This is a genomic window from Mesorhizobium sp. M0037 (genome assembly GCF_040323635.1).
GTDB lineage: Bacteria > Pseudomonadota > Alphaproteobacteria > Rhizobiales > Rhizobiaceae > Mesorhizobium.
Genome location: NZ_JAMYVB010000002.1, coordinates 458,094 through 514,480 on the forward strand (window position 1 = coordinate 458,094; position 56,387 = coordinate 514,480).

Annotated in this window: 53 protein-coding genes and 2 pseudogenes (2 of these 55 cut by a window edge); 29 read left to right on the forward strand and 26 right to left on the reverse strand. The window is 64.0% G+C overall.

Translation table 11 applies throughout. From position 1 onward, the window contains the following. Positions 1–1,596, forward strand: the 3' portion of a protein-coding gene (locus NKJ78_RS06475) for an ABC transporter ATP-binding protein (protein ID WP_023741777.1). It extends 72 nt beyond the left edge of the window; only the last 1,596 of its 1,668 coding nucleotides appear in the window; its start codon lies off the left edge, out of view; the stop codon is at positions 1,594–1,596. Positions 1,597–1,617: 21 nt separating this feature from the next. Next, the gene (locus tag NKJ78_RS06480; protein ID WP_031196984.1) at positions 1,618–2,988 is read left to right on the forward strand and encodes an alpha-glucosidase/alpha-galactosidase; all 1,371 of its coding nucleotides are present in this window, start codon (positions 1,618–1,620) and stop codon (positions 2,986–2,988) included. Between the two features lie 28 nt (positions 2,989–3,016). Here NKJ78_RS06480 and NKJ78_RS06485 read toward each other — a convergent pair whose 3' ends face one another. Both NKJ78_RS06485 and NKJ78_RS06490 read right to left on the reverse strand, forming a co-directional pair. Further along, positions 3,017–4,663 (reverse strand): acetolactate synthase large subunit, encoded by a 1,647-nt coding sequence (locus NKJ78_RS06485; protein WP_023826427.1) that lies wholly within the window; start codon positions 4,661–4,663, stop codon positions 3,017–3,019. Between the two features lie 107 nt (positions 4,664–4,770). Further along, positions 4,771–5,658, reverse strand: coding sequence for an AraC family transcriptional regulator (locus NKJ78_RS06490; RefSeq protein WP_352459584.1), 888 nt, complete (start codon positions 5,656–5,658; stop codon positions 4,771–4,773). A gap of 147 nt (positions 5,659–5,805) precedes the next feature. Here NKJ78_RS06490 and NKJ78_RS06495 point away from each other — a divergent pair, with 147 nt between their 5' ends. Both NKJ78_RS06495 and msuE read left to right on the forward strand, forming a co-directional pair. Beyond that, a complete protein-coding gene (locus NKJ78_RS06495) occupies positions 5,806–6,462 on the forward strand; it encodes a glutathione S-transferase family protein (RefSeq protein WP_023729452.1) in 657 nt (218 codons plus the stop codon). Positions 6,463–6,596: 134 nt separating this feature from the next. Further along, positions 6,597–7,157 carry an FMN reductase gene (gene msuE / locus NKJ78_RS06500; RefSeq protein WP_352459549.1) on the forward strand — a complete coding sequence of 187 codons (561 nt, stop codon included), beginning with the start codon at positions 6,597–6,599 and terminating at the stop codon, positions 7,155–7,157. 297 nt (positions 7,158–7,454) lie between these two features. Here msuE and NKJ78_RS06505 read toward each other — a convergent pair whose 3' ends face one another. The 9 genes and pseudogenes from NKJ78_RS06505 to pcaQ form a co-directional block, all read right to left on the reverse strand. Next, positions 7,455–8,486: a hydroxyacid dehydrogenase gene (locus NKJ78_RS06505; RefSeq protein WP_352459550.1), complete on the reverse strand. Its 1,032-nt coding sequence runs from the start codon at positions 8,484–8,486 to the stop codon at positions 7,455–7,457. Between the two features lie 253 nt (positions 8,487–8,739). Continuing rightward, positions 8,740–10,185 (reverse strand): aldehyde dehydrogenase, encoded by a 1,446-nt coding sequence (locus NKJ78_RS06510; RefSeq protein WP_352459551.1) that lies wholly within the window; start codon positions 10,183–10,185, stop codon positions 8,740–8,742. Between the two features lie 88 nt (positions 10,186–10,273). Next, positions 10,274–11,058, reverse strand: a pseudogene (locus NKJ78_RS06515) (coniferyl-alcohol dehydrogenase). A gap of 2 nt (positions 11,059–11,060) precedes the next feature. Further along, on the reverse strand, positions 11,061–12,125 hold the full coding sequence (locus NKJ78_RS06520; protein ID WP_352459552.1) for a branched-chain amino acid ABC transporter permease: 1,065 nt from the start codon (positions 12,123–12,125) through the stop codon (positions 11,061–11,063). Further along, the gene (locus NKJ78_RS06525) at positions 12,122–13,018 is read right to left on the reverse strand and encodes a branched-chain amino acid ABC transporter permease (protein ID WP_023729446.1); all 897 of its coding nucleotides are present in this window, start codon (positions 13,016–13,018) and stop codon (positions 12,122–12,124) included. Before NKJ78_RS06525 ends, NKJ78_RS06520 begins: the two co-directional genes overlap by 4 nt. Next, entirely contained in the window at positions 13,015–13,743 is a 729-nt protein-coding gene (locus NKJ78_RS06530; RefSeq protein ID WP_023696244.1) for an ABC transporter ATP-binding protein, read from the reverse strand. The genes NKJ78_RS06525 and NKJ78_RS06530 overlap by 4 nt, the downstream gene beginning before the upstream one ends. Next, positions 13,740–14,480, reverse strand: a complete 741-nt coding sequence (locus NKJ78_RS06535; protein ID WP_352459553.1) for an ABC transporter ATP-binding protein — start codon at positions 14,478–14,480, stop codon at positions 13,740–13,742. Before NKJ78_RS06535 ends, NKJ78_RS06530 begins: the two co-directional genes overlap by 4 nt. A 23-nt stretch (positions 14,481–14,503) precedes the next feature. After that, the gene (locus NKJ78_RS06540; RefSeq protein ID WP_023739488.1) at positions 14,504–15,802 is read right to left on the reverse strand and encodes an ABC transporter substrate-binding protein; all 1,299 of its coding nucleotides are present in this window, start codon (positions 15,800–15,802) and stop codon (positions 14,504–14,506) included. Between the two features lie 276 nt (positions 15,803–16,078). Next, positions 16,079–16,996: a pca operon transcription factor PcaQ gene (pcaQ, locus tag NKJ78_RS06545; protein WP_023685275.1), complete on the reverse strand. Its 918-nt coding sequence runs from the start codon at positions 16,994–16,996 to the stop codon at positions 16,079–16,081. A gap of 92 nt (positions 16,997–17,088) precedes the next feature. Here pcaQ and pcaD point away from each other — a divergent pair, with 92 nt between their 5' ends. From pcaD to pobA, 6 genes are read left to right on the forward strand one after another with little or no spacing between them, the layout of a single operon-like run. Continuing rightward, entirely contained in the window at positions 17,089–17,898 is an 810-nt protein-coding gene (gene pcaD / locus NKJ78_RS06550; protein WP_023712113.1) for a 3-oxoadipate enol-lactonase, read from the forward strand. Then, positions 17,891–18,304, forward strand: coding sequence for a 4-carboxymuconolactone decarboxylase (gene pcaC, locus NKJ78_RS06555; RefSeq protein ID WP_023668153.1), 414 nt, complete (start codon positions 17,891–17,893; stop codon positions 18,302–18,304). Before pcaD ends, pcaC begins: the two co-directional genes overlap by 8 nt. After that, on the forward strand, positions 18,294–19,049 hold the full coding sequence (gene pcaH, locus NKJ78_RS06560; RefSeq protein WP_352459554.1) for a protocatechuate 3,4-dioxygenase subunit beta: 756 nt from the start codon (positions 18,294–18,296) through the stop codon (positions 19,047–19,049). The genes pcaC and pcaH overlap by 11 nt, the downstream gene beginning before the upstream one ends. Continuing rightward, the gene (gene pcaG / locus NKJ78_RS06565; RefSeq protein ID WP_023668155.1) at positions 19,049–19,663 is read left to right on the forward strand and encodes a protocatechuate 3,4-dioxygenase subunit alpha; all 615 of its coding nucleotides are present in this window, start codon (positions 19,049–19,051) and stop codon (positions 19,661–19,663) included. The genes pcaH and pcaG overlap by 1 nt, the downstream gene beginning before the upstream one ends. A 16-nt stretch (positions 19,664–19,679) precedes the next feature. Beyond that, positions 19,680–20,732, forward strand: coding sequence for a 3-carboxy-cis,cis-muconate cycloisomerase (locus NKJ78_RS06570; protein ID WP_023739486.1), 1,053 nt, complete (start codon positions 19,680–19,682; stop codon positions 20,730–20,732). Then, positions 20,732–21,904 (forward strand): 4-hydroxybenzoate 3-monooxygenase, encoded by a 1,173-nt coding sequence (pobA, locus tag NKJ78_RS06575; protein ID WP_352459555.1) that lies wholly within the window; start codon positions 20,732–20,734, stop codon positions 21,902–21,904. Before NKJ78_RS06570 ends, pobA begins: the two co-directional genes overlap by 1 nt. A 13-nt stretch (positions 21,905–21,917) precedes the next feature. Here pobA and pcaF read toward each other — a convergent pair whose 3' ends face one another. From pcaF to NKJ78_RS06590, 3 genes are read right to left on the reverse strand one after another with little or no spacing between them, the layout of a single operon-like run. After that, the gene (gene pcaF, locus NKJ78_RS06580; protein ID WP_023739484.1) at positions 21,918–23,123 is read right to left on the reverse strand and encodes a 3-oxoadipyl-CoA thiolase; all 1,206 of its coding nucleotides are present in this window, start codon (positions 23,121–23,123) and stop codon (positions 21,918–21,920) included. Position 23,124: 1 nt separating this feature from the next. Continuing rightward, a complete protein-coding gene (locus tag NKJ78_RS06585) occupies positions 23,125–23,913 on the reverse strand; it encodes a CoA-transferase subunit beta (RefSeq protein ID WP_023739483.1) in 789 nt (262 codons plus the stop codon). After that, positions 23,910–24,767: a CoA transferase subunit A gene (locus NKJ78_RS06590; protein WP_023739482.1), complete on the reverse strand. Its 858-nt coding sequence runs from the start codon at positions 24,765–24,767 to the stop codon at positions 23,910–23,912. The genes NKJ78_RS06585 and NKJ78_RS06590 overlap by 4 nt, the downstream gene beginning before the upstream one ends. A 116-nt stretch (positions 24,768–24,883) precedes the next feature. Between NKJ78_RS06590 and NKJ78_RS06595 the strand changes: the two genes are divergently transcribed. The 12 genes from NKJ78_RS06595 (at position 24,884) to NKJ78_RS06650 (ending at position 36,636) form a co-directional block, all read left to right on the forward strand. Beyond that, complete coding sequence (locus NKJ78_RS06595) at positions 24,884–25,654, forward strand: IclR family transcriptional regulator domain-containing protein (protein WP_023739481.1); 771 nt, start codon at positions 24,884–24,886, stop codon at positions 25,652–25,654. A 207-nt stretch (positions 25,655–25,861) separates the two neighbouring features. Further along, a complete protein-coding gene (locus NKJ78_RS06600; RefSeq protein WP_023815836.1) occupies positions 25,862–26,587 on the forward strand; it encodes a GntR family transcriptional regulator in 726 nt (241 codons plus the stop codon). A 3-nt stretch (positions 26,588–26,590) separates the two neighbouring features. After that, the gene (locus NKJ78_RS06605; RefSeq protein WP_352459556.1) at positions 26,591–27,619 is read left to right on the forward strand and encodes an ADP-ribosylglycohydrolase family protein; all 1,029 of its coding nucleotides are present in this window, start codon (positions 26,591–26,593) and stop codon (positions 27,617–27,619) included. After that, positions 27,616–28,590 carry a PfkB family carbohydrate kinase gene (locus tag NKJ78_RS06610; RefSeq protein WP_352459557.1) on the forward strand — a complete coding sequence of 325 codons (975 nt, stop codon included), beginning with the start codon at positions 27,616–27,618 and terminating at the stop codon, positions 28,588–28,590. The genes NKJ78_RS06605 and NKJ78_RS06610 overlap by 4 nt, the downstream gene beginning before the upstream one ends. Before the next feature lie 33 nt (positions 28,591–28,623). Further along, complete coding sequence (locus NKJ78_RS06615; protein ID WP_023733149.1) at positions 28,624–29,685, forward strand: ABC transporter substrate-binding protein; 1,062 nt, start codon at positions 28,624–28,626, stop codon at positions 29,683–29,685. 66 nt (positions 29,686–29,751) lie between these two features. Next, a complete protein-coding gene (locus NKJ78_RS06620) occupies positions 29,752–30,621 on the forward strand; it encodes an ABC transporter permease (RefSeq protein ID WP_023690767.1) in 870 nt (289 codons plus the stop codon). Further along, complete coding sequence (locus NKJ78_RS06625) at positions 30,621–31,409, forward strand: ABC transporter permease (protein ID WP_352459558.1); 789 nt, start codon at positions 30,621–30,623, stop codon at positions 31,407–31,409. Before NKJ78_RS06620 ends, NKJ78_RS06625 begins: the two co-directional genes overlap by 1 nt. Next, positions 31,409–32,476 carry an ABC transporter ATP-binding protein gene (locus NKJ78_RS06630; protein ID WP_352459559.1) on the forward strand — a complete coding sequence of 356 codons (1,068 nt, stop codon included), beginning with the start codon at positions 31,409–31,411 and terminating at the stop codon, positions 32,474–32,476. The genes NKJ78_RS06625 and NKJ78_RS06630 overlap by 1 nt, the downstream gene beginning before the upstream one ends. A gap of 103 nt (positions 32,477–32,579) precedes the next feature. Further along, positions 32,580–33,668 (forward strand): Gfo/Idh/MocA family protein, encoded by a 1,089-nt coding sequence (locus tag NKJ78_RS06635; RefSeq protein WP_352459560.1) that lies wholly within the window; start codon positions 32,580–32,582, stop codon positions 33,666–33,668. A gap of 54 nt (positions 33,669–33,722) precedes the next feature. Next, the gene (locus tag NKJ78_RS06640) at positions 33,723–34,637 is read left to right on the forward strand and encodes a sugar phosphate isomerase/epimerase family protein (protein WP_023668170.1); all 915 of its coding nucleotides are present in this window, start codon (positions 33,723–33,725) and stop codon (positions 34,635–34,637) included. Positions 34,638–34,655: 18 nt separating this feature from the next. After that, complete coding sequence (locus tag NKJ78_RS06645; protein WP_352459561.1) at positions 34,656–35,747, forward strand: fatty acid desaturase family protein; 1,092 nt, start codon at positions 34,656–34,658, stop codon at positions 35,745–35,747. A gap of 85 nt (positions 35,748–35,832) precedes the next feature. Then, positions 35,833–36,636, forward strand: coding sequence for a 3-methyl-2-oxobutanoate hydroxymethyltransferase (locus NKJ78_RS06650; RefSeq protein WP_023682254.1), 804 nt, complete (start codon positions 35,833–35,835; stop codon positions 36,634–36,636). Here the strand turns inward: NKJ78_RS06650 and NKJ78_RS06655 are convergent, their stop codons facing one another. Beyond that, on the reverse strand, positions 36,637–38,145 hold the full coding sequence (locus NKJ78_RS06655; protein WP_352459562.1) for an HAL/PAL/TAL family ammonia-lyase: 1,509 nt from the start codon (positions 38,143–38,145) through the stop codon (positions 36,637–36,639). Further along, positions 38,142–39,143: an ornithine cyclodeaminase family protein gene (locus tag NKJ78_RS06660; RefSeq protein WP_352459563.1), complete on the reverse strand. Its 1,002-nt coding sequence runs from the start codon at positions 39,141–39,143 to the stop codon at positions 38,142–38,144. Before NKJ78_RS06660 ends, NKJ78_RS06655 begins: the two co-directional genes overlap by 4 nt. Positions 39,144–39,252: 109 nt before the next feature. Between NKJ78_RS06660 and NKJ78_RS06665 the strand changes: the two genes are divergently transcribed. The 7 genes from NKJ78_RS06665 (at position 39,253) to NKJ78_RS06695 (ending at position 48,423) form a co-directional block, all read left to right on the forward strand. After that, on the forward strand, positions 39,253–40,686 hold the full coding sequence (locus NKJ78_RS06665) for a DHA2 family efflux MFS transporter permease subunit (RefSeq protein WP_352459564.1): 1,434 nt from the start codon (positions 39,253–39,255) through the stop codon (positions 40,684–40,686). 271 nt (positions 40,687–40,957) lie between these two features. Next, positions 40,958–41,944, forward strand: a complete 987-nt coding sequence (locus NKJ78_RS06670; protein ID WP_023668176.1) for an ABC transporter permease — start codon at positions 40,958–40,960, stop codon at positions 41,942–41,944. 59 nt (positions 41,945–42,003) lie between these two features. Beyond that, positions 42,004–43,029 carry a sugar ABC transporter substrate-binding protein gene (locus NKJ78_RS06675; protein WP_023668177.1) on the forward strand — a complete coding sequence of 342 codons (1,026 nt, stop codon included), beginning with the start codon at positions 42,004–42,006 and terminating at the stop codon, positions 43,027–43,029. Between the two features lie 78 nt (positions 43,030–43,107). After that, positions 43,108–45,231, forward strand: coding sequence for an ABC transporter permease (locus tag NKJ78_RS06680; protein ID WP_352459566.1), 2,124 nt, complete (start codon positions 43,108–43,110; stop codon positions 45,229–45,231). Continuing rightward, the gene (locus tag NKJ78_RS06685) at positions 45,228–46,271 is read left to right on the forward strand and encodes an SMP-30/gluconolactonase/LRE family protein (RefSeq protein ID WP_023696217.1); all 1,044 of its coding nucleotides are present in this window, start codon (positions 45,228–45,230) and stop codon (positions 46,269–46,271) included. Before NKJ78_RS06680 ends, NKJ78_RS06685 begins: the two co-directional genes overlap by 4 nt. Further along, the gene (locus NKJ78_RS06690; protein ID WP_023736014.1) at positions 46,271–47,767 is read left to right on the forward strand and encodes a sugar ABC transporter ATP-binding protein; all 1,497 of its coding nucleotides are present in this window, start codon (positions 46,271–46,273) and stop codon (positions 47,765–47,767) included. The genes NKJ78_RS06685 and NKJ78_RS06690 overlap by 1 nt, the downstream gene beginning before the upstream one ends. Positions 47,768–48,015: 248 nt before the next feature. Next, on the forward strand, positions 48,016–48,423 hold the full coding sequence (locus NKJ78_RS06695) for a carboxymuconolactone decarboxylase family protein (protein WP_023736013.1): 408 nt from the start codon (positions 48,016–48,018) through the stop codon (positions 48,421–48,423). 45 nt (positions 48,424–48,468) lie between these two features. On the opposite strand, the gene NKJ78_RS06700 is transcribed toward NKJ78_RS06695, so the two are convergent. From NKJ78_RS06700 to NKJ78_RS06740, 10 genes and pseudogenes are all read right to left on the reverse strand, one after another. Beyond that, complete coding sequence (locus NKJ78_RS06700) at positions 48,469–49,356, reverse strand: amidohydrolase family protein (protein WP_023687944.1); 888 nt, start codon at positions 49,354–49,356, stop codon at positions 48,469–48,471. Next, entirely contained in the window at positions 49,356–50,492 is a 1,137-nt protein-coding gene (locus NKJ78_RS06705) for a vWA domain-containing protein (RefSeq protein WP_023752948.1), read from the reverse strand. Before NKJ78_RS06705 ends, NKJ78_RS06700 begins: the two co-directional genes overlap by 1 nt. Positions 50,493–50,494: 2 nt before the next feature. Further along, positions 50,495–50,664: pseudogene (locus tag NKJ78_RS30790) on the reverse strand (ABC transporter ATP-binding protein); the annotation flags it as partial. 63 nt (positions 50,665–50,727) lie between these two features. Continuing rightward, positions 50,728–51,609 (reverse strand): AAA family ATPase, encoded by an 882-nt coding sequence (locus tag NKJ78_RS06710; RefSeq protein ID WP_023741753.1) that lies wholly within the window; start codon positions 51,607–51,609, stop codon positions 50,728–50,730. A 7-nt stretch (positions 51,610–51,616) separates the two neighbouring features. After that, the gene (locus NKJ78_RS06715) at positions 51,617–52,621 is read right to left on the reverse strand and encodes a xanthine dehydrogenase family protein molybdopterin-binding subunit (protein WP_352562399.1); all 1,005 of its coding nucleotides are present in this window, start codon (positions 52,619–52,621) and stop codon (positions 51,617–51,619) included. Between the two features lies 1 nt (position 52,622). Continuing rightward, on the reverse strand, positions 52,623–53,990 hold the full coding sequence (locus NKJ78_RS06720; RefSeq protein WP_352459569.1) for a xanthine dehydrogenase family protein molybdopterin-binding subunit: 1,368 nt from the start codon (positions 53,988–53,990) through the stop codon (positions 52,623–52,625). Positions 53,991–54,001: 11 nt separating this feature from the next. After that, positions 54,002–54,484 (reverse strand): (2Fe-2S)-binding protein, encoded by a 483-nt coding sequence (locus tag NKJ78_RS06725; protein ID WP_023707708.1) that lies wholly within the window; start codon positions 54,482–54,484, stop codon positions 54,002–54,004. Between the two features lie 60 nt (positions 54,485–54,544). Then, entirely contained in the window at positions 54,545–55,339 is a 795-nt protein-coding gene (locus tag NKJ78_RS06730) for an FAD binding domain-containing protein (RefSeq protein WP_023705625.1), read from the reverse strand. Positions 55,340–55,355: 16 nt separating this feature from the next. Further along, positions 55,356–55,799 carry an SRPBCC family protein gene (locus NKJ78_RS06735; RefSeq protein WP_023687951.1) on the reverse strand — a complete coding sequence of 148 codons (444 nt, stop codon included), beginning with the start codon at positions 55,797–55,799 and terminating at the stop codon, positions 55,356–55,358. Between the two features lie 111 nt (positions 55,800–55,910). Beyond that, positions 55,911–56,387: the 3' portion of an AraC family transcriptional regulator gene (locus NKJ78_RS06740; RefSeq protein ID WP_023673046.1), read on the reverse strand. It continues 351 nt past the right edge of the window; the window shows 477 of its 828 coding nt (coding positions 352–828); its start codon lies beyond the right edge, outside the window — the gene reads right to left on this strand; it ends in the stop codon at positions 55,911–55,913.

Sequence of the window (56,387 nt, forward strand, 5' to 3'; positions counted from 1 at the left end):
ATCATCGATGCCCGCAACATCGAGGTCGCCTTCAAGGTCGAGCACGGCGTCGTCGACGCTGTGAAGGATGTCTCGTTCCAGCTTTATCGCGGCGAGACGATCGCCATCGTAGGTGAGTCCGGTTCCGGCAAGTCGGTGACGGCGCGTGCTGTCATGGGGCTCTTGTCGAAGCGGGCCACCGTGTCGCCGAAATCCACCATCCACTATTGCGGGCAGGACATACTGAAATTCCCCGAGAGCGCCCGGCGCAAGTTGCGCGGCAATCGCATCTCGATGATCTTCCAGGAGCCGATGAGCTCGCTCAACCCGATCTATACGGTTGGCAGTCAGATCGTCGAGGCGATCAGAGTGCATCGAAAGGTCAGCCGCAAGCAAGCCTGGGCGCGGGCGCTCGAGCTTTTGCGGCATGTCCAGATCCCCGAGCCGGAAGCGCGCATCAAACAGTATCCGCACCAGATGTCGGGCGGGCAGCGCCAGCGCGTGATGATCGCCATGGCGCTCGCCAACGACCCCGATGTGCTGATCGCCGACGAGCCGACGACGGCGCTCGATGTCACGGTGCAAGCACAGATCCTCAATTTGATCCGCAATCTGCAAAAAGAACTCAGGATGGCGGTCATCCTGATCACCCACGACCTCACCGTGGTGCGGAAATTCTCGGACTATGTCTATGTCATGCAGCATGGCGAGATGTGCGAGCACAACGTTACCGAGCGGCTGTTCGCCGACCCGCAGCATGCCTATACCAAGCGGCTGCTCGCTTCAGAGCCGCACGGCAAGCCGCAGCCGCTGCCGGAAAACAGCGGCACCATCCTCGAGGCCCGCGATATGCGCGTCTGCTTCATGCTACGCCATGGCAGCTTCCTGAAGCCGGACTGGCGCGAGCTGGTCGCCGTCGACGATCTCGGCCTGAAGCTTTGCCGCCACGAGACACTGGGGCTGGTCGGCGAATCCGGCTCCGGCAAGACCACCTTCGGTCTCGCCTTGCTCAGGCTCACCGAGGCCAAGCGCGGCGAGGTCAGCTTCGACGGCCAGCCGATCCACGGCCTGTCGCGCGCCGGGATGCGGCCGCTGCGCTCGCGCATGCAGGTCGTTTTTCAGGATCCGTTCTCGTCGCTCAACCCGCGTATGACGATCGGCCAGATCATCGAGGAAGGGCTGGTCGTCAACAGGATCGGCGCGACACGGCGCGAGCGGGTCGGTCGGGTTCGCGACGCCCTGGTCAGCGCCGGCATGCCCGGCGATATCCTGTCGCGGTTCCCGCACGAATTTTCCGGCGGCCAGCGGCAGCGCATCGCCATTGCCCGAGCCATCGCGCTGGAGCCCGAATTCATCCTGCTCGACGAACCGACATCGGCGCTCGACCTTTCGGTGCAGGCGCAGATCATCGACTTGTTGCGCAAGCTGCAGGACGAACGCGGCCTTAGTTATCTCTTCATTTCGCACGACCTCAAGGTGGTGCGCGCGCTCTGCCATCGCGTCATCGTCATGCAGAACGGCAAGATCGTCGAACAGGGGCCCGTCGACGAGGTCCTCACCCATCCCAAGACCGCCTACACCGAACGGCTCGTCAGGGCCGCCTTCGACGTGGCGTAGCAAAGTGCCGGAGGTTTAATAGTGGCAAGACATCCCAGGATCACCTTCATTGGCGCGGGTTCGACCGTGTTCATGAAGAACATTGTCGGCGACGTGCTGCAGCGGCCATCGCTGTCAGGCGCGACGATCGCGCTGATGGACATCAATCCGCAGCGGCTGGAAGAGAGCGCCGTCGTCGTCAACAAGCTGATCGCGACGCTGGGCGTGAAGGCGAAGGCCGAGACCTATTCCGACCAGCGCAGGGCGCTCGCCGGCGCCGACTTCGTCGTGGTCGCCTTCCAGATCGGCGGCTATGAGCCCTGCACCGTCACCGATTTCGAGGTGCCGAAGAAATACGGCCTGCGCCAGACCATTGCCGACACGCTCGGCGTCGGCGGCATCATGCGCGGCCTCCGGACCGTGCCGCATCTGTGGAAGATCTGCGAGGACATGCTGGCCGTCTGCCCCGACGCGATCATGCTGCAATACGTCAACCCGATGGCGATCAACACCTGGGCGATTTCAGAGAAATTTCCTGACATCAAACAGGTCGGCCTCTGCCATTCGGTGCAAGGCACAGCGATGGAACTGGCGCACGATCTCGACATTCCCTACGAGGAGATACGCTACCGCTCGGCCGGCATCAACCACATGGCCTTCTACCTGAAGTTCGAGCACCGGCAGCCGGATGGCTCTTACCGCAACCTCTATCCGGACCTTGTCCGCGCCTATCGCGAGGGCAGGGCGCCGAAGCTGGGCTGGAACCCGCGCTGCCCCAACAAGGTGCGCTACGAGATGCTGACGCGTCTCGGCTATTTCGTCACCGAAAGCTCCGAGCATTTCGCCGAATACACGCCCTATTTCATCAAGGAAGGCCGCCCCGACCTGATCGAGAAATTCGGCATTCCGCTCGACGAATATCCCAAGCGCTGCATCGAACAGATCGAGCGCTGGAAGGGCCAGGCCGAGGCCTATCGCTCGGCCGACCGCATCGAGGTCGAGCAATCGAAGGAATACGCGTCCTCGATCATGAACTCGGTGTGGACCGGCGAGCCTTCGGTGATCTACGGCAATGTCCGCAACAATGGCTGCATCACCTCGCTGCCGGACAATTGCGCCGCCGAGGTGCCGTGCCTGGTCGACGGCTCCGGCATCCAGCCGACCTATATTGGCGAGCTGCCGCCGCAACTCACCGCGTTGATACGCACCAACATCAATGTGCAGGAATTGACGGTGCAGGCGCTGATGACCGAAAACCGCGAGCACATCTACCACGCGGCGATGATGGATCCGCATACGGCCGCCGAACTCGATCTCGACCAGATCTGGGCGCTGGTCGATGAGTTGCTGGCGACACATGGCGACTGGCTGCCGACCTGGGCGCGTGGGAGCGCCAAGGTCCGGGCCGCCTGAGCGCGCTGCGGCGGTATCTACTCCACCGTCAGGCCTCCGGTGGCGCCGGCAACCGGTGGCGCAGTTCCTCGACCAGCACGCGCTCGTTCTCCGAATAGTCGATCGGAACGACGACGAGATGGACGCCACCGCCGGCAAAGGCCTGTTCAAGCGTCGATTGTATTTCTGAGACGGCGCCGACCCTGGTTCCCTTGGCGCCATAGGCCTCGGCATAGCGGACGAAATCGGGATTGCCGAAGGTCATGCCGAAATCGGGGAACTGGTCGACCGCCTGCTTCCAGCGGATCATGCCGAAAGCATTGTCCTCGATGATCAGCACGACGAGGTTGAGCTTCAGCCTGACGGCGGTTTCCAACTCCTGGCTGTTCATCATGAAGCCGCCGTCCCCGCAGATCGCCATGACGCGGCGGCCGGGATAGAGCATCGCCGCCGTCATCGCCGACGGCAGGCCGGCGCCCATCGTGGCCAGGGCGTTGTCGAGCAGCAAAGTGTTGGCGACGCGCGTGCGGTAATTGCGCGCAAACCAGATCTTGTACATGCCGTTGTCGAGCGCCAGGATGCCATCGGCCGGCATCACCGCGCGCACATCGTGCACCAAGCGCTGCGGCGTGAAACGGTCTTCGGTGGCGCGGATGGCAATGCGGCTCAAAATCCCTTCGCGCAGCGGCAGTAGCGCCTGCGCGTTGGGGATCTTGCCCTCGATCCGGTCGGCAAGCAGCCTGAGCGAAGCGCCGATGTCGCCGACCACTTCGGTCTGCGGGAAATAGACCTGCTCGACATTGGCTGGCTGGTAACCGACATGGATCACCTTCGGTCCCTTGTCGCCCATAATGAAGGGCGGCTTCTCGATCGTGTCGTGGCCGATAGTGATGATGAGGTCGGCCTGTTCGATGGCCTCATGCACATAGTCGCGCTCGGACAGCGCGGCGGTGCCCATGTAGAGCTCGGTTCCGCCAGGCACCGTGCCCTTGCCCATCTGCGTGGTGAAATAGGGAATGCCGGTCCTGATCACGAACTGGGCGAGGTCGGACGTCGAGCGCGGCCGCGATGCGGCGGCGCCCAGCATCGCCAGCGGCCGTTGCGCCTTGATGATCATCTCGGCGGCACGGTCGAGCGCCAGCGGGCTGGCCAGCGGAAGCTCGACCGGATGCGGCGGGATCAGCGCGACATCGTCGCACTCCTCGGCCGCGATGTCTTCGGGCAGTTCCAGATGCACCGGCCCCGGACGCTCCTCTTCGGCAATCCGAAACGCTTCGCGCACCACGGCGGGAATGGTCTTCGCCGAGATGATCTGGCGTGACAGCTTGGTCAGCGGCTTCATCGCGGCGACGATGTCGACGATCTGGAAGCGGGCCTGGCGCGACGACCGGATGCCCTTCTGCCCGGTGATCATGATCATCGGCATGGCGCCGAGCAGCGCATAGGCGGCACCCGTCGTCAGGTTCAGGGCGCCGGGTCCCAGCGTGGTGATGCACACACCTGGCTTGCCGGTGAGCCTGCCATGGGTGGCGGCCATGAACGCCGCCGCCTGCTCATGACGGGTGAGGATGAGCTGGATCGAGGATTTGCGGATGGATTCGACGACGTCCAGGTTTTCTTCGCCGGGAATGCCGAAGATGCGATCGACGCCCTCATTCTCGAGGGCGGCAACAAGCAGGTCAGAACCTTTGGGCACGAAGCATCTCCTGGGGCAAAGCGGCGGCGAACCGCGGCGGGATATGATCAGACATAGTGCTGGCAAGCCCTAGCGCGAGGCGCGGCCGCCGCCAATATCGCTCTGCCTTACAGATCCTTCCGTTTCCTGAATTGGCCGGGCGAGACGCCGGCGTGGCGCCTGAAGGCGGTGGAGAAGGCGGCTTCCGAGCTGTAGCCGACCGCCTCGGCGACTTGGCCCAGGCTCTTGCCCTCGTGCAGCAGCCGGCTGGCCTGCCGCATGCGGCAGCCGAAGAGATAAGCCATGGGCGCTTCGCCGACGAGATCGCGAAAGCGGGCGGCAAAGGTTGCCCTGGAGAGCCCGACCGCGCGTGCCAGGGTCTCGATCGTCCAGTCGTGGCCATAGGCTTCATGCAGGGTGGCGAGCGCTCTGGCGATCGCGGGGTCCTGCAATCCCCTCAGCCAACCTGGATTGTCCATGCTTTCCAGACCGGAGCGCAAGGCGCGCGTGACGATGGCCCCAGACAGGCGAGCCATTACTACGTCGCTGCCGGGACCTTCGTCGGTCGCTTCCGCCAGCAAGGCCTCGACATAGCCACGCAGCCATTTGGGCAGACGGCCATTCGATCCCCGGATGTGAACGATGCGCGGCAGGCCGGCAAGTGCCGGATGGTCGGCGTCGCGAAAGGCGAAGGCGCCGCACAGGATGACGGTCTTTTCGCCTTCGCCGCCGCTGCGAATACGCCCGGCTGCGGTTTGGGTCGCCAGTTCGGCGGCGGGGACGTTCGCGCTTTTGAGCGCGCCGGGCGACCGCAGCACATGCGGATCGGCGCGCGGTGCAATGATCAGGTCGCCGGCATCGAGAGGCTCGACATCTTCCTCACCGAACACCGCCTCGCATCGCCCCTTGATGACGACGTGAATGCCGCGAAGCCCAGCCTGGCTGAACGAGATCGCCCAGGGCGCGGCCAGTTCGAGGCGCCGGTACCCGGCGGCTGCGAAGTGCAATTCGCGCATGAGGGTAGCCAGGAGGTCCACGCTTCGCTCCAGAAACAGACGATCGATAAATCAATCCAGACGCTGTCGAATAGCGCGCCGGCCTTACTGGACCTAGCTATGCCCGACAGGCCGCTTGTCGGCGATAACGAAACTCAGGAGTTATTCATGCCGCCAATCGAGCTTTTTGTCGCGCAGCTTTGTCCCTATGCGCACCGTGTCAGGCTCGCCCTTGCCGAGAAAGGCCTGCAGGCGACGGAAATCGAAATCGATCTGCGCAACAAGCCGGCGTGGTTCCTGAAACTCACGCCGACGGGAAAGGTGCCGCTGCTGCGCCATCAGGGGCAATATGTCAGGGAGTCGGCGATCATCTGCGAATATCTCGATGATGCATTCCCCGAACGGCCGATTTTCCCCAGGGATGCTCATGCCCGCGCTGAGGCGCGCATCTGGATCAGCTTCGCCGACACGCAGCTTTACGCCAGGACGGCAACCATGATGCACAGTTCCGACGCTATGGTTCATGAGCGGATCAAGGCCCAGCTTGCCGACGCCCTGCGCTTTGTGGAACAGCATGCCTTTGCGAGGCGAGGGGCGGACGAACGGTTTTTGCTGGGCTCGGAATTCAGCGCCGCCGACGTCGCCTTCTATCCCTGGTTCGAACAGCTGTGCGTGCTTGAGAAATATCTGGGCTTTGCCATGCCGGCCGAATGCAAGCGCCTGCTACGCTGGCAGGAAATGGTTGCTGCCAGGGAGGCGGTGCGGACCTGCGCCAGGTCAACCGGCTTCTATCTGGAATCCTATGGCCGGCTTCTCGCGGCCTGAGACGAGCGGGCAAACGGAAAAAAAATTCCTCACTATGGTGCTGCAAGGTCAGTCATTTGCTTCTTGCTGCAGGCGCAAGCCTGTAAACATGCGGTATGAAGCGGGCCTGCCCGCCGCGCAAGAGGTGCCAGAATATGCCCAATCCAACCGTCGTCGGGTTTTCCGGCAATTTCACCAGGCCGTCCAAGACGCGCGGTTTCGTCGACCAAGTTGTCAGGGATATTGCGCGCCAGCATGGCCTGTCGGCGAGCACCTATGACATCGAAGACCTCGGCCCGTCGCTCGGCGCTGCCAAATGGGCGCGCGATCTCGACGGCCAGGCACGGGCAATCTTCGACAGCGTCGTCAATGCCGATGTGATGGTGGTGGGGTCGCCGACCTACAAGGGCAGCTACACCGGCCTGTTCAAGCACTTCTTCGATCTGTTCGATCCCGCCGCCTTGCGCGGCAAGCCGATGGTGCTGCTTGCCACCGGCGGCAACGACCGCCACGCGTTGATCGTCGAGCACCAGCTGCGGCCGCTGTTCGGCTTCTTCGAGGCGCTGACGCTGCCGACAGGGGTCTATGCCACGGACAAGGACTTTTCCAACGGCGTGCTGCGGGCCGAACCCATCCTGAAGCGCGTCGAGCAGGTTGTCGGCGAGGTCGGGCTGGTGCTGGCCAATCGCTCGGCAGCCGGCGTTGCTGCCGGATAGAGCGAGGCGGGCAGACCGCCTCCGGCTTTGCTCGGGAGTGAATAAAAAGGCCCGCCACCGACGCGAATCGTGACGAGCCTCTTTGGAGTAGGCCAGGCCTCCCACAGCCCGATTGCTTTCAAAATCAATACCCCGCCGGCTACGCCTGGCGGGGTATCGATAGTAGGATCTGGATCGAATGGGAGCGATCGGGCTGAAAAACGCCAATGCCGGAAGGTTCCCGGTCATCCTGAGCGGCGATGACAAAGGGGTTTTGGCCAACTGCGAAATCCATCTCAGGCGGATTTCTCGCGACAACTAGTTCCTGTCCGCCGGCTTCGAACGCATCCTTGACACCGTCTCGCGCTCGGCGCGCTTGGAGCGCAGAGGCGGCAGGCCGCGGTCGATCAGGTCCATGTCTTCCAGAACCATGTCGCCCATGCGCTTGAAGGCGATGTCAAGCGCACCGGCGCGGTGGGCGGAGCGCAGGAAGCCGGGGATCGTGCGGACCGGATGGTCCTGCGCCAGCGGTTCTTCAGGGAAGACATCGCTGGCGGCGACGATGTGGCCGCTTTCCACCGCCGCCATCAGGGCAGGGAAGTCGACGACTCCGGCGCGGCTGAGCAGGATGAATGCGGCGCCCTTGCGCATGGAGGCAAAAGCATTGGCACCGAGAAAGCCCTGATTCTCTGAGGTCACCGAAGCGACGACGAAGACGAAATCGCTGGTCGACAGCACCTCGTCCAGCGAGGCCGGCTCGACGCCACTGTCGATCAGGATCGATGGCGGCAGCCAGGGATCGAAGACCTTGGTGCGGGTGCGAAAACCCGACAGCAGTCGGTTGAGCGCACGGCCGAGATCGCCGAAGCCGATGATGCCGACATCGGCGCCGGACAGAAGCCGCGCCGTCAAATTGCCGTCGCCGCCCCACAGCTCTTCGCCTTTGCGGAAGGCGAGGTCGGCATCGACGATGTTGCGGGCGAGGTTGAGCGCCATGGCGAGGCCAAGCTCAGCCACCGGCTCGGCGAAGACGAGGCCGGTGGTGACGACATGGATGCCGCGCGCAAACAGCGTCTCATAGGGCATGTTGTTGATGAGGTTGGTCTCGACATTGAAGACGCAACGCAGCGCCTGCATCTGGTCCAAGGTCTCGGGCGAGATCGGCGGCTGGCCGATAATATAGCGGGCTTCGGCAAGCACGTCGGCGGGCAAGTTCGCCACGCCCTCGGCCGTCGTCTCGACCACGCGGTAATGCGCTTTGAGGCGCGCCAGCTGCGGTGAGGTGAAGATCAGGTCGAGCGTGCGTGGTTCCGGCGCGCTGATGACCAGCGGCAGGGCCTTGTTTGGCATAACGATTCCTCCCCGGCGCGATCCGTATCGCGTATTTCGCTTTGCACTTGTGGTAGTCCCCAAAACCGGTTGCCGCCGTCCGGCGGCATGTGCTTGAGGGGTAAAATACCCACGATTAAACGATTTACAACTCCGGGAGGGGCCGCCGATCGCGTGGCTCGAGCCTTGCCGGGTTTTGATGCGGGAATCCGTTGGCTCGCCAGGCAACGGCCCTGAGGGCTCCTTTCCTTCTCCCCTGTGAGAGAAGGTGGAGTCAAAACGGATAGTGCTGCCCCGGATCCTCGATGGTCAGCCAGCGCAGGTCGGTGAACTCGGCAATCGAGGCCTTGCCGCCGAAGCGGCCGTAGCCTGAACCCTTGACGCCGCCGAACGGCATTTGCGCCTCGTCGCCGACGGTCGGGCCGTTGATGTGGCAGATACCGGCTTCGATGCGCGCGGCAACCGCCATGGCACGGCGGATGTCGCGGCTGAACACGGCCGAGGACAGGCCGTATTCGGTATCGTTGGCGACACATACCGCTTCGTCCTCGCCCTTGACGCGGATCACCGGCTTGACCGGGCCGAAGGATTCTTCCGAATAGACGCGCATCGCCGGCGTCACGTGGTCGAGCAATGTCGCCTCGACCACGGTTCCGGTGCGCTTGCCGCCGGCCACAAGCCTGGCGCCCTTGGCGACGGCGTCGGCAACCAGTTCTTCCATCTTGTCGGCGGCCTGGCTGCTGATCAGCGAACCGAGCACGACATGGCCGCGCGGGTCACCGGCAGGCAGCTGCGCCGCGCGGGCGGCGAGCTTGGCGACGAACTCGTCGGCGACCTTTTCATCGACGACCAGGCGCTCGGTCGACATGCAGATCTGGCCCTGATGCATGTAGGCGCCGAAGGTCGCCGCATTGACCGCGGCGTCAATGTCGGCATCGTCGAGCACGACCAGCGGCGCCTTGCCGCCGAGTTCGAGCAGCGCCGGCTTCAAGTGACGGCCGGCGTGTTCGGCAATGATCCTGCCGACCTTGGTCGAGCCGGTGAAGTTGACACGCCTGACTGCAGGGTGCGCGACCAGTGCCTCGACGATTGTCGCTGCGTCCTTGGGATCATTGGTGACGACATTGATGACGCCCTTGGGCAGGCCGGCCTCGACCAGCACCTGGCCGATCAGCCGGTGTGTGCCTGGGCACATTTCGGAGGCTTTCAGCACAACCGTGTTGCCGCAGGCGATCGGCATGGCGATGGCACGGGTTCCGAGGATGACCGGTGCATTCCACGGCGCGATGCCGAGGCAGACGCCGGCCGGCTGGCGGATCGCCATGGCCAGCGTGCCGGGCTTGTCGGAGGGAATGACCTCGCCCGAAATCTGCGTCGTCATGGCGGCTGCCTCGCGCAGCATTTTGGCGGCGAGCATGACGTTGAAGCCGGCCCAGGGGCCGGTCGCACCGGTTTCTTCCATCATCAATCTGGTGAATTCGCCGACCTTGGAGTCCATGACATCGGCCGCCTTGGACAGCAAAGCGCGGCGCTCGCCCGGACCGGTCTTCGACCACGTCTTGAAAGCGGCAGCAGCGGCTTCGACCGCGGCATTGGCGTCGGCGATACTGGCTGCGGCAGCGCGGGTCGCCAGCTTGCCGGTGAACGGGTCCATGCGCTCGTAAGAGGCCGAGCCGGAGGCATCCCTTTTATCGCCGTCGATCAGAAGTCCGATGTCCATTGTTCTCTCCCTCGCTCGCGTGGAGCGTCTTTTCTATATTGACCACGATCTTATCCGAACATCGGCTCCCACTTTTCGGGATGATGGTCTAGAAGCCGAGCACCTCGGCATTGATCGATGCTTCAAGCCCACCGTCAACCGGCACATTGGCGCCGTTGACCCAGCGTGCGCCGTCCGAGCACAGGAACAGCACGACAGGCGCGATGTCGCCCGATGTGCCGGCGCGGCCGACACGGGCGATGTCGCTATCGACGCGGGCGTCGCCCAGCACATTGCGGAACTGTTTGAGGATCGGCGTCTCGACCGGGCCGGGGCTCACTGCATTGACGCGGATGCCGCGGCTCCTGAACAGGTCCTGATGCGCGGCGCTCTGCGTCCACAACAGCAGCAGCTCCTTGGAAACGGAATAGCCTTCCTCGTTCTTCACCTGATGGTCGGCGACCACCTCCGCCACATCGGGAAAGCCTTCGATGCCGACCATCGATGCCGCGCGGTTGAGATTGGCGCGCCAGCCATAGCCGGCGATCGAGGCGACGTTGACCACGGCGCCGCCTTCACGAAGTCTGGGTGCGAGGCCTTCCGAGAGCGCGCGCAGGCCGTAGAAGTTGACGGCCAGTGTCGACACCGCACCGGTGTTGCCGGGGAGGCCGGCGACATTGCAGAGCGCATCGATGCGCTGCGGCAGGCGCCCGAGGAGATCGTCGACGCCGGCCTTGGATGAGATGTCAGCCTTGACGAAACTGCCGGCCGATGCTGCCGGTTCACGCACGTCGACGCCGATCACGTCAGCGCCCAGTTGGCCGGCAAGTTCGGCCGTGCGAGCGCCGATACCAGAGGCGACACCGGTGATGAGGTGGTCTTGCCGAACAGCATGGTCACGCCTTTTCTGGATGCGTTGCGGCCTGTTGCGGCGAGGGCGCCGCGTCGCCATCTGCGGCGTTTGGCGGGAGCCTGACGCGATAGCCGACCGGCAGCAGGCGCAGGCCAAAGCGCTCCTCCAGCGTTCCCCACAGGCCGCGCGGCAGGAAGAGCGAGAACAGCACCGCCGTGGCGCCGAGGCCGATCAGATACCAGACGCCGGTGCCGCCGAACCAGGTCTCGATGAGGAAGAACAGCAGCGCACCCAGAATGGCGCCCTCGAAGGTGCCGATGCCGCCGACCAGCACCATGAAGATCATGTAGGCGGTCCACTGGACGTTGAAGTAGGTTTTCGGCTGGAAGGTGATCGACGTGGCCAACCACAGCGCGCCGGCCATGCCGATGCCGAAGGCGGCGAGCACGAAGAGCAGCCGCTTGGTTCCGGTGACGCGCACGCCGACCGATGCCGCGGCCTCCTCATTGTCCCTGATGGCGCGGATGGCCGCACCCGTGCTGCCACGCAGCAGGCTAAACAGGGTGGCGAGCAGCGCCGTCATCGCGGCCAACGCCAGCCAGTAGATCGTCGCCCGCCTGACGCCGGCGTCATAGACGTTGAGCGAGATCAGCGACGTCCCGGTTTCGCCTTGCACCAGCCGGTCGAGATTGACCAGGAGATGGGTGAGCGCGGCGATCACCCACATGCCGATGGCGAACTCGCCGTTCCTGAGCCGCAGCATGAACAGCGACATCGGCCAGGAGATCGCGCCGACAATGATCGCGGAGACGAACAGCGAAGCGAACGGGTTGAGGCCGGCATCGGCCAGGCGGATGGTGAAATAGGCGCCGAGGCCGAAGAACACCTGCTGTCCCACCGAAACCAGCCCGCCGAAGCCGGCCAGCGCGTTCCACATCGCCGCCAGGATCACATAGATGAACAAGGCGGTCACGCGGTCGACGGCGCCGGCCGAAAGGAAATGCGGCGCGACGCCAAGTAGCGCGATGATGACGACGACCGCAATCGCCGAGATGCGCGAGGCGGAGGTGCCGCGCTCGATAACGGGGGCGTTTAAAACCGCGCTCATGATGCTTTCCTCGCGGGCAGGCGCAGCAGGCCGCGCAGGCCGAGGCCGGAGGTGGAGAGCCGGATGAACAGCACGATCAGGAAGGCGACATGGCCGCCGATCAGAAAACCTTGCGGATGGATCTGCGCGCCGAGCGTCTGGGCGAGCGCCAGAACGATGCCGCCGACCAGCGTGCCCCATAGCGAACCGGCGCCGCCGATCACCGCCGCCTCGAAAGCGAACAGCAATTGAGGTGCGCCGGTATAGGGATCGAAGGTGGCGCGCATGCCGAGGAAGGCACCGGCAAGACCGACCGTGACCATGGCGATGGCGGCGGCGAGGGCGTTGGCGCGGCGCGCATCGACGCCGACGAGACCGGCCGTGTCGGGATCTTCCGACGTGGCCCGGATCGAGCGGCCAAGCCTGGTGTTGGTAAGGAACAGCTGCAGTCCGCCAAGCAATATGACGGCGGCGGCGAACATGATCACGGCAAGCTTGCCGACATAGATGCTGCCCGGCCATTCCCAGGAATCGTAGGAGAGGCTGCCGATATAGGGCGCCAGCGAACGTGTGTCGGCGCCGAACTGCTCGAACAGCGCATTGTCGATGACGATGGCGAGGCCGAACGTGGTCAGGATCGGCAGCAGCGCGCCTCCGCGGGCGCTGCGCTCGAGCAGGAAGCGCTGCAGCGCCCAGCCGATGGCCGCCATCAGCGGCAGCACGATGAGCAGGCCGACGAAGGGCGAGATATGGAATTGCGAGGCGAGCCACCACAGCGCGTAGGCGGAAAACACGGCCAGGCTGCCATGCGCGAGGTTGATGATGCGCATCACCGAAAACATGAAGGAGAGGCCGCAGGCGATCAGCGCGTAGTAGCCGCCGAGCAGGATGCCCTGGACGATCTGGTTGCTCATGCCGGCACACTCCCGGCGCTTTTTCTGTGCAGGCCGAAATAGGCTTTCGTCACTTCATCGCGGGACATGCCCTTGCTCGGGCCTTCCAGCGCGACGCGTCCTTCGAGCATGCAGATGACCTTGTCCGAGACCGAGAGCGCGCGATTGAGGTCCTGTTCGACCAGGATGATCGTCGTGCCGGAGCTGATCAGCCCTTGCAGCGAAGCGTAGACGCGATCGACCACCAGCGGCGACAGGCCGAGCGAGACCTCGTCGAGCAGCAGCAGCTCCGGATTGCTCATCAACGCGCGGCCGATGGCGGTGGCCTGCTGCTCGCCACCGGAGAGATGCCCGGTCTTGGCGTGGCGGCGCGGCTTCAGATTGGGGAACGTGTCGAGCACCCTTTCCACGCTCCAGTCGCCGGGCCGGCCGGCGGTCTTGCCGAGCAGAAGGTTCTCCTCGACCGTCATCTGCACGAACAGCTTTCGTCCTTCCGGCACCAGCGCCACACCCATGCCGACGCGCTTGTGCGACGGCACGCCGGTGATGTCGGCGCTGTCCAGCAGCACACGGCCGGCAGTCGGCTGATGCGCGCCGGCGATTGCCCGCAGCAGCGTCGTCTTGCCGGCGCCGTTGGCGCCGACCAGCGCCAGCGTTTCGCGGCGCTCGATCGTAAAGCTCACACCGCGCACCGCCTGCAACAGGCCGTGGCGGACGACCAGATTCTCGATTGCGAGCAGGCTCATTTCGGGCCTCCACCGAGATAGGCGCGCACGACTTCGGGATCGGCCATCACGGCTTGCGGCTCGCCATCGGCAATGATCTTTCCGGCATCCATGCAGATCAGCCGCTCGGCCACCTGCAGCAGGATGTGGACGATGTGCTCGATCCAGACGATGCCGATCTTGCGGCGGCGCAATTCCTTGATGGTATCGACGAGTTCGCTCGCCTCGCCATCGGTCAGTCCGCCGCCGATCTCGTCGAGCAGAAGCAGGGTCGGCCTTGCGGCAAGCGCGCGGGCCAGTTCCAGCCGCTTGCGGTCGAGCAGGCCGAGCGTTTCGGCGCGCCGGTTGGCCACGCCCATCATGCCGCACAGTTTCAGCGCCTCCAGCGCCTCTTCATAGGCCTCGTCGCGGGCGAGACCGGCGCCATGCGACGCGGCAACAAAAACGTTCTCGAACGTGGTCATGCCGCTGAACGGTTTCGGCACCTGGTGCGTGCGCACCAGGCCGAGACGACAGCGCGCCGTGGCCGGCAGCGCCGTCACGTCGCCGCCCTTGAAGGCGACCGTGCCGGCGCTCGGCGGGAAGGCGCCTGACAAGATGCTGAGCAGCGTCGTCTTGCCGGCGCCGTTCGGGCCGACGATGCCGACGGCCTCAGCGGCATTCATGGCGAAGTCGACATCGTCGAGCACCACCAGCGCGCCGAAGCGTTTCTGGATGCCGGCAGCGCGGAGGATCGCGGCGTTTGCTGAACCGTTCACGATGCGACCCCCGTAGCCGTCCGTCAGCCGTTATACGGCTGGAGCTTGGCCTCGACCGGAACCTTCGGGTCGGTGGCGTTCTCGGTCACGACGTAGTCGAGCGGGAATTTGCCGCCTTCCTTGGCCGCCACCCATTGGGTGCCGATGATCGGGCCGGGAGAGACATTGGCGACCGGGCCGCTGGTGAAGTCGACCTTGCCGATCATGGTCTCGGTGTTGAGCGTGCTCAGCGCCTTGGCGACGGCCGCCTTGTCCTTGGCGTCGGTGCTTGCCTTCAGCGCCTCGAAGCCGGCGTCGAGCAGCGACATCGAGGCGCCGAGCTGCTGCGTCCACTGCTTGCCGCTTGCGGCCTCATAGCCGTCGGCCAGTTCGGTTCCCGAAACGCCGGTCAGCGGCGACTTGTAGGGGAAGGCCTTGTGCCAGTAAGCGGCGCTCGAAATCTTGTTGCCGAGATCGCCGAGCGCCTCGATGTCGGACGGGAACAGCCCGGTCTTGGCGACCTGGCAGATCTTGATCTGCTTGATCAGGCCTTGCTGCGCGGCCTGGCGCCAGAAGGCGGCGAAGTCCGGCGGGATCGGGAAGGAGTTGAAGATCTCGACGCCTTCCTGCTTGAACAGCGCGATCTGCGAGGAATAGTCGGTGGTGCCGGTCTCGTAGGCGCCGGGATCGACGATGGTGAAACCCTGCTTTGCCAGCAACGGCGCCAGATGGGTGCGGATGGCATTGCCGTCGGCGTCGTTGGGATACATGACGCCGACCTTCTTGTTGGTCTCGATCAGGTTCCATTGCGAGATGTAGGTCCGGAAGAACTCGTCGACGCCGAAGCCGAAATGATAGGTCCATTTGAACGGCGAGGGTTCGCCGGGCTTGGCGCCGCGGCCGAAATACCAGGCCTCCCACGGCATGACGGTGGAGAGGCAAGGCACGCCGGCGGCTTCGCAGGCGTCGGCGACCGGGTTGATCACCTCCGGCGTCGACACCGCCAGCATCAGGTCGACGGCCTGGTTGTTGATGAGGTCCTTGGCGAGCTGGCCGGCGCGGGACGGGTCGGATTGCGTGTCCTGGTCGATGATCTCGACACTGTATTTCTTGCCGCCGATGTCGAGGCCGTTGGCGAGCGCCTTGCGGGCGAGGTCGAGCACATAGCCGTCGGTCTGGCCGAAGCCCGCGAGCGGCCCGGTGCGCGGGCTGACAAAGCCGACCTTCAGCGTGTCGGCGGCCTGCGCGAAGGCCTGGCCGCGGCTGAGCGCAAGTGCCGCGCCGCCGGCGAGCGATGTGGCGATGAACTGGCGCCGCGAGACGCCGGATTTGCTTGAGGTCATGCTGGTATTCCTCCCTTTCCTGACGGCACCTGGAGGTCACCGCCGGCCTGCTCAAAATCGATGCCGCCCGTTCTTAAGATCGGAGATCGCCCCGGCAGGCCTTGAGGCGGCAGCGGAACGCCGCCAATGCCGATAACGGCACGATTTCGATCCTCCCATCGTCACAGTGCCCTAGGTGTTTGGTTTGGTAAAATGATATTTTGCGGTGTTTCGTTAACCAACAGGTTATGGAAATACGGCTGAAGGCCCGCTCTGCGCCAGATTGGCGAAAGGTGCTCAGGCGTTCTGGCTGGCCGCCTCGCGAATGGTCTGCAGCAGGATGGTGAAGGCCGGCGAAGGCGCAGTGTCGGTCCGCATCGTCAGGCCGACCGGCCCTTTGGTTTCCTCGGTGTTGACGGGCAAGGCGACGAAGGCGCCGCTGGAGAGTTCGTTGGCGACGACACCTGTCGATATGATCCAGACCGCATTGCTTTGGCGCAGGAAGGCACGGCCGAAGGAATCCGAGACGGTCTCGATCTCGGTCGCAGGCGCCGTCATGCCGTTGGTGATGAACAGGCGGTCGACGAACGGGCGGATGACCGACTCCCGCGTCGGCATCAGCACCGGGAATTCATCGAGCCGGGCGAAGATGTCCTGGCCCGGCTGCAGCAGCGGATGGCCGGCCCGCACCACGAACAGCACCGGTTCGGAATAGAGATGCTCGAAGAAGAAGCCGGTCATGTTTTCCGGCGCCGCAAGCCGGCCGACGACGAGATCGAGCGCACCGACGCGCAACTGTTCCAGCAGGACCGCGTTCTCGCCGGTGACGATCTTGATCGCAGCACCGGTATTTTCACTCAGGAACAGGCTTATGGCGCGTGGCATCACCTTGGCCGACACTGTCGGGAGCGCGCCGATGCGGATCGGATGCCGGTTGATGGCGCCGTCCTGGCGGACGGAATCGACGCCGCGCTTCAGTGCCGTGATCGCCGTGCCCGCATGGCCGAGAAAGATTTCGCCAAGCCGCGTCACCCTGATGCCGCGGCCGTCGCGTTCGACGACAGCTATGCCAAGCGCCTCCTCCAGTTCGCGCAACGTCTTGGTCACTGCCGGTGGGCTGACATGGAGAAAGTCGGCCGCCCTCGCCACGCTGCCTTGCCGCGCTACCTCAAGGAATGCCTGCAGGTGACGGAACCTTATGCGGCTTTCGGACATGTTCTCATAACCTAGCAGTTAATGAAACGGCGTAAAATATCATTTTACCAAACCAAATGCCTTGTGCAATGTGAACACGGAGGATCGAAATCGTGCCATTCGTCAACATTGGCGGCATCACGCTGCACCATCGCCATATCAAGGCGAAGGGAAATGCGCGGCCGATCGTGTTCATCAATTCGCTGGGCACCGACTTCCGCATCTGGGACGAGGTGTTGTCCGAACTGGGTGGCGAAATGCCTGTGTTGGTCTACGACAAGCGCGGCCATGGCCTGTCCGACATTGGTGGCGTCAGCTCGATCGACGAGCATGTCGATGATCTGTCGGGCCTGATCGATCATTTCGAACTGAACAATGCGGTGCTGTGCGGCCTGTCGGTGGGCGGCCTGATTGCGCAAGGGTTTTATGCCCGGCGCCCCGAAATCGTCGACGGCCTCATCCTGTGCGACACCGCCCACAAGATCGGCACGGCCGACAGCTGGAACACCCGCATCGAAACGGTCGAAAGCAAAGGCATCCAGGCCATCGCCGATGCCGTGCTCAAAATGTGGTTTACGCCTGCCTTCCACGCGGACCGTGTCGCCGAGCTCGACGGCTACTGGAACATGATGACCCGGCAAGCCGTCGCCGGCTATGTCGGCACCTGCGCCGCGGTGCGCGATGCCGATTTTACCGAGGCTGCGCAGGCGATCGCGGTGCCCACGCTTTGCGTCGTTGGCGACCAGGACGGCTCGACGCCGCCGGATCTCGTCCGCTGGCTGGCCGATCTGATCCCAGGCGCACATTTCGAAATCATTCGTGACGCCGCGCACATCCCTTGCGTCGAACAGCCCGAGGCGCTGACCACCCTGATCCGCGATTTCGTCGCGGCGCTTCCCCTGAGAAAGCAGACCCATGGATGAACTGCCCAAAAACGAAACCAGATACCGAACCGGGCTGACCGTCAGGCGCTCGGTGCTCGGCGACCCTCATGTCGATCGCAGCGAGGATGCCGTCACCGATTTCGACCGGCCGTTCCAGGAGCTGATCACCGAGGCAGCCTGGGGCACTGTGTGGGCGCGTCCGGGCTTCAGCAGGCGCGAACGCTCGATCGTGACGCTGGCACTGCTGGCCGCCCTTGGCCATGATGAAGAGGTCGCCATGCATGTGCGCGCCACCGCCAACACCGGTGCGTCGCGCGACGATATCTGCGAAGCGTTCCTGCATGTCGCGATCTATGCCGGCGTGCCGGCCGCCAACCGCGCCTTCAGGATCGCCAAGGAGGTGTTTTCGGAAATGGACGGAAGCAGGGCTGGCCATGCCAGCTGATGCCGGCTCGAACCGCAGGCCCGAGAGCGGAGCCTTCTTCCAGCGCGACCGCGGCTGGCATCCGCCGGCGCTGACGCCCGACTACAAGACGTCGGTGCTGCGCTCGCCGCAAAAGGCGCTGCTGGCCTTCGACAACACGGCGTCGGAAATCACCGGTCCGGTGTTCGGCCACGCCATGCTGGGCGAACTCGACAATGACCTGATCCACAATTTCGCAAAGCCCGGCGAGAGCGCCATCGGCGAGCGTATCATCGTCTATGGCCGCGTGCTCGACGAGCGCGGCCAGGGCGTCTCAGGCGCGCTGCTCGAATTCTGGCAGGCCAATTCAGGCGGCCGCTACCGCCACAAGAAGGACGGCTATCTCGCGCCGCTCGATCCGAATTTCGGCGGCTGCGGCCGCACCATCACCGATGCCGATGGCGGTTATGCCTTTCGCACGGTGAAGCCAGGTCCCTATCCCTGGCCGAACGGGCCCAATGACTGGCGGCCGTCGCACATCCATTTCTCGGTGTTCGGCCGCGGCTTCGCACAGCGGCTGATCACCCAGATGTATTTCGAGGGCGACCCGCTGATCTGGCGATGCCCGATCGTGCGCGGTATCCGCGACAAGGCGGCGATTGAGACGCTGGTCGCCGCGCTCGACATGCAGGCGACGATCCCGTTCGACGCGCGCGCCTACAAGTTCGACATCGTGTTGCGCGGACGCCGCGCCTCGCTGTTCGAAAACCGTCCGGAGGGCAATTGATGGCGCAATCGCTGACCCGGCTGAAGGAGAGCCCGTCGCAGACCGCCGGGCCCTACGTGCATATCGGGCTGACGCCGAATTTCGGCGGTATCGGCGGCGTCTACCCGACAGACCTGGGCGCCACGATGCTCAACGACAACGCCAAGGGCGACCGCATCGGTTTGCGCATTCGCGTGCTCGACGGCACCGGCACGCCGCTCAGGGATGCGTTGATCGAGATCTGGCAAGCGGATGCCAATGGCTTCTACAATTCGCCGGCTGAATTGCGCGGCGATGCCGATCCGGATTTTCAGGGCTGGGGCCGTCAGCCGACCGACATGGAAACCGGCCTGTGCAGTTTTCAGACGATCAAGCCGGGACGCGTGCCGTATGGCGACGGCCGGCTGATGGCGCCGCATATCAGCCTGTGGATCGTCGCCCGCGGCATCAATATCGGCCTCCACACGCGGCTCTATTTCTCCGATGAGGCCAAGGCCAATGCCGAGGATCCGATCCTGGCCCGCATCGAGCACAAGGTGCGCGTGCCGACGCTGATCGCCGAGCGGCAAGGCGACGACTATATTTTCGACGTCCATCTCCAGGGGGAGAAGGAAACGGTCTTCTTCGACAGCTGACGGAGGAAACCAGCACATGACCGTATCGCCCTTCGACCATCCGCTGCTTTCCGGCCTGCTCGGCGACGAGGAGGCGGCTCGGCATTTTTCGGTGGATGGGGAAATCGCCGCCATGCTCGATTTCGAGCGCGCGCTGGCGCAAGCGGAAGCCGAAAGCGGGATTATCGGCACGGATGCCGCCGCGGCGATTATACCTGTCCTGTTGTCATACAAGCCGGACACCGCGCGGCTGCGGGCCGGTGTGGCGAAGGATGGCGTGATCGTGCCCGAACTGGTGCGCCAGTTGAAGGCAGCGGTCGGCGCGCCGCACGACGCCGGCGTGCATTTCGGCGCAACCAGCCAGGACGTCATCGACACTGGCCTGGTTCTTCGGCTGCGCCGGCTCATTGAACATCTCGACCTGCTGCTGACTGAGAACATTTTGCGGCTGGTGGGGCTGGAAGAACGTTTTGGCAGCCGTGCATTGACAGCGATTACGCGCATGCAGCCGGCGATCCCAATTCAGGCGTCGGACCGCGTGGCGGTGTGGCGCACGCCGCTGCAACGGCATCAGCAGAGACTCTCGGAGCAATCCAAGGGTCTGCTGGTAGTGCAATTCGGCGGCGCCGCCGGCACGCTGGAAAAGCTCGGCGACAAAGGCCCCGCAGTGCGCGCCGCCCTTGCCGCAAAGCTTGGCCTTGGCGATGCGCCGCAATGGCACAACCAGCGCGATGCGCTGGCCGAATTCGCCGGGCTGCTATCGCTCATCACCGGCAGTCTCGGCAAGTTCGGCCAGGACGTTGCGCTGATGGCGCAAGGTGGAACCGACATCAAGCTGTCCGGCGGCGGCGGCTCGTCGGCCATGCCGCACAAGCAGAACCCGGTGAAGGCGGAAGTGCTGGTGACGCTGGCGCGCTTCAACGCCACCCAGCTTTCCGGCATGCACCAGGCGCTGGTGCATGAGCAGGAGCGCTCCGGTGCTGCCTGGACGCTGGAATGGCTGCTCTTGCCGCAAATGGCGATAGCGACCGCGGCTGCGCTACGGCTCGCCGCCGAACTCGCCGGACAGATCGAAAGCCTGGGACACTGATGCGCACAAAGATCGTCATTGTCGGCTCCGGACCGTCCGGGCTGCTGCTTGGCCAGCTTCTCGGCACCATTGGCGTCGAGACGGTGATCCTCGAACGTTCGAGCCGGCAGCATGTGCTTGGCCGGGTGCGGGCAGGGGTGCTCGAACAAGGCACCGTCGAGTTGCTCGAAGAGGCGGGCGCAGCTGCAAGGCTGCATGCCGAGGGCCTGCTGCATGCCGGCATCTCGCTTGCCTTCGGCGGCGGCCTGCACCGGCTCGACCTCACGGCACTGACTGGGGGAAAGCATGTCACCGTCTATGGCCAGACCGAAGTGACGCACGATCTGATGGACAAGCGCGAGGCGGCCGGGCTGACCACCGTCTATGAGGCGGCCAACGTCGCGCTGCATAGTTTCGATGGCGAGGCGCCTTACGTCACCTACGGGAAGGACGGCGTCGGCCATCGCATCGACTGCGACTTCATCGCCGGCTGCGACGGCTATCACGGCGTTAGCCGCAAATCGGCGCCTGGGCGGGCGCTGAAAACCTTCGAGCGGACCTATCCCTTCGGCTGGCTCGGCGTGCTGGCCGAAGTGCCGCCGGCCGATCACGAACTGGTCTACGCCAACCATGAGCGGGGCTTTGCGCTATGCTCGATGCGGTCGACGCATCGCAGCCGCTACTATGTGCAGGTCCCCGCTGACGAACAGGTCGAGTCCTGGAGCGACGATCGCTTCTGGGACGAGTTGCGCAGTCGCCTGCCGGAACAGACCGCAGCCGCCGTCGTTACCGGCCCGTCCTTCGAAAAATCGATCGCGCCGCTGCGCTCCTTCGTAGCCGAACCGATGCGCTTCGGCCGGCTGTTCCTGGTCGGCGACGCCGCCCATATCGTGCCGCCGACGGGCGCCAAGGGGCTCAACCTCGCCGCCAGCGACGTGCGCTATCTCTTTGCCGGGTTTCGCGAATTCTATCTGGACAAGTCGCCGGCCGGGCTCGACGCCTATTCAGCCAAAGCGCTGGCTCGGGTGTGGAAGGCGGTGCGCTTCTCCTGGTGGATGACGACGATGCTGCACCGCTTTCCCGATACGGGCGAGTTCGGCCAGCGCATCCAGGAAGCCGAGCTCGACTATCTCGTGCATTCGCAAGCGGCGTCGACCGCGCTGGCTGAAAACTATGTCGGTTTGCCCTATTAAGGGCGGTGCAAACTCAAACCCGTTCAAGCGCCACCGCGATGCCCTGGCCGACGCCGATGCACATGGTGGCCAGCGCATAGCGGGCGCTGCGCTCGCGCAGTTCCAGTGCCGCGGTGCCAGTGATACGCGCGCCCGACATGCCCAAGGGATGACCAAGTGCGATGGCGCCACCATTGGGGTTGACGTCCTCCGCATCCTCGGCGATGCCGAGTTGGCGGAGCACGGCGATGCCTTGGGAGGCGAAGGCTTCGTTGAGTTCGATGACATCGAATTGCTGCGGTGTCAGGCCGAGGCGAGCGCAGAGCTTTTGTGTCGCCGGGGCAGGGCCGATGCCCATGATGCGCGGCGCCACGCCGGCAGCAGCGCCGCCGAGAACGCGGGCGATTGGCGTCAGGCCGTATTTTTTCACAGCCGCTTCGGAGGCGATGATCAGCGCCGCCGCGCCATCGTTGACGCCCGATGCGTTGCCGGCGGTCACCGTGCCACCTTGCCGGAACGGCGTCGGCAATTTGGCCAGCGACTCGACCGTGGTGCCGGCGCGCGGATGCTCATCCTTCGATACGATAATCGCGTCGCCCTTTTTCTGCGGGATCGTCACCGGGGTAATCTCCTTCGCCAGCCGGCCATTGGCCTGTGCCGCGACGGCCTTGTCCTGGCTGCGCACGGCAAAGGCGTCCTGGTCGGCGCGCGACACTGAAAAATCCTCGGCGACGTTCTCGCCGGTCTCCGGCATGGAATCGACGCCATATTGTTTCTTCATCAGCGGGTTGATGAAGCGCCAGCCGATGGTGGTGTCATGGATCTCGGCATGGCGTGAAAAGGCGGTCTCGGCCTTGGGTATGACGAAGGGCGCGCGGCTCATCGATTCGACGCCGCCGGCGATCATCAACTCGGCTTCGCCCGCCTTGATGGCGCGGGCGGCAATGGTGAGCGCGTCCATGCCGGACCCGCAGAGGCGATTGACGGTCGAGCCTGAAATTTCCTTCGGCAGTCCGGCCAGGAGCAGCGACATGCGGGCTACATTGCGGTTGTCCTCGCCGGCCTGATTGGCGCAGCCATAGACGACGTCGTCGACAGCCTGCCAGTCGATGCCGGCATTGCGCTCGACCAGCGCCTTCAGCGGGATGGCGCCAAGATCGTCGGCCCGCACCGACGACAGCGAGCCGCCGAAACGGCCGATCGGGGTGCGGATGTAATCGCAGATGAATGCCTCGGTCATGTCATGCGGCCTTTTCTTTTCCGCTTCCCTCATGCGCCGCCTTGGTGCGGGCCTGCAGGTCGCGCAATGTCGTCAGCTCGAGTTCCGTCGGCGCCGGCGTTTCGTCAAGCGCCTCGGCGAACTTTACGATCCAGCCACAGCTGTCCTGCACCTCAAGCCGCGTTGCGCCGGGATGCAACGACACCACGGTGAATTCCTTGCTCATCGGGTCGGGCTTCCAGATGGCGAGGTCGGTGATCAGCAGCGTCGGTCCAGCGGTGTCGATGCCTAGGCGCTGGCGGTGATCGCCCCCATCGCCATGGCCGAAGGAGGTGAAGAAGTCGATCTTCTCGACCATGCCGCGCTTGGACTGCGCCATGGTGATGTAGATCTCCTTCGACGAGGTGGCGATCTCCGGCGCGCCGCCGCCGCCGGGCAGGCGGGTCTTGGGATGCGCATAGTCGCCGATGATGGTGGTGTTGATGTTGCCGAACTTGTCGAGCTGGGCGGCACCGAGGAAACCGATCGAAATGCGGCCGCCCTGCAGCCAGTAACGAAACATCTCCGGCACCGAGACGGTCGTGACGGCGGTATCGCAAAGTTCGCCGTCACCGATCGACAGCGGCAAAACATCGGGCGCGGTGCCGATGGTGCCACTTTCATAGATCAGCGTGATGTCGGGCGCATGCGTCAGCCGCGCGACGTTGCAGGCGGCTGACGGCGCGCCAATGCCGACGAAGCAGACATCGTCGTTTTTCAGGGCTCGGCTGGCGGCAATCGTCATCATCTCATTGGGAGTAAAGCCGCTCATCCCGCGCTCCTCAGATGCTTTACGCGGCCGGCGAAATCGTCCGCCGTGCGATCGAGGACATTGGCCTGCATCCAGGTCTGGAATTTTTCACGGTCGGCGGCGATGTCGTCCCATTCGAGATAGGCGGCGTTGTCCCTGGCATAGTAGCCGTGCGTGTAGGAGGGATGCGAACCGCCTGATACCACCGAGATCGCAGCGATGGTCCAGCGCGGCAGCACGGTGAGGTTGGGATGCAGGTCGTCGAAATCGTCGACGACTTCCTCTACCGTCACCACGGCGCGCTTGGCCGCGAGCACCGCTTCCTTCTGGATGCCGATAATGCCTTCGACCAGAACATTGCCTTTTTTGTCGGCCTTCTGAGCGTGGATGAAGGTCACGTCCGGTCGGATGGAAGGAACGGCGGCAAGCACCTCGCCGGTGAACGGGCAGGTGACCGAGCGGATGTTGGGATTGACTGCCGCCAGCCCGGCGCCGCGATAGCCGCGGAACACCGCGCAAGGCAGGCCGGCAGCTCCCGCCTCGTAGGCGTTGGCCATGCCGGCATGGCTGTGCTCCTCGATCTCGATCGACCGGGGGAAGCCGTTCTCGATGGCGTCGCGGGCGCGGCGCAGCAGGCCGACGCCGGGATTGCCGACATAGGAGAAGATGATCTTCTTGGCCATGCCCATGCCGATCATCTGGTCGTAGATCAGGTCGGGGGTCATGCGGATGAGCGTCAGGTCGCGAAAGCTCTGGCGGATGGCCTCATGCGCCGCCGCCGTCGGGATCAGATGCGTGAAGCCTTCGAAGGCGACCGTATCGCCATCATGCAGGTTCTCAGCCACGGCCTGTTTGAGCGGCAGGAAATTGACCATCGCCAAGAACTCCGAAGTTCAAAAAGTTCGTATTGCGAACATTTGTTTTGTATGAGATATTTTTACATCGCGCCGCCGAGACGAGTCAAGGCGGCGCATTGTCTTGCGGAGGCCGCATGGAGGACAAGGCAAAGACGCGCGACCATGTCGGCTCGCTGGAGCGCGGCCTTGCAGTCATGGAGATACTGGCCCGGCATCCGGCCGGGATGACGCTGACCGAAATGGCGGAGGAGGCGGGGCTGACCCGCGCCGGCGCGCGTCGCTTCCTGCTGACGCTGACCGCCACCGGCTATGCCACGCAATCCGGCCGGCAGTTTTCGCTGTCGCCGCGCCTGCTCGCCATCGTGCGCTCTTGGCTCGGCGGCGCCTCGCTGTGGACATTCGCGGCATCCATCATGCGCGACGTCGCGGGCCAATTCGACGAGGCCTGCAACGCTGCGGTGCTGTCAGGCGAGGATGTCGTCTATGTCGCGCGCATTCCCGGCCGCCGCATCCTCAGTGTTTCGCTCGATGTCGGCACCAGGCTGCCGGCGCATTGCACCTCGATGGGGCGCGTCCTGCTGTCGGGGCTGGGCGCGGATGAGTTGAAGGCCTTCCTTGCAGAAGCCAAGATCGAACGGCGGACGCCGAAGACGATCACCAGCCGCACCGCGCTGGCCAAGGCCATCGACGCGGCGAGGGCGGGTGGCTTTGCCGTCGTCGATGAAGAGCTGGAGCTTGGCCTGCGCTCGATCGCGGTGCCTATCTGTGACCGCGCAGGCAAGACCGTGGCGGCGATCAACGTCTCGGCGCAGTCGGCGCGGTTCTCCGTCGAGGCGATGGAGCGGGATATCCTGCCAGCGCTGCGGACGGCCAAGCAACAGATTGAGGAATTTTTCTTCGTGTGAGCGCAAGGCTAATCGCCTGAGGGAAGCGCTGCCCCCGCTCTGTCTCGGAGACGGGACGCCCTACGCGGTTAGCGTCGCCATGCGAACAAACGATGCCCTGGGGCACCTGAGCACAACGCATATGCGTGAATCCAAATATATCGTTGACGTCGCCCTTCAACTCCAATATTGAACAGGACTATACAGGTTTATTGAACAGGTACCCTTATGAAGCGGCGCGCGGTTCAACTGTCTCCCGGCACGGGCAAGCCCGAGCAGATCGCCACCGTTCTCGAACATGAGATCCGCTCCGGCGTGCTTGGCTTCGGCGACCGCCTGCAAAGCGAGAACGAACTCGTCCAGCGCTTTTCCGTCAGCCGCAACACGGTCCGCAAGGGCCTCGAGGAGCTGTCCAGCCGTGGGCTGATCACCACCAAGGTCGGCATCGGCTCCTTCGTCACTTTCGACGGCAAGCCGGTCGATGACAGCATTGGCTGGTCGCGGGCGCTTGCCAATGCCGGCGCCAATGCCGAGACCCGGACGCTGCGGCTTGAAGTGATCGAGGATGCCGATCTTGCCGCGCTGCTTGGCATCGAAAGCCCGTTCTTCATCGCCGTCGACCGGGTGCGCACCAATGCCAGCGACGGCCATGCGATCTCCATCGAACGCAGCCGCCTGCCGCTGTCGCCCGAACTGGAGGACGTGCCGCTGCGTGGTCTGCGCGAAGGCTCGCTCCACCAGACGCTGCGAGCCGCCGGTCTCATTCCAGACCATGGCGAGGAATGGGTCGGCATCGAGATGCTCAACGCCGAAGACGCCGCCATCCTCGGCTGCCCGCAAGGCACGCCGTTCCTGCGCGGACGCCGGCTGACGCGTGCGGCTGACGACCGGCCGATCGAATATGTCACCAGCCTGCTCAACCCGGCGCATTTCGCGCTGCATATGAGGTTTTGAGCGATGCCAGACAGCACCATTCTCGATCGCGCCATGGGCGCGCTTGTCGGGGGCGCGCTGGGCGATGCGCTCGGCATGCCGACACAGCTTCTGTCGCCGGCGCGGATCGCCGAGCTATACGGCCATGTCGAGGATTTCGTGGCGCCCTTCGCCGACCATCCGGTGTCGAAGGGGCTCGTGGCCGGCACCGTCACCGACGACACCGAACAGGCGCTGCTGCTCGGCCGCATTCTGGTCGAATCCGGCGACCGCTTCGACCATGCGCGCTGGGTCAACGCGCTGCTCGACTGGGAGCGCGAGGTCAAGGCGCGCGGCAGCTACGATCTGCTGGGACCGTCGACCAAACGCGCCATCGACGCCATCAATGACGGCGTGCCGGCGGAAGAGGCGGGAAGCCGCGGCGACACCAATGGCGCGGCCATGCGCATCGCGCCGGTCGGCATCATGATGCCGCTGGAACCGCTCGACGCTTTCGTCGCCAAGGTGGCCGAGACCTGCCGTGCCACGCATAACACGTCGATTGCCATTGCTTCGGCCGCTGCCGTCGCTGCCGGTGTCAGCCGTGGCGTTGCCGGCGGCGACTGGCGCGCTGCTTCCGACAGTGCCGTCGCAGCGGCTAGGCGAGGGGCTAAGCTCGGACATTGGGTGACTGGCGGCGACATCGCCGCGCGCATCGTCTGGGCGCAGGACCTTGTGCGCGGCAAGACGATGCGGGATGCGATCGGGCTCATCACCGATCTCGTCGGCACCGGTGTGGCCAGCCAGGAGTCCGTGCCGGCAGCTTTCGCCGTGCTTGAAGTCGCGCAGGGCGATCCCTGGCAAGCGGCAATCATCAGCGCCAATCTCGGCGGCGACACCGACACGATCGGCGCGATTGCCTCAGGCATGGCCGGCGCCTGCGTCGGCTTTTCGCAACTGCCGCAACAACACATTGCCGGGCTCGTCGGCATAAATATGGGGGAGGTGCGCTCGCTTGCCGAAGACCTCGTCGCGGCGCGCACGGCAAAGGCCAGCAAGGATGCCGCGGCATGAGCGGGCGTCTGGTCCATATCGGCAGCGCCGTCGTCGACCATGTCTACCGCATCGACGCCTTGCCGGCGCCGGGCTGCGAGAAGACCGCGTCGAGCTTTGCGCAGGTCGCCGGCGGCGGCTTCAACATGATGGTCGCGGCCAGCCGCACCGGCATGACGGTGGTGTTCGGCGGCCAGCTCGGCAGCGGACCGAATGGCGATTTTTTGCGCGCCGCGTTTGCGGCCGAAGGCATCATAACGCTGACGTCGCCATCGCCGGTCATGGACAGCGGCAATTGCGTCGCCATGATCTCCGGGGATGCCGAGCGCACCTTCGTGTCGTGGCCCGGTGCGGAGAGCATTCTCAGCCTCGAGATGATGAGGCCCGTGGTGGTCGCGCCTGATGATTGGGTGTTCACGTCGGGCTATACGCTGAGCTATTCCGGCAGCCGCGACGCGCTGACCGACTGGATCGAGGCACTGCCAGAAAACATTCCCTTCGTTTTCGATCCAACGCCGGTCATCGCGGATATCCCACGTCCCATCCTGTCGCGGGTGCTTGCCCGTACGACATGGCTGAGCTGCAACATGACGGAAGCGGTCGAGATCGCTGGGCAAGGCGATGTCGAGGCACTCGCCGCCCGGCTGCTCGCCGACCACTGCCCAAAGGCCGAAGGCGTCGTTATCCGCGCCGGCGCCAAGGGCTGTTTCGTGAGGTTGGTCAATGGCGAGACGCAGACCATTGCCGGCTTCAAGGTCGATGCCATCGACACCAATGGCGCTGGCGACACCCATATCGGCGGTTTCGTCAGTGCACTCTCGCGCGGCGTGCATCCCTTCGAGGCGGCGCGCTATGCCAATGCGGCGGCAGCACTTTCCGTCACCCGCCATGGCGGCTCATCGGCGCCGACCGACAGCGAGATCCAGACTTTCCTGAGCCAGGCCGCGACGGGCGCGCCGGGCCAGAACCAGAAGGCCCATCAGACAGCCTGACCCGCCAAGCGGGCAAACAAGAGAGGAACGAACATGCGCATGCCAAGACTGACTGCCCTGCTGACGGCGACCGCCGTCATCACCTCCGCGCTCACGCTGGCCGCCAGTGCCGCCGAAGTGCATGTGCTCAACTGGAAGGGCTACGGCGCCGACGAGCCGTGGGCGATCGAAGCCTTCGAAAAGGCGACCGGCAACAAGGTCGTCAACGACTTCTTCAATTCCGAACAGGAAATGCTGACCAAGATCCGCACCAATCCGGGCCTCTATGACGTGGTCATGATCAACGCCGCCTTCAACGATCAGGCGATGGCGGAAAAGCTGATCCAGCCGATCGATACCTCCAAGCTGCCGAACTATGCCGACATCAGCAAGGACAAGGCGCAATCGCCGATGCTCGACCATGACGGCAAGGTCTATGGCGTGCCGTGGGTGTGGGGCCTGACGGCGCTGGCTATCAACGAAAAGTCTTTCGACAAGCCACCGACCTCGATCGCCGAAATGTGGGACCCAGCGCATAAGGGCCGGGTCGTCATTCGCGACGACGCTGTCGAAGCGGTGCAGTTCGGCGCCATCGCCACCGGCCAGAACATCAACGACATCAAGGATATGGACGCGGTCAAGACCAAGCTGACCTCGCTGATGCCGCAGATCAAGACTTTCTGGAGCTCGGAGAACGACTGGAACCAGATGGTCGCCTCCAACCAGATCGACATCGGCACCTATTGGAGCGGCTCGGCCGATCGCGCCAAGACCCACTTCAAGCTGCCGGTCTCGCTGGTCGTTCCGCAGGAAGGCGCCGTCGCCTGGCTCGACGCGTTCTCGATCCCGGTGGGCTCGAAGAATGTCGAAGGTGCGCAGGCCTTCATCAACTGGATGATCGATCCGAAATTCTATGTCGAATGGGTCACCAAGGTCGGCGCGCCGGTGTCGGCCAACACCAAGGCGGTGGAAGCGCTGCCTGAAGACTCCTTCAACCGCAAGGTGATGGGCGATCCCGAGGTGGCCAAGCGCATCCAGTTCCAGGCGCCGATCACCGACGCGCAGCGCGAGGCCTATCTGGCGCTGTGGCAGCAGCTCAAGGTCGACGTGAAGTAACGCTCACGTCCGGACCAGCCGGCGGTTGGCGCCGGCTGGCCCTTCAATCCTGGGGAGGAGGGTATCATGGCAGTACAGGGTGCGGTCGCGTCGCGCAGCGGGCTGAGATCGGCCCTGCCGCTGCTGGCGCCGGCCTATCTCTGGCTGACGGTGGCGATCTTCCTGCCGCTCTCGGCCATGGTGTTCTTCTCCTTCATGACCGACCTGCCGCTGTCGGGAAAGCCGTGGGCCTTCACCCTTGGCAATTACGCCGCCTTCTTCTCGCAGAGCCTGTACCTGACGCTGCTGCTCGCTTCGCTGCGGCTCGGCCTCGAAGTGACTTTGTGGTGCGTCGTCATCGGTTATCCCGCAGCCTATGTATTGGCCAAGGTGCTGAAGGGGCGCAGCCGCGAGGCGATTTTCCTGCTGGTCATCCTGCCGTTCTGGTCGAACGGGCTGGTGCGCATCTTCTCCTGGGCGATGGTGCTGCGCGAGGGCGGCATCCTCGACACGGCGCTCAACGCCGTGCTGCCGTTCAAGATCAACATCGACCTGATGTATTCCTACCCCGCAGTCATCATCGGCCTAGTGCACTCCTACGTGCCCTATATGGTGCTGACCTGTTACCTCACTTTGCAGGCCATCGACGACTCGCTGATCGAGGCCGGGCGCTCGCTCGGCGCCTCGCGGCTGCAGGTGCTGAAGCGGGTGATCATCCCGCTGTCGATGCCCGGCCTAGTGGCAGGTGCGGCACTGATCTTCGTGCCGGTCGTCGGCTCGTTCATGGAGCCGCGCATTCTCGGCGGCCGCACCGGCACGTTCTACGGCACGGTGATCGAGGACCAGTTCGTCGCCGTCTTCAACTGGCCGCTGGGGGCGGCGCTTTCCTTCATCCTGCTGGCGGTGGTGCTGGTGATCCTGGCGGTTGCCTCGCCGGTGCTGCGGAGGGCTGCTTGATGATGACGACCCGCATCCTCGAAGGAGTAGGCCGCTTCTACATCGGACTGCTGCTCGCCTTCCTCTATCTGCCGATCATCATCATGGCGCTGATGTCGTTCAACGTCTCGCCCTTCTACCAATTGCCGTTCGAATGGACGACGGAATGGTATGCCTCGCTCTGGCAGAACGACCAGCTGATCGCGGCCACCTGGAACAGCCTCGAGATCGCGGTCATCACCACGCTCATCTCAGTGGTGCTTGGCTCGGCCGCTTCGCTAGCGCTGTTCCGCTATGATTTCCGCGGCAAGAAAGTTCTGCAGGCGCTGCTGTTTCCGCCAATCGCCATTCCGTGGCTGATCACCGGCACGGCGATGCTGATCTTCTTCTTCGGCGTCGGCATTGGCCGCGGCCTGTTCGCCATCCTGCTCGGCCATGTGGCGCTGGCGCTGCCCTATGTCATCGTCGTCGTCTCGGCCCGGCTGCAGACTTTTGCACCGGAGCTGGAAGAGGCGGCGCGCTCGCTCGGCGCCAACCAGTGGCAAGTGACGAGGCGTGTGACGCTGCCGTGGATCATGCCCGGCGTCATTGCCGGCGGCTTGTTCGCATTTGCCGTGTCGTTCGACCAGTTCGTCGTCTCCTACTTCCTGGCGACGCCGGGCCAGACGACGCTGCCGGTCGAAATCTACGCCGCGATCCGCAAGGGGTTCACGCCCGAGATCAACGCGGTCTCGACCATCATCATCGTCGTGTCGATGGCGCTGATGCTGCTCACGGCGCGGTTCTTCAAATTCGGCGGAGAGAAATAATGGCCGGCGTGCAGGTATCGAACGTCTCCCGCAGTTTTGGCGCGCACAAGGCGCTGGACGACGTCTCCATCGATTTCGCCGATGGCGGTTTCTATGGGCTGCTTGGCCCCTCGGGCAGCGGCAAGACCACGCTGCTGCGCCAGATCGCCGGCTTCGACTTTCCCGATACTGGCCGCATCACCATTGGCGGTGAGAGTGTGGAACGCGTGCCGGTCGAAAAGCGACGCATCGGCATGGTGTTCCAGAACTATGCGCTGTTTCCCAATATGAGCGTCGCCGATAATGTCGCCTTCGGCCTGTCGGTGCGCGGCGAAACGAAAGCGACGATCGCCACTGAAGTGCAGCGCGCGCTCGATCTCGTCCAACTCGGCAAGCTCGGCGAGCGCCGCCCGCACCAGCTCTCCGGTGGCCAACGCCAGCGTGTGGCGCTGGCACGCGCCATCGTCACCAAGCCGCGCGTGCTGCTGCTCGACGAGCCGCTCGGCGCGCTCGACAAGGCGCTGCGCGTCGACATGCAGATCGAGCTGAAGCGCATCCAGCGCGAGATCGGCATCACCACCATCTTCGTCACCCACGACCAGGAAGAGGCGCTGACGATGAGCGACCGCATCGGCATCCTGCGCGATGGCAGGCTCGCGCAGGAGGGGCCGCCGGAGGAGATCTATGACCGACCGAAGAGCGAGTTCGCCGCCACCTTCCTTGGCGACGCAAACATTTTTCGTGGCGATGCGACCGGCGACGGCATCCGCCTGCCTGACGGCACGGCGATCGTTGCCGGCGTAGGCGACAGGCTTGCCGCCGGCGCGAAGGCGAGCTGCGCGGTGCGACCCGAACGCATTCGTATCGCCACCGCTGCCGGGGTTGCGGATGCGGCCAATGCCAACGCGCTGAAGGGCCAGGTCTCCCAGCGCATCTTCGCCGGCAACAACAGCACCTATTTCGTCGAGCGCGCCGGCCAGACGCTGAAGGTCATCGTCCAGAATACCGGCAATGACCGGCTGGCCGAGGGCCAGGATGTGGTGCTCAGCTGGTCGCCGGAAAGCACCGTGCTGATTGCCGCAAACTAGTTCGCACCGTCACCCCGTCATGGTTCTGATGGGAATTGATGGAGCGGACCTTGGCTGATGGGCCGGCCATGGCGTTATATCCTGTCGTCCAAGGGAGGAATGGATGGCAGGCCAGGGTTTCGAGCCGGATGTAAGGGTTCGCGCCAGCGAATACCGGATCGGCTGCATCGGCGCCGGCATGATCATGGCCGAATGCCATCTTGCCGCCTATGCGCAGGCCGGTTTCCCAGTCGTTGCCATCGCTTCGCGCACCAAGGCCAGCGCCGAGAAGGTAGCTGCACGCTGGAGCATTCCGACCGTCCACGACACGCCGGAACAACTGATCGAGAATCCCGAGATCGAGATCGTCGACCTTGCCTTTCCACCCGACCAGCAGCCGGCATTGATCCGCCATGCGCTGAAGCAGCCTCACATCAAGGCGATCCTGGCGCAGAAGCCGCTGGCGCTGTCGGTCGATGAAGCCGTGAAACTGCGCGACGAAGCCGCAAAGTCCGGCAAGATCCTCTCGGTCAACCAGAACATGCGCTACGACCAGTCGATGCGCGTCCTGAAGCAGATCATCGACAGCGGCGCACTGGGCGACATCGTCTTTGCGCAGATCGACATGCATGCGATCCCGCACTGGCAGACTTTCCTTCAGGACTACGACCGGCTGACGCTCGCCAATATGAGCGTGCATCATCTCGACGTGCTGCGCTTCCTGTTCGGCGATCCGTCGGAAATCGCCACGCTGACACGCAAGGACCCGCGCACTACATTCGAGCATAGCGACGGCATCACCGTCTCGACGCTGCGCTTTCCCTCCGGCGTGCTCGCCGTGTCGCTGGAGGATGTCTGGTCCGGACCGCGCCAGGAGGGCTATCTGGACGACCAGCACATCAACTGGCGCGTCGACGGCACCAAGGGTGTCGCCAAAGGCACGATCGGCTGGCCGAAAGGCGTGGCCTCGACGCTGACCTATGCCTCGACCGAGACGACCGGCGGCGAATGGGTCAGCCCGAGCTGGGACACGATGTGGTTCCCGCATGCCTTCATCGGCGTGATGGAGCAATTGCAGCATGCGGTGAAGACAGGCGCGCCGCCGGCGCTCTCCGTCGCCGATAACGTCAAGACAATGGCACTGGTCGAGGCGGGCTACCGCTCGATGGCGCAAGGCCGCACCGTCAAACTGTCCGAGATATCGATCGACTGAACATGCCGCCGAATAGTGTGGCGGCTGAATCGCTTACCGGGAGGAGTTCACATCATGATGCAGGCAGGTATCTTCACCGGCTATTTCCCCTATGAGCTCGCGGAGGCCGCCCGCCGCATCCGTGCACTCGGCTTCAACACAGTGCAGCTCGACATGCATTTCAGGGATGTCGATCTCACGGCCGGGCAGATCACCGGGGACAAGGCAAGGACAGTGCGCGACACGTTTCGCGACCACAATCTGCCGGTCTGCTGCATCTCGGGCTACACCAACATCATCCATCCCGACAAATCCGAGCGCGAGAAGCGCGTCGGCTATCTCAAGGAAATCATCCGCAATGCGCGGGACTTCGGCTCGCCCTACGTGATCTCGGAGACCGGCACCTACAACACCGAATCCGACTGGGTGCATCATCCCAAAAACAAGACCGAGGAAGGCTTCGAGGAATGCCGCAAGGTGATCTCGGATCTTGCCCAGACGGCTTACGACCATGGCGCGGTGTTCCTGCTCGAAACCTATGTCAACAATGTCGTCGGTTCGGTCGAGGAGACGGTCAAAATGTTCGCGCAGGTCGACCATCCGGGCCTCGGCCTGCTGATGGATCCGACCAATTATTTCGAGGCGCACAATATCGACCGCATGGACCAGGTGCTGAACCAGGTGTTCGACACGCTTGCCGACAAGATCCGGATCGCGCATGCCAAGGATGTGAAACGCTCCGGCAGCGACAAGACGGAAAAGCATGCCGATATCGGCGATGCGGATGCGCATGAGGGGCTGACCTTCCGCGGCGTCGGCGAGATCGAATTGCCGGCGCCCGGTCTCGGCTCGCTCAACTACGACCTCTATCTGAAGCGGCTCAGCGAAAAGCACCCGAACATCCCAGTCATCATCGAGCATCTGACCGAGGACGACGTGCCGCGCGCAAAGACATTCCTCGACGGGAAATTCCGCGCCAACGGTCTCTAAGGGCGGGGCGAGACGGTGATGGCGACGGCCAAGACAAAGCGCGATTACGGCCTGGTCGGCGAAAGCACCCGCCGGGCGATCGAGACCGGGCTGGCCTCGGCCGAGTGGTATCACACCGACGTGCCGCGCAAGGCAATGAAGGAACTGATGCAGCGCTCCGACGGGCCGGCGGTCCGCGATACCATCATCTGGATCGCAGCCATCCTGGGCTCGGCCGCCGGCATCATCTGGTTCTGGGGCACGTGGTGGGTGGTGCCGTTCCTGCTCGTCTATGGCGTGCTCTATGGATCGTCGAGCGACTCGCGCTGGCACGAATGCGGCCATGGCACCGCCTTCCGCACACGCTGGATGAACGATGCGATCTACGAAATCGCCAGCTTCATGGTGGTGCGCAATCCGGTGCAATGGCGCTGGAGCCATGCGCGGCATCACACCGACACGATCATCGTCGGCCGTGACGCCGAGATCGCGGTAATGCGGCCGCCAAATCTGGTCAAGGCGGCGCTTGCCTTCACCGGCATTCTCGATTTCCGTTATTCGCTGCCGATCCTGGCGCGCCAGGCGTTGGGCAAGCTGTCGGACGACGAAAAGAGCTACATTCCTGAGACCGAACAGGGCAAGGCCATCACGGCGGCGCGCTGGCATGTCGCCGTGTACGTTGCGACGATCGCCCTCGCGATCGCGCTGGGTTCATGGCTGCCGCTGGTGCTGATCGGCCTGCCGCGTTTTTATGGCAGCTGGCACATGGTTCTGACCGGCCTGCTCCAGCATATCGGGTTGGCCGACAATGTCGTCGACCACCGGCTGAACACGCGCACCGTCTACATGAACCCGGTCAGCCGCTTCATCTACTGGAACATGAATTACCACGTCGAGCATCACATGTTTCCGATGGTGCCCTACCATGCGCTGCCGAGGCTGCACGAGCTGGTCAAGCACGACCTGCCGGCGGCGAACCCGTCCATGTGGCATGCCTATCGCGAGGTCTGGCCGGTGCTGCTGAAGCAGCTGCGGTACGAGGATTATTTCCTCAAGCGCGAATTGCCGCCGACGGCGCGGCCCTATCGCGGTGAATTTCACGAGCTCGGTATGTCGGCGGCGGCCGAGTAGCGAATAAACCACCCGCCTTCTATCCGGCCTGTTACGGGGCCGGTAAGGTGACCGGGAAAAGCAACCAGCCAACAGGGACATCCCGATGAGCCGAAAGAGACCGACCGTCGCCGATCTGCGCGCCATGAAGGGCAAGCGCCAGCTGACCATGCTGCGCGTCCTGACCATGGATGAGGCCGAGGCTGCCGAGCGGGCAGGGGTCGATATCGTCTCGGTGCCGCCCGAGCTGGTGCTCAACCCTGAGTATCGCGATGCGGCGCCCAGCCTGTTCACCATGCCGGGCGAGAATTTTTATGAGATCGGCACGGCGGACGATTTCCTGCGCTGGGCGTTCCGGCTCTACAAGGCCGGCGCCGACGCCGTTTATTGCAGCGCCGGTTTCGCCACCGTGAAGCGGCTCGCCGACGACGCGATCCCCGTCATCGGCCATGTCGGCCTCATTCCGTCCCGCGCCACCTGGACCGGTGGCTTCAAGGCCGTCGGCAAGACCGCCGACACCGCCATGCAGATTTTTGAGGCGGTCAAGCAGTATGAGGCCGTTGGAGCTCTCGGCGCCGAGATCGAAGTGGTGCCGATCGAGGTGGCGAAGGCGATCTCGGAACGGACCTCGCTGATCATGCTGTCGATGGGTGCGGGCACCGGCTGCGACGCGCAATATCTGTTTGCCGACGATATTCTTGGCCAGAACCGGGGCCACATGCCGCGCCATTCCAAGGTCTACCGCAACTTCGCCGCCGAGTACGATCGTCTGCAGGCGGAACGCGTCGCGGCGTTTTCCGAGTACGTTGCCGACGTCGATAGCGGCGCCTATCCGGAAGACAGGCATGTCGTGCGCATGGATCCGGCCGAGCTCAGCCTGTTCATGAAACGGGTGGACGCAAAGGGCTAACTACTCGGCCTCCTTGCCGATCATCGCTGCACCTTGCCATGTTCCGTCGGCGAGCATGGCATGGAGCACCTCGGCATCCGTTCCCAGCGGCCGGTCCTCCCTGAGCATCGCTACATGCGCGCGCACCGCGGTATGGACCGCTGCTGTGCCGGGCGCCAGCTTAAGGCCATCGCGCAGATCGACTGCCTGGGCGGCGGCCATCAATTCGAAGGCGATCAGCCGTCGCCACAACGCGATCATTTCGGCGCATTTCGACACCGCCAGAGGCGTCTGCGTCGCATGGTCCTCGACGCCTTCGGATACGGCCAAGAAATCCAGCATCACCGGATTGGCCTTGTGGCGGATGCCGGCCAGGATTGCCGTTGCCGTCTTTTGCAGCGGCACGAAACCGGCCGAGGCACCGCCGACTGGCGACAAATATTTCGGCAGGCCGTTGCGGCCGGACCCGGCGAGCTGGATCAAGCGGGCAACGCTTGCCGCGGCGCATTGCGCGATCGCCAGGCCGAGCGTCTCGAAGGCCAGCGCCAGCGATGCGGTGTGGAAATTGCCGGTCGACAGCACCAGCCCGTCATCGCCCAGCACCAGCGGATTGTCGGCGGCGGCATTGAGTTCGATCTCCAGCGCCAGCCGCGCCTGGTCGATCGCCTGGATCAGCGCGCCATGGATCGACGGCATGCAGCGGATCGACAGCGGGTCCTGCAAGGTGATCGGCGTCGGCTCCTCGTCACGAGCAAGCAGGTCGCGCAGGCCCTTGGCCGCGAGTTGCTGGCAGGCTGCCGGCCGCGCCAGATGCAGGCGCGGATCGAGGATGGTGCGGTTGGCGCCAAACCCTTCCATGGTCAGCGCGCCCGCCTGCTGCTGTTGCGCAAAGGCCGACAGCGCGTCGGCCAGTACCAACGCGCCAGTGCCGGCTGATACCGCCGAGGCGTTGATCAGCGACAGGCCGTCTTTCGGCGCCAGGCTGATCGGAGCCAACCGCGCCATCATCAATGCCTTGGCCGCCGGCATGCGCCGACCCTGATAGTCAGCTTCGCCGTCGCCGGTCAGCAGACGGGCGAGCGCCGCCATCAGCACGAGATCGCCGGCGCCGATCGAGCCCAACTGCGGCATTACCGGATGCACGCCGGCATTGAGAGCATCGACAAGGGCGGTGAAAGCCGCCGGCGAAATGCCGGAGCCGCCAACAGAGAACATCGCGGCACGGGCAAACATGGTCGCCCGCACCGCTTCTTGCGGCAGCGGCTCGCCGACAGCGCCGCTTCGCCCTTCCAGCAACTGGCGCTGGAAGGCGCCGGCATCGCCCTCGACCGACGTGCCGAGATTGGCGCCGAGCCCGGTGTTGAGGCCGTAAATCTGCTGGCCGGACGCGGCGACCTGGTTGAGCACTTTTCGCGCTTTGTCGAGCCTCTCGATGACTGTCGGTTCAACCTCGACCTTGCGGCCGCCGCGGGCAACCTGCGCAACGTCCTCGACGCTGACGCCGGCGCCGGTGAGGACGAGCGCGCTCATGCGAAGCGCAGCCTCTGGCCGATACCTTTATCTCCTGCCTTGGCCAGCATCGCCTTGCCCAACGCAATGTCGGACAGCGACAGGCCGCGATGCCAGAACAGGATCGTCTCATCGTCGCTTTCACGCCCGGGCTTTAAACCTGCGGCGATCTGGCCGAGCTCGGCATGCAGTGTAGCTTCGCTTAGCCGACCCGTCTCGACATGGGCGCGCAGCGAGCCGAACTTGCCACCCTTGCACTGGCCCCAATCGTCGACGACCATTTTCTGCATGATGTCGGTCAGCGACAGCTCCACCGCGCTCATCGTGCCATAGGGCACGACCAGTGCACCAGGCTTGATCCATTCGGTCTTGAGCAGCGGCTGCGGCTCCGGCAGCCGCGAGGCTTCGACGACGATGTCGGCGCCCTTGATGCAGCTTTCCCAGTCGGCAACCGCGGTAACTTTCTTGCCGAGATCGGCCGAGAGTTTGGCAGCGAAGCCGTCGCGGCTTTCCGGGCGGCGCGAATGGACGCGGATCTCGTCGAAGTCGAAGAGATGGTCGAGCAGGCGCACATTCCAATAGGCGGTGCCGCGCGCGCCGATATGGGCCAGCACCTTGGAGTTCTTGCGCGCCAGATGTTTGGCGCCGATAGCGGTGACGGCGCCGGTGCGCATGTCGGTGATGACGGTGGCGTCGAGAATGGCGCGCGGCGTGCCGGTGCGCGGATCGAACAGGTTTAGAATGCCAAATTCTGAAGGGAGCCCGTGCAGATAATTGTCGACATAGTCGCCGACGATTTTCACGCCCGCCGTATCGAGCGGCGCAACGTAGCCGCGCAGAACGTTGAAATGGCCATGGAAGGAAGGGTCGGGTTCAAGATGGACGCGCGGCTCGATCACCGTCTGGCCATTGCCTTGCGCGATAAGCCCGGCTTCGACAGCGGCAATGATTTCGCCGTCGGTCATCTCCAGGGCTTCGATATCTAGGGCATTGAGGTAGTCGATATAGATAGGCTTCATGCAATGTCCTTGGCCGCCCGCCCATCCATAACAGGCTGCGAGCCGACACGGAAGTTTGTTGGATAAGCTCTGGACGGGGCCAGCCATATGCTGTTCAACGCGGTTCGCTATGACTGCCGTTCCCGACACCGAGGCCTCCGCCGCAACCGCCAGCAATGCGCGGCGCGTGGCGTTGATCGTTGCCATCGCGTTTTTCATGCAGCTGCTGGATTCGACGATCATCTCGACCTCGCTGCCGCAGATGGGACAATCCTTCGGCGTGACGGCGGTGGCGATGAGCATCGGCATCACCGCCTACATGCTGACCATGGCGGTGTTCGTGCCGCTGTCGGGCTGGCTTGCCGACCGCTTCGGCGCGCGCAACATCTTCCTGCTGGCGATCGTACTGTTCACGCTGGCCTCGCTGGCCTGCGGCTTCTCGCAAAGTCTGCCTCAGTTCGTTGCCGCTCGCGTCGTGCAAGGCCTTGGCAGCGCGCTGATGACGCCGGTCGGGCGAATTCTGGTGCTGCGCAATGCGTCGAAATCGGAGCTGCTCAACGCCACGGCGCTGATCACCTGGCCGGCGTTGTTTGCGCCCGTGGTCGGGCCGGTGCTTGGCGGCTTCATCACAACCTATCTCTCCTGGCACTGGAATTTCTTCATCAACGTCCCGCTTGGGCTCGTCGGGCTGGCGCTGGTCGCGCGCTTCATTCCGGGCGACCGCGCGGCCGATCCCAAGCCGCTGGATTGGCCGGGGTTTTTCCTCACGTCGCTGGGGCTCGCGCTGCTGCTCTACGGCCTTGAGCGCATCGCACATCCGGAAGACGGCGCCTTGCCCGCCGTGCTGCTGGTTGCCGCCGGCATCGTCATCGGCTGGCTGGCGGTGCGGCATCTCCGGCGCGCGCCGCATCCGCTGCTCGATCTCAGCGCGTTCAGGGTGCAGACCTTCGCCATCTCTACGCTTGCCGCCGGCACCATTTTTCGCGTGGCGATCAACGCCACGCCGTTCCTTTTGGCGCTGCTGTTTCAGGTCGGCTTTGGCCTTTCGCCGGTCGATGCCGGCTTGATGATCCTGGCCTATTTCCTCGGCAATCTCGGCATGAAGACGGTGACGACGCCGACGCTGCGGCGCTTTGGTTTTCGCACGGTCATGGTCGTCAACGGCCTGATCGCCTCGGCCTCGATCATGGCCTGCGCTGCGATCTCGCCGGAGACGCCGCAGGCGCTGGTGGTAGCGCTGATGCTGATCGCCGGCCTGACGCGCTCGATGCAGTTCACAGCGCTGAATACTCTGGCCTTCGCCGATATGGATGCGGCGCAGCGCAGCTCGGCGGCAACTTTGTCGTCCATGCTGCAGCAGATGTCGATGCTGTTCGGCGTAGCGGTGGCGGCTGCCATTCTGAACCTGTCGCAGATCGTCAGGCACCGGCCGGCGCTCGACCTCGTCGATTTTCGCATCGCCTTCCTGGTCATCGGCGCCATCGGGCTGGCGGCGGCGTTGCGGTTCCTCGTGCTGCCGCCCGGTGCAGGCGCCGAAGTTTCAGGCCACACGTCCAGGACCTGAATTCGCAATTTTCGCCGCTCAGGCGGCAATTAATTCCGCCTTGTGCTTTCGCCTCAGAACGGCACCTTCGCGCATACGCGCAATGGTGCAACCAAATGCCAAAAGCGCAGCCTTTTCCTAGGATTGCGCCAGTTCTAGCAATCGGTGCGTCCACTGGAAGATTATCACTGCCAACGGGTGTTCCGAGCGCGGATTCATTTGACGAAGCGGCGCCGAGCCGATTAGCTTTCTCGGAAGGGGTGGCAGAGCTGCCATCGGGGCGAATGCAGACATGAACACGATTGGCTGGCCAAATGTCAGGAGCCTGAATCAGGAAGGCATTGTCTTTGCCATCGCCGTGGTGCTGTTCGTCGCCGCTGCCATTGGGCTGCCTGGTTTCATCGCTGCCAACAATCTCGTTGCCATCGTCCGCTCGGTGTCGGTGCTGGGCATTTTGGCGCTCGGCATGGCGGTCGTCATAATCGGCAGGGGCATCGACCTGTCGGCGGTGGCGATCATGGCGATGTCGGTCGCCTGGTATCTACAATTGCTCAACGCCGGAACGCCTGATGGGCTCGCCTTCGCCTATGTGCTGGCAGGCGTGCTCGCCATCGGCCTGCTCAACGGTTTTCTCGTCGCTTATGCCGACGTGCCGGCGATCTTCGTGACGCTGGCGACCGGCTCCTTCGTCTTCGGCTATGTCCGCTCGCAACTGATCACACAGGATGCGGTGCCGGTGCCTCAGGGCCATTGGGTGGAGTTGCTCGGCGGCCTGCGTTTCCTCGACATTCCGATCGAAGTGTTCGTCTTCGCCGGGCTCGCCTTCCTGTTCTTCCTGTTCCTGCGCTACACCAAATGGGGCCGCTACATCTATTTCGCCGGCGACAATCCGGTCGCCGCGCGCAACATCGGCATTCCGGTGCGGCCAATGCTGGTGCTGCGTTATGTGGTTTCGGCCTTCGTCGCGCTGATCGCCGGCCTGCTGACGGCGTCGAGCCTGCACTCGATCAACACCCGCGTCGTCAACTCGACGCTGCTCTATGACATCGTGCTGGTGGCGGTGATCGGCGGCATCGGCCTGTCCGGCGGGCGGGGCGGAGTGCGCAATGTGCTGGTGGGCGCTGCACTTATCGGCATCCTGTCGAACGCGATGACCATCATCGACATTCCGCTGCTCTATCAAAACCTGATCAAGGCGGCGATCCTGCTCGGAGCCATCATCGTCGACGGCATCATCAATCCGCGCGACGAACAGACCGCGCAGCAGGGCGACATCTAAGGGGTACCCGACGGGTCATGCGGACCGGCCGGCAATAAGTGAAAAACAGAGGATGTGACATGAAACTGATCAGAACACTGATGGCGGCCGCCACGGCGCTTGCCGCTACCGCCTTCGTCGCGCCGACCTTCGCCGCCGACGATCCGGGCCCGGCCGCATACGCGCAGGCGCTCAAGGGCAAGCGCGTCATGCTGGTGCCGCTGGCGATGGGCTTCGACCTTGCGCAGGGCTGGTCGCACTATCTGAAGACGGAAGTCGAGGCCTGGGGCGGCACCTTCGAAACACGCGATCCGAACTGGGTCGTCGATGCCGGCGCACAGGCGATCACCGACGCGATCTCGTCCGACACAAGGCCGGACGTGCTGATCATCCATGCGCCGGATCTCAACTCCTATTCCAAGCTGATGAAGAAGGCGCAGGCTGCCGGAACCTACGTCATACTGGTCGACAATCCCGCCAACTTCCCGGCCGACGCCTTTGTCGGCAGTGACTGGGACCGGCTCGGCCAACTCGAGGCCGAAGCGGCGATCAAGGGCTGCGGCGAGAATTCGTCGAAGAAGATCGGCCTTGTGCAGGGTGATCAGGCCAACTCGTCCAGTCTCTACCAGTATGCCGGCATCATGAAGGTGCTGGAGAAGCACCCCGACTTCAAAGTCGTGGCCAAGCCCGACTCCAACTGGGATCCGACGACGTCGCGCAACGTGACGACGACAATGCTGCAGCAGAACCCGGACATCTGCTCTATCATCGACTTCTGGGATGGCGACGCCACCGGCGCATCCGCCGCCATCCGCGACGCTAAGCTCGACGGCAAGGTGTTTTTGGTCACCACCGGCGGCGGTGAAAAGGCGGCCGATTGCGACAAGCTGCAGGACGGCACCTATGGCGCCGTTGTCATGACAGACCTTGCCCGCCAGTCCGGCGACATGAACGCTATCATCAAGTTCCTGCTGCAGAGCGGCCAGCCGGCCGGCACGTCGCACACCTACATCTACACGCTGGAGAAGGCTACGACCAAGGCCGACCTCAAGCCCGACAGCTGCTGGGACCTGAAGGCGCTGCAGGCCGAAGCGGCGGCGAAGTAAGCCGCGCTTTTCGACTGAAATAAACGAGGTGACTGGACAATCCGGTCACCTCGTTCCCTCATGGAATAGCAGCCGCCGATGTCCTTTCGCGAACGCCTCCAGTCCTGGCGCTACAATCTCGTGCCCGACCATCTGGTCGGCGAGATCCTGACAAAACGCTGGACCGACAACGCCATTCCGTTCCTGGCGCTGGTGGCGACGCTCAGCGTGTTCGGCTCGATCATTCCCGGCTTCTTCAAGCTGACCTCGCTGCAGGAATCGAGCCGCCAGCTCGGCGAGTTCTCGATGGTGGTCACCGGCATGACGGTGGTGATGCTGGGCGGCGGCATCGATCTGTCCGTCGGTTCGATCTTCGCGCTGTCCTGCTTCTCCGCCGTCTATGTCTTCTTCATCCTCGAACAGTCTATCTGGCTGGCGCTGGCGGCATCGCTTGCCACCGGGCTCATCTTCGGCGCCGTCAACGGCTACCTCGTCGGCTATCTCAGGCTGCGCGCCTTTCTGACTACGCTGGTCACCTTCATTTTTGGCCGGGCGCTGTTCGATATTCTCGTCACCACCTATGCCGCAGACGTGCAGCTTTCCCAGGCGACATCCGATGTGCTCGACTTCATCGGCGACAGCACCTTCTGGGGGCTTTCGGTCTCGGTGTGGCTGGCGATCATTCTTGCCATCGTCACCCATATCGCGCTGACGCGCTCACGGCCGGGCTGGCATGTGCTGGCGGTCGGCGGATCCAGGCGCTCGGCGCACAATGCCGGCATTCGCGTGCGTCGCACCGTGTTCATGACCTATGTCTTTTCCGGCTTCTGCGCCTCGATCGGCGGCTTCCTGATCGCTTGCCGCCTGAGTGGGGCAGGGCCGGGCACCGGCCTCAACCTTGAGATCATGGCGCTGACGGCGGCGGTGGTCGGCGGCGTCAGCCTGGGTGGTGGCCGCGGCTCGGTCATCAAGGGGCTGATGGGCGCCATCATCGTGCTGACCATGACCAACGGGCTGATCCGGCTGGGCTATGGCACCGGCACCAACCAGATGGTGCTGGGCATCATGCTGGCGGTGGCGGTGACGATCGACATCCGCTGGCTGAAGAACCGCCATAAGGTGCTCAACGAAGTCTATGTCGCGCCGGTCTATCTCAAGATGGGCGAGACACAGTCTGCGGTGCCGGGCTCAGGCACGCCCTACGCGCTCGACAACCGGCTGTCGGCGGCCGACCATATCGGGCTCGGCGAGTTGGAAGGGCCGGAAGACGTCATCCTCGACCGCGACGACCATCTCTATTGCGGCACGCGCCATGGCGAGATCGTCCGCTTTTTCGCACCGGATTACGTTAAGTCGGAGGTGTTTGCCCATATCGGTGGTTTTCCGCTAGGCTTGGCCTTCGACAAATCGGGCAATCTGATCAGCTGCGTCGGCGCCATGGGGCTCTATTCCGTCTCACCGGATCGGGAAGTGAGGCGCTTGTCGGCCGAGACGTCGCGCTCCTGGACCTCGATCGTAGACGATGCGCGGCTGCGCGACCCCAATGATTGCGACATCGCGCCGGACGGGCGCATCTATTTCACTGACTCCACCAAGCGCTATGACGCCCACGATTGGGCGCTTGACTCGATCGAGAACCGCGCCACCGGCCGGCTGCTGGTCTATGACCCGAAGGACGGTTCGACGAAGACACTGCTCGACGGCTACCGCTACACCAACGGTGTGTGCATGGCGCATGACGGCAAGTCGCTGTTCTTCGCTGAGAGCTGGGCCTGCCGCGTGCATCGCTACTGGCTGGAAGGGCCGAAGGCGGGCGCCGCCGAATGCGTCATCCGCGACATGCCGGGCTATCCCGACAACATCAACCGCGCCTCCGACGGCAATTACTGGATGGCATGGCTCGGCATGCGCACGCCGAGCTTCGACCTGTCGCTGCGCCATCCCGATATGCGCAAGCGCATGACGCGCCGGCTGCCGCAGGACGAGTGGCTGTTCCCCAACATCAACACCGGCGGCGTGGTGAAATTCAACGACAAGGGCGGCATTATCGAGGCGATGGGCGACCTCACCGGCGGCGCGCATCCGATGGTCACCTCGATGCGCGAGCACAAGGGTTTCCTGTTCGTCGGCGGCATCCTCAACAACCGCATCGGCCGCTACAAGATTGCGGGCGCGGACCCGACCTGGACCAGCTCCGCTTCTTATTGGGGAACGCAGCCATGATCCTCGATCCCATCTTGGACATGTTTCGCGGCAAGGCCGTCACCATCCCGCCGCTCGACGGCGCCTTCCGGCCCAACACGCGGCTCGATGATGCGCCGGTTTTTGCCGGACTGATCGAACCCGACAATCTGCTGGTTGCCGATGGCCGGCTGCTCGCTTCCAGCGGCAACGCCATCTATTCGCTTGCCGCAGAAGTGGAGCCGAAGGTTGTCGAGACCTTTCCTTCCCCCATCACTGCGCTGGCTCTATCACTGTCGGGAGAACTGACGGTCGGACTTGAGAGCGGCAAGCTGCTGGTCGCCGGCAAGGAGGTTTCGCTGCCGTCTGGCGTCAGCTGCATCACCGCGCTTGCCTATGCCGAGGACGACACGTTGTGGCTGGCCAATGGCTCGGCTGAGCATGCGCCGTCGCTATGGGCCGCCGACCTGATGAAGAAGGGCGCGTCCGGATCGCTTTGGAGGCGGGACGCAGCCGGCGGCGGGTTCCGCAAAGTGGCCGGCGAGATCGCCTTTCCCTATGGGCTCCATCCCACGGGGCGAGATGTGCTGGTCAGCGAAAGCTGGCGTCACCAGCTTGTTCGCTTCGATGGTGCAACCGGTAGCCGCTCGACCGTGCTGACGCATCTGCCCGGCTATCCCGCGCGCCTTGCGCCGGCCGGCGATGGCGGCGCGTGGCTGGCCCTGTTCGCGCCGCGCAACCGGCTGATCGAATTCGTGCTGCAGGAAACGCATTACCGGCGCGACATGATCGACCAAGTGCCGCCGGCCTATTGGATCGCGCCGGCGCTGGCCTCCAACCGCAGCTTCCTCGAACCGCTGCAATGTGGCGGCATCCGCACCATGGGCATCCACAAGCCCTGGTCGCCGAGCCGCTCCTACGGGCTGGTGGTGAAGCTCGACCGGACCATGCAGCCGCAATTCAGCCTGCACAGCCGCGCCGACGGCACGCGCCACGGCATTTGCAGCGTGGCGGAGAAGGACGGACTTCTATTCATCGCCTCCAGGGGCGGCGATTGCGTGCTCGACGCGGGAGGTTTCTGATGGAACCGATCGTGCGCCTGGAAAATGTCACCAAGAACTATCGCGGCGTGCCCGCGGTCAGACAAGTCAGCTTCGAACTGCGCAAGGGCGAAATCCACGCGCTGCTCGGCGAGAATGGCGCCGGAAAATCGACACTGACCAAGATCATTGCCGGCGTCGTCGACGCCACTTCCGGCAAGATGTTCCACAAAGGCCGCGAGATCGCCTACGCCTCGCCGCATGCGGCGCTCGAGGCCGGCATCGCCATGGTGTTCCAGGAGACCAGCCTGGTGCCGTCGATGACAGTGGCGCAGAACCTCTATCTCGGCACCGAAAAGTTTCTCAACCGGCTGCGCGGCACCTACATTTCGGCGCAACAGTTTTTGCAATCGCTGAACTTCCCGGTCGACCCGAACGCCATGGTGGCAACGCTCGGCGCGGCCAAGCGTCAGATGGTCGAGATCGCGCGCGCCGTTCACCACAATGCCGAGATTATCATCTTCGACGAGCCGACGGCGACGCTGACGCCGGAGGAGAAGCGGCACTTTTTCGCACTGATCCGGCGGCTGAAGGCGAACGGCGTCTCGATCGTCTTCATCAGCCATGCATTGGAAGAGGCGCTAATGATCGCCGACCGCATCACAATCCTGCGCGATGGCGAGTTGGTCATAACCGACGACACATCGGCCTTCGATCGCGACAAGATCGTCGCCGCCATGGTAGGGCGCACTTTGTCGGGACAGATCTACCGCCAGCGCGACGAGGCGAAGCTGCGCAAGGCCGGCAAGAAGGTGCTGTCGGTGCAGGACATTTCGATGAGCAATGTCGTGCGCAACACCTCCTTCTCGATCTTTCAGGGACAGATCACCGGCGTGTTCGGGCTGATCGGCTCGGGCCGCACCGAGACCTTCAAGATCGTGTCGGGCATCTACAAGCGCGATTTCCTGCGCGGCGGCGCCATCGAGCTGGACGACCGGCCGGTACGCTATCTCGTGCCGAGCGAAGCGGTCGCCGACGGCATCGTCTACGTCTCCGAGGACCGCAAAAGCGAGGGCATTTTCGAGACGATGGGCATTGCCGAGAATTTGTTCGGCGGGCTCCTGGCGGCGGGCCGCGAAAAGGCCTGGGTGATCAACCAGCAGGAGATGCGCACGCTTTCCGCAGAATGGACGAAGACGCTGAACATCAAGGCGATAAACGACAACGCCCGCGTGGTCGAGCTTTCCGGTGGCAACCAGCAGAAGGTGGTGATCGGCAAGGGGCTGGTGCAGCAGCCGCGCATCGTCATCTTCGACGAGCCGACGCGCGGCGTCGATGTCGGCGCCATCGCCGAGATCCACCAGATCATCAACCGGCTGGCCGATGAGGGGCTGGCGGTGGTGGTGATCTCGTCCTACCTGCCGGAAATCATGAACCTGTCGGATCGGATTCTGGTGTGCCGACAGGGGCGCATCGTGGAGGAGTTCTCGCCGGCGGAGGCGACGGAGGAGAAGATCATGTATGCGGCAGTGCACTAGGTTGCCGGTCGGTGTTTGACGGTGCGCATACGTCACCAATTGGCGAAGGCCTCAGCGCCTTCGTCATCCTCGGGTCTCCGCGACGGCGCTTCGCGCCTGCTTCGCCCGTGAATGACGAAGCTGAGATGCTTCGGCCAATCGCCATGGTTCTGTCAGCATCAAAAACTGAATCGGAATAGCCGGTTAGCCGCCCTTGCTCGAAACCTGATTCAACCACCTGATCCACCGATTCAACGAAAGGAAACGCCATGGCCGCCACAAAACTCCTCAGCGATGCCGAGGTCGAAAAAATCCCGGTTGCGAAGGCTGTGTTCGACGACATCCGCGCGACGCGCAAGTCGGACTTCGTCAACAATTTCTGGCGCGGGCTGGCCAACGATCCGGCCTTGCTGAAACGGACATGGGACCAGGTGAAAGTGGTGATGGCTACGGAAAGCGCCATCGATCCGCTGACCAAGGAGATGATCTACATCGCTGTGTCGACCGCCAATGGCTGTTCCTATTGCGTCCATTCGCATACGGCAGCTGCCCGCGCCAAAGGCTTGACCGATGCGCAGCATGGCGAGCTGGCGTCGATCATCGGGCTGGCCGGGCAGACCAACCATCTGGTGACTGCGATGCAGATTCCGGTCGATCCTGAGTTTGAAGTGAAGTGAGGGGCGGCTTTCGCTTCTCCCCTGTGGGAGAAGGGAAAGCGTGCGCTATGCCGGTCTGTAAACCTTCTCTGCTGTATTCCAAAAGATATCCGCTTCCGCCACCGGACCGTGCTTCGCCACGGCTGCACGATGCGCCTTGATCAGTTCGGCGTGGCTGGTCCAGAGCTTCTCTATCGGGAAGTTGGAGCCGAACATCAGGTGGTCAGCGCCCAGAATGTCGATCGCATTGTCGACGATGTAGGCAATCAACGCCGGATCGTTGCGGTGGGCGAAGGTGCCGAGGCCCGACAGCTTGGCGTAGAAGTTCGGCGCTGTTGATAGAGTACTCAGGCCGGCTTTCCAGGCCTCGGTGGTTTCCGGCTCCATGCCGGTCAGCATGCCGGCATGGGTGAGGATGAAGTTGATCTGCGGGTTCTCGCCGACCAGCGTCAGCCCGTCCTTCATCTGGGCAGGGAAAAGCTGCAGGTCGAAGGACAGGCCATAGTCTTTAAGCCGCGCGACATTGGCCCGCACCTTGGGGTCGATGACCTGATCGGCCGAGGCAGCGAAGCGGAAGGCCGGCGTCTCGTGCCAATGCAGCTGCATGCGCACGCCGCGCAGCAGCGGGTACTTTTTCAATCGATCGATCTGGGGCCGGACATCGTCGACAGTCATATCGGTATAGCCGACGATAGCGTGCGGCCAGCCGGTCTCGTCGGCAGTCTTCTGCAGGAAGGCGACTTCTTTTTCGAAATCCTCCTTGGCCCAGTTGGTCTGGACATAGACGGCCTTCTCGACACCTGCGCCTTGCTGATCGGCGAGAAATTCCTCGATCGGATAGTCGCGGCGAATCGGCTCGTAGGGGCCAAAAATGCGCGGCACCATCGGGCCGACCAGCCAGGGCTGATCCTGCTGGCGCCAGATGTGGAAATGCGCGTCGATGGCTTTCTGCATCACGATACCCTTTTCCAGATTGCCGACGCCGCCGGGGCAGGGCGGGCGAGCGACAGGATGAAATCGGTGAGGCTCCCGGGCGACGAGCCGTCGATGAGATCGTCGAGATCAGGCAGGATGGCGCGGAGTGCTGCCGTGGCGGGAAGGAAACGCGGGTCACCGGCCAGCGGTGTGGCCAGCGACAGGCGAAAGGCGCGGGCGCTCAGGCGGCGTATCGCGGTCTCGAGATCGGCATGGTCGCCGCGCTCCAGCGCGTCCGACAGGATGATCACAGCAGCGCCGCGGGCGAAGGCTGAGAAACGGGGCACCGAGAGGAAGGCGAGCAGGGTCGGTCCCATGCGCGTGCCGCCGTCCCAGTCGTCGACGAGTGCCGCCGCGCGGGCGAGAGCCTGGTCGCGATCGCGGATACGCAGTGCGGACGTGATGCGGGTGAGCCGCGTGCCGAAGGTGAAGATTTCGGCACGGTCAGCACCTTGTACGGCGGCGTGCGCCAATTTGAGATAATCCGATGTGTGCAGCTTCATCGAGCCGGAGACGTCGATGAGGATCAGCAGTTTGCGCGGCACCGTCTGGCGGCGGCGGAGCTGCGGCGAGGGGATATCGCCATCGGCGCTGACGATTTCCCTGAGCGAGCGGCGCAGGTCGAGCTTGCCGCGCGAATGGGTGCGCACGGTGCGGAAGGAGCGGCGGGCGGGCAGGGCAGCCGACAGCTTGCGGCGAAAGGCGGTCAGCCTGTCATCGTCGCGCTGAAAATCGCGCGTGCTCAGTTGCTCCAGGCCCGACGACAGCTCGCCGCCTTTCTCCTGGCGCGTCGTCTGTTTCTCCTCCTGGCGCGTGCCGTGATCGTCTTTGATGCGGGTTTCCTCGTCTTCCTCGCCTTCGATCGAGGGTTGGCCATCGCCATGGAAGTGATTGCGAAAATGCGCCTCGAATTCGCCGCGGCGATCGGGCGGGGGGGCAAGCGTTGCGAGCGCCGCCTCGCGGATGTCGGCCATGGAGCGCGGGCCGAGCAGGGTTATGGCCTGCATGAAGCTGCAGACCTGCTCGGGGGCGACGGCAAAGGCGTGGCGGCGCAGCAGCCGGGCGAAGTCGAGGAAGGGCGCGGAGGCGAGAGGAAGGGTTCCCTGACGCATCATTCCTTCGCGCCCCCCTCTGTCCTGCCGGATATCTCCCCCACAAGGGGGGAGATCAGCAGCTTTGGCGCTTCGGTTCTTTCTGCGCCGCTGGAGATTGGCGAAAACCAGGATGACGGCTGATCTCCCCCCTTGTGGGGGAGATATCCGGCAGGACAGAGGGGGGCGCTGTCCCGCCAGCGTTGCAGAGTGCCCAGGTGAGGCCACCTCGCTATGAACGAGCTGTTGACCTCACACGTCACCCCAGCGCCTCCTCGACAATCTGGCCAAGCTCCGGCGCGATCGCGGACAAATCCTCCTCGTCCTTGATAAGCACACCGATGGCTCGGCGGAAGGCTTGCGGCCATGGGCTGCCGCCTTTCTCCAGTATGGTGGCGGCGTTGGCCCATTCGACGGCCTCGGAGATGCCGGGCGGCTTGGCCAGTGGCCGCGCGCGGATCGACTGCACGGCATTCGCCACGGCGCGCGCGGTGGTCTCGGCGACATTGCCGGCGCGCAGCATGATGATGGCGGCTTCGCGCTCGGCGTCGGGATAGCCGATCCAGTGATAGACGCAACGCCGACGCAGCGCCTCCGCCAGTTCGCGGGTTCGGTTCGAGGTCAGGATGACGATCGGCTGCGCCTCGGCGCGGATCGTGCCGCGCTCAGGGATGCTGATTTGGAAATCGGAAAGGAATTCGAGAAGCAGCGCTTCGAATTCGTGGTCGGAGCGGTCGATCTCGTCGACCAGCAGCACGCGCTGCTCCGGCGCCCGCAGCACCTGCAGCAATGGCCGCGCGATCAGAAAGCGGTCGTCATAGATGTCGATCTCATGCTCGCCGGCATGGCGGATGGCGAGCAGCTGGCGCTGGTAGTTCCATTCGTAGAGCGCGTGTGCTGCGTCGATGCCTTCATAGCATTGCAGCCGCACCAGATCGCGGCCAAGCAGTTGCGCGATCGCCTTCGCAGCTTCGGTCTTGCCAACGCCGGGCGCGCCTTCCAGCAGCAGCGGCTTGCCGAGCCGTATGGCCAGGAAGATGGCGGTGGCCAGGCTGTCGTCGGCGAGGTAGCGCGATCCAGCGAGGTGGCGTGCCACCGCCTCCGGCGAGGTCGCGACAGTCTCGGCATTCGGCTCCTGCATGTCGTCCTCAGTTCGCCGCTTGCGCCTTCAGCGCGCGCAATATGCGCTCCGGTGTGATCGGCAGCGTGTCGATGCGCACGCCGACGGCGTCGAAGACGGCATTGGCAACCGCGGGGATCTGCGGGTTCGCGCACATTTCGCCTGGTCCTTTGGCACCGCAAGGACCATCCGCCGACGGCCGCTCCAGCACGATGATCTCGGTTTGGGCGAGATCGCCCGGTCCCGGCATCAGATACTGGTTGAAGTCGGTGCCGCCATGGTCGCGGTTGGGATAATAGGGCTCGGTCGTTTCGTAGAGCGCGTGGCTGATGCCCATCCAGGAACCGCCGACCAGTTGCTGCTCGACCATTTTCGGGTTCAGCGCGCGGCCGATCTCAAAGACGTTCTTCACGGTCAGCACCGTAACCTCGCCCGTCTCGTCATCGACCTCGACTTCGGCCACCGTGCAGGCATGGGCGTAGCAGGTCGACGGCTTCATCGCGCCGGTCTCTTTCTCCGGATAGGAGCGCGGGATCAGGAACATGCCGCGCCCGGATATCGAGCGCCCGCGCTTGAAATGCGCCGACAAGGCGACATCGAAGATCGAGATCGACTTTTGCGGCGCGCCCTTGACCAGAATATTGCCCTGGCCGTCAGTCTCAAGGTCGGAAGCGTTGACCTCCAGCTCTTCCGCCGCCACTTCCAACATCACCTGGCGCGCTTCCTTGGCCGCCTGGATGACGGCATTGCCGGCGCGGTGGGTGCCGCGCGAGGCGAAGGTACCCATGCAGTGCGGGCCGGTGTCGGTGTCGGCGGTGTCGATGGTGACCCGGTCGGTCGGCACGCCGATGGTCTCGGCGCAGATCTGCGCCATGATCTGCTTCAGGCCCTGGCCGAGATCGACCGACGAAAGTGTGACCATAAAATTGCCGGTCGGCGTCGAATGCACCAGCGCCTGCGTCGGGTCGCCGCCAAGATTCATGCCCGTCGGGTAGTTGATCGCGGCGACGCCGCGTCCGCGCCTTATCGCCATCTCAAGCTCCCTTCTTGTAGGAGGACATCGCCATATACTTCTCCGCCACCGGCCAGTTGGCGGCGCGCGACGCCTCCTGCATGCACTCGATCAGCGCCGCTCCTTCGGTCGGCTGGCGATGCGCCTTCATGTCGCCATCGCGATAGGCGTTGATGAAGCGGAATTCGAGCGGGTCCATGCCGATCAGCCGCGCCAGCTTGTCCATCTGCACCTCAAGCGCGAAGTCGCCGATGGTGACGCCGAAGCCGCGCATGGCGGAGGAGGGGGTGCGGTTGGTGTAGACGCAATAAGTGTCGATCCAGACATTGGGAATGGTGTAGGGCCCGGGATAGTGCGCCGCTCCCTTCTGCGCGCCATAAGGCGAATGGCGCGAATAGGCGCCGGCATCGGTATAGCCGGTCACCTTGCGAGCCACGATGCGGCCATCGTTCATCACGCCATCCTTGATGATTATCTTTTCGGCGGCGCGCGGTGAGGAGATCTGCATCTCCTCTTCGCGGCTGTAGATGAAGGAGACGGGACGTCCTGTGAGCTTGGCGCCAAGAATGGCGATCGGCTCGACGATGACGTCGACCTTGCCGCCAAAGCCGCCGCCGACGGTGCCGCCGACGAAATGCAGTTTTGAGCCGGGCATCTGCAGGATGATCGAGGCGTTGTCGAGGGTGAAGAACATCGCCTGGGTGTTGGTGTAGCAGGTGAAGCGGTCATTGCCTTCGGGCACCACGACGCAGCCCGTGGTCTCGGTCGGCGCATGCTCGATCGGCGAGGACTGGTAGCTCTGTTCCAGGATGTGGTCGGCGCCGGCAAAGCCCGCCTCGACATCGCCGAAGCGCACCTTGCGGCATTCGCCGCTGTCATAGAGGTAATAATTCTGGCCGTGATATTCGTTGACCAAAGGCGCGCCGGGCTTCAGCGCTTCTTCCATGTCGAAGACGGCCGGCAGCACCTCATAATCGACCTTGACCTTGGCTGCCGCTTCCTGAGCCGCGCGCTCGGTCTCGGCCAGCACCGCCACCACGGCCTCGCCCTTCCAGCGTGCCTTGCCGTCGGCCAGCACCGTCTCGTCCTCCGGCCCGACCTGGATCAGGATCAGGATGGTGTAGACATTGTGCGGAACGTCCCTGGCAGTGAGGATTTTCACCACGCCGGGATGCTTCTCCGCTTCGGAAGTGTCGATCGAACGGATGCGGGCATGGTGGTGCGGACTGCGCACCATTTTCAGGTGAAGCATATTCGGGACGTTGCGGTCGGCGAAATAGGCGGTCTTGCCCGTCACATGACCCGGCGAATCCAGCCGCGGCCGCCCATGGCCGATCTCGTGCAGGCCGTCCTTGCGCTGATCGGCGAAATAGTTTTTGCGCAGTTCCATTCTTTTGGTCCTTAGGCCGCGTTCTGCGAATTGGCTCGGGCCGTCGTCAGCACCGCCTCGATGATCGGCTCGTAGCCGGTGCAGCGGCAGATGTTGCCGGACAGCGCCTCGATCACGTCCTCGCGGCTCGGATTGGGCGTGTGGTCGAGCAGCACCTTGGCGGCCATGATCATGCCCGGCGTGCAGAAGCCGCATTGCGTGGCGAAGGCGTCGAGGAAGGCACGCTGCAGCGGATGCAGGACGCCGGCCTCAGCGAGGCCCGATGTGGTGCGGATGTCGGCGCCGCTGCAGGTCTCGGCCACGGTCAGGCAAGAGAGCCGGAGTTCGCCGTCGATGATCACCGAGCAGGCGCCGCAGGTGCCCTGGTGGCAGCCGCCCTTGGGCGAGGTGTCGCCGATCTTGTCGCGCAGCGCGTGCAGCAGCGTCGTGCCGCTGTCGACAAATTCGGCCTTCTCCGAGCCGTTGAGCGTGAACTGAACCGGAACCTTTGCCATGTTTTCCTCCCAGCGCGCCTGCCCGATTGATCGGACAGACGCGCGCCCCCCAAGCGGTGGTTAAGTAAGCAGCAGCCGGCCGAGATGGACCGGGAGAACCTCGGCGCGATACCAGGCGCTGGCGATCGGATCGGTGATTGGCGAAGTGCCTTCACCGGCTGCAGCCAGCGCCGCTGCGACGCCGTCCTGGTCAAGCCTGCTGCCGATCAGTGCCTTTTCCGCAGCGCGGGCGCGCATCGGCCGGTCTGCCATGCAGCCGAGCGCGATCCGCGCCGAGGAGACAGTGCCGTCGCCGGCCTGTTCGAGAACGGCGGCGATGCTGAGCACCGAGACGCCCTTCGGCTTGACCCGCGACACTTTCAGGAAGCGGAAATTCTCGGCCCTTGGCAGTGCGAAGGCGACTGACGTGACGATGGCGCGGCTGCCGTCCCGCCTGGCCAGAAAATCCTCGATAGGCAATTCCCCATCATCGGTGCCAACCGTCGCATCCAGCGCCAGCAACACCACGGCGAAATCGCCATAGGGCGCCGGCGCAAACAAATTGCCGCCGACAGTCGCCATATTGCGGATCGCCGGGCCGCCGACGGCGCGCGCAGCCTTGGACAGCGCCGCAAGCTCGGGATGGCGGGCGATAGCCGCCATTGTCACCGAAGCGCCGATGCGGACCTTGCCGCCGGCAACGGTGATCCCGGAGAGGGTCGGATCGGTCGAGCGGACGAGGCCGGTGACGGAGACATCGCCTTCATTGGCGGCGCGCACGACCAGCGTGCCGCCGCCGAGATAGCGGGTGCCGGGCGCCTTCAGCGCCGCGTTGGCATCCCTGACGGCCGAAAAGGTCTGGAGGGCAAGCGCCATGGCAGTCTCCCCTGACTCAGCTCTGGCCAGAAAAATGGCTCTTCAACGCATTGAAGCCACCCTGGAAGACATTGGCGGCCATGCCGGCGGCGATCTTGTCGGCCTCTTCGGGCGCCGCGTCGAAAGTTGCGGTCCATTCGGCATAGGTGCGGTCGCCGTCGGTCACGCGGCGCAATTGCAGCGTTGCCTTGTGATTGGTCAGCGGCTGCGGCGTCTCCAGGATGGAGTAGCTGACGCGGAAATTCGAATCGGAGAAGTCGAGCAGTTTCTCGCGGATACGCGCGCCGCTGGCGAGCTCGAAATTACGCACGCAGCCGATGGTTTCGGCGCTCTTGCCGTCTTCGATATGGCTCTTGACCATGCGCGGATGCCAGCCCGGCAGGCCGTTGAAGTCGCGTATGCGCGCCCAGACCTTTTCGACCGGCGCGTCGATGACGCTGGAGACGGTGACTTCAGCCATATGATCATTCCCCTACGAATTCGATACGCTGCAGGGTAGGGCGGCGGCCGGCGCTGCGCTTATCAATGGGTCTTGCGGCCCTATCAAGGAGTCTGAAAAAGAACAGCCCGTTCAGGCCATGGCACGCGCCGCTTCGCGGTAAAGCGTCGGCGGCACGCCGACATGGTCGCGGAAGAAGCGCGAGAAATTGCCCTGGGTGGTGAAGCCGAGATTGCAGGCGACCGAGATCAGCGGCTCCTGCGACCACTGCAGCTGCCGCACGGCTTCCTCCATGCGCAGCGTGTTCCAGTAGACGTTGGGCGTCAGATTGGTCTGTTCCTTGAATAAAGCAAAGAAGTGCGGCCGCGACAGGCCGACGCTGCGGGCGACGTCGTCGAACGAGATGCGTTCGCAGACATTGGCCTTCATCAGCTGGATTGCCTTGCGGACGCGGAAATCCTGCATTGTGTTGACCCGGATGCGCGCCTCCTGCGGCGCCGAGGCGTCGGCGGCGTCGAGCAGGCTATCGATGAAGCGCTCGATCTCGTAATTGGCGACGTCGTCGATGCTTTCATTATCGCTCAAATGGTCGAGCAGGTTGGCGGCGGC

Bases quoted from the DNA above. Each gene is read 5' to 3' on its own strand.
- NKJ78_RS06490 (WP_352459584.1), bottom strand. From the start codon at position 5,658: ATGCGCGAATTGCACTTCGCAGCCGCCGGGTACCGGCGCCTCGAACTG.
- NKJ78_RS06495 (WP_023729452.1), top strand. From the start codon at position 5,806: ATGCCGCCAATCGAGCTTTTTGTCGCGCAGCTTTGTCCCTATGCGCAC.
- msuE (WP_352459549.1), top strand. From the start codon at position 6,597: ATGCCCAATCCAACCGTCGTCGGGTTTTCCGGCAATTTCACCAGGCCG.
- NKJ78_RS06505 (WP_352459550.1), bottom strand. From the start codon at position 8,486: ATGCCAAACAAGGCCCTGCCGCTGGTCATCAGCGCGCCGGAACCACGC.
- NKJ78_RS06510 (WP_352459551.1), bottom strand. From the start codon at position 10,185: ATGGACATCGGACTTCTGATCGACGGCGATAAAAGGGATGCCTCCGGC.
- NKJ78_RS06520 (WP_352459552.1), bottom strand. From the start codon at position 12,125: ATGAGCGCGGTTTTAAACGCCCCCGTTATCGAGCGCGGCACCTCCGCC.
- NKJ78_RS06525 (WP_023729446.1), bottom strand. From the start codon at position 13,018: ATGAGCAACCAGATCGTCCAGGGCATCCTGCTCGGCGGCTACTACGCG.
- NKJ78_RS06530 (WP_023696244.1), bottom strand. From the start codon at position 13,743: ATGAGCCTGCTCGCAATCGAGAATCTGGTCGTCCGCCACGGCCTGTTG.
- NKJ78_RS06540 (WP_023739488.1), bottom strand. From the start codon at position 15,802: ATGACCTCAAGCAAATCCGGCGTCTCGCGGCGCCAGTTCATCGCCACA.
- pcaQ (WP_023685275.1), bottom strand. From the start codon at position 16,996: ATGTCCGAAAGCCGCATAAGGTTCCGTCACCTGCAGGCATTCCTTGAG.
- pcaC (WP_023668153.1), top strand. From the start codon at position 17,891: ATGGATGAACTGCCCAAAAACGAAACCAGATACCGAACCGGGCTGACC.
- pcaH (WP_352459554.1), top strand. From the start codon at position 18,294: ATGCCAGCTGATGCCGGCTCGAACCGCAGGCCCGAGAGCGGAGCCTTC.
- pcaG (WP_023668155.1), top strand. From the start codon at position 19,049: ATGGCGCAATCGCTGACCCGGCTGAAGGAGAGCCCGTCGCAGACCGCC.
- NKJ78_RS06570 (WP_023739486.1), top strand. From the start codon at position 19,680: ATGACCGTATCGCCCTTCGACCATCCGCTGCTTTCCGGCCTGCTCGGC.
- pobA (WP_352459555.1), top strand. From the start codon at position 20,732: ATGCGCACAAAGATCGTCATTGTCGGCTCCGGACCGTCCGGGCTGCTG.
- pcaF (WP_023739484.1), bottom strand. From the start codon at position 23,123: ATGACCGAGGCATTCATCTGCGATTACATCCGCACCCCGATCGGCCGT.
- NKJ78_RS06585 (WP_023739483.1), bottom strand. From the start codon at position 23,913: ATGAGCGGCTTTACTCCCAATGAGATGATGACGATTGCCGCCAGCCGA.
- NKJ78_RS06590 (WP_023739482.1), bottom strand. From the start codon at position 24,767: ATGGTCAATTTCCTGCCGCTCAAACAGGCCGTGGCTGAGAACCTGCAT.
- NKJ78_RS06595 (WP_023739481.1), top strand. From the start codon at position 24,884: ATGGAGGACAAGGCAAAGACGCGCGACCATGTCGGCTCGCTGGAGCGC.
- NKJ78_RS06600 (WP_023815836.1), top strand. From the start codon at position 25,862: ATGAAGCGGCGCGCGGTTCAACTGTCTCCCGGCACGGGCAAGCCCGAG.
- NKJ78_RS06605 (WP_352459556.1), top strand. From the start codon at position 26,591: ATGCCAGACAGCACCATTCTCGATCGCGCCATGGGCGCGCTTGTCGGG.
- NKJ78_RS06610 (WP_352459557.1), top strand. From the start codon at position 27,616: ATGAGCGGGCGTCTGGTCCATATCGGCAGCGCCGTCGTCGACCATGTC.
- NKJ78_RS06615 (WP_023733149.1), top strand. From the start codon at position 28,624: ATGCGCATGCCAAGACTGACTGCCCTGCTGACGGCGACCGCCGTCATC.
- NKJ78_RS06620 (WP_023690767.1), top strand. From the start codon at position 29,752: ATGGCAGTACAGGGTGCGGTCGCGTCGCGCAGCGGGCTGAGATCGGCC.
- NKJ78_RS06625 (WP_352459558.1), top strand. From the start codon at position 30,621: ATGATGACGACCCGCATCCTCGAAGGAGTAGGCCGCTTCTACATCGGA.
- NKJ78_RS06630 (WP_352459559.1), top strand. From the start codon at position 31,409: ATGGCCGGCGTGCAGGTATCGAACGTCTCCCGCAGTTTTGGCGCGCAC.
- NKJ78_RS06635 (WP_352459560.1), top strand. From the start codon at position 32,580: ATGGCAGGCCAGGGTTTCGAGCCGGATGTAAGGGTTCGCGCCAGCGAA.
- NKJ78_RS06640 (WP_023668170.1), top strand. From the start codon at position 33,723: ATGATGCAGGCAGGTATCTTCACCGGCTATTTCCCCTATGAGCTCGCG.
- NKJ78_RS06645 (WP_352459561.1), top strand. From the start codon at position 34,656: ATGGCGACGGCCAAGACAAAGCGCGATTACGGCCTGGTCGGCGAAAGC.
- NKJ78_RS06650 (WP_023682254.1), top strand. From the start codon at position 35,833: ATGAGCCGAAAGAGACCGACCGTCGCCGATCTGCGCGCCATGAAGGGC.
- NKJ78_RS06655 (WP_352459562.1), bottom strand. From the start codon at position 38,145: ATGAGCGCGCTCGTCCTCACCGGCGCCGGCGTCAGCGTCGAGGACGTT.
- NKJ78_RS06660 (WP_352459563.1), bottom strand. From the start codon at position 39,143: ATGAAGCCTATCTATATCGACTACCTCAATGCCCTAGATATCGAAGCC.
- NKJ78_RS06665 (WP_352459564.1), top strand. From the start codon at position 39,253: ATGACTGCCGTTCCCGACACCGAGGCCTCCGCCGCAACCGCCAGCAAT.
- NKJ78_RS06670 (WP_023668176.1), top strand. From the start codon at position 40,958: ATGAACACGATTGGCTGGCCAAATGTCAGGAGCCTGAATCAGGAAGGC.
- NKJ78_RS06675 (WP_023668177.1), top strand. From the start codon at position 42,004: ATGAAACTGATCAGAACACTGATGGCGGCCGCCACGGCGCTTGCCGCT.
- NKJ78_RS06680 (WP_352459566.1), top strand. From the start codon at position 43,108: ATGTCCTTTCGCGAACGCCTCCAGTCCTGGCGCTACAATCTCGTGCCC.
- NKJ78_RS06685 (WP_023696217.1), top strand. From the start codon at position 45,228: ATGATCCTCGATCCCATCTTGGACATGTTTCGCGGCAAGGCCGTCACC.
- NKJ78_RS06690 (WP_023736014.1), top strand. From the start codon at position 46,271: ATGGAACCGATCGTGCGCCTGGAAAATGTCACCAAGAACTATCGCGGC.
- NKJ78_RS06695 (WP_023736013.1), top strand. From the start codon at position 48,016: ATGGCCGCCACAAAACTCCTCAGCGATGCCGAGGTCGAAAAAATCCCG.
- NKJ78_RS06700 (WP_023687944.1), bottom strand. From the start codon at position 49,356: ATGCAGAAAGCCATCGACGCGCATTTCCACATCTGGCGCCAGCAGGAT.
- NKJ78_RS06705 (WP_023752948.1), bottom strand. From the start codon at position 50,492: ATGATGCGTCAGGGAACCCTTCCTCTCGCCTCCGCGCCCTTCCTCGAC.
- NKJ78_RS06710 (WP_023741753.1), bottom strand. From the start codon at position 51,609: ATGCAGGAGCCGAATGCCGAGACTGTCGCGACCTCGCCGGAGGCGGTG.
- NKJ78_RS06715 (WP_352562399.1), bottom strand. From the start codon at position 52,621: ATGGCGATAAGGCGCGGACGCGGCGTCGCCGCGATCAACTACCCGACG.
- NKJ78_RS06720 (WP_352459569.1), bottom strand. From the start codon at position 53,990: ATGGAACTGCGCAAAAACTATTTCGCCGATCAGCGCAAGGACGGCCTG.
- NKJ78_RS06725 (WP_023707708.1), bottom strand. From the start codon at position 54,484: ATGGCAAAGGTTCCGGTTCAGTTCACGCTCAACGGCTCGGAGAAGGCC.
- NKJ78_RS06730 (WP_023705625.1), bottom strand. From the start codon at position 55,339: ATGGCGCTTGCCCTCCAGACCTTTTCGGCCGTCAGGGATGCCAACGCG.
- NKJ78_RS06735 (WP_023687951.1), bottom strand. From the start codon at position 55,799: ATGGCTGAAGTCACCGTCTCCAGCGTCATCGACGCGCCGGTCGAAAAG.